This is a genomic window from Ruegeria sp. AF5, assembly GCF_056541905.1.
Genome location: NZ_JBQFYZ010000001.1, coordinates 56,630 through 112,909, shown reverse-complemented (window position 1 = coordinate 112,909; position 56,280 = coordinate 56,630). Strand labels below are relative to the sequence as shown.

General features: G+C 58.2%; 53 protein-coding genes and 1 riboswitch (2 of these 54 only partly in view). Of the genes, 33 read left to right on the top strand and 20 right to left on the bottom strand.

The window, feature by feature from the left end; translation table 11 throughout:
* The 4 genes from nthB to ACR0DS_RS00520 form a co-directional block, all read left to right on the top strand.
* On the top strand, window positions 1-214 hold the 3' end of the coding sequence (gene nthB, locus ACR0DS_RS00535) for a nitrile hydratase subunit beta (RefSeq protein WP_480557346.1). The gene continues 464 nt to the left of window position 1, outside the view; the window shows 214 of its 678 coding nt (coding positions 465-678); the start codon falls outside the window, past its left edge; its stop codon occupies window positions 212-214.
* Window positions 211-540, top strand: a complete 330-nt coding sequence (locus tag ACR0DS_RS00530) for a nitrile hydratase accessory protein (protein ID WP_480557344.1) — start codon at window positions 211-213, stop codon at window positions 538-540. Before nthB ends, ACR0DS_RS00530 begins: the two co-directional genes overlap by 4 nt.
* 223 nt (window positions 541-763) lie before the next feature.
* On the top strand, window positions 764-2,059 hold the full coding sequence (locus ACR0DS_RS00525; RefSeq protein ID WP_209504287.1) for an adenylosuccinate synthase: 1,296 nt from the start codon (window positions 764-766) through the stop codon (window positions 2,057-2,059).
* Window positions 2,059-2,295 carry a DUF2842 domain-containing protein gene (locus ACR0DS_RS00520; protein ID WP_480557342.1) on the top strand — a complete coding sequence of 79 codons (237 nt, stop codon included), beginning with the start codon at window positions 2,059-2,061 and terminating at the stop codon, window positions 2,293-2,295. The genes ACR0DS_RS00525 and ACR0DS_RS00520 overlap by 1 nt, the downstream gene beginning before the upstream one ends.
* A 201-nt stretch (window positions 2,296-2,496) precedes the next feature.
* Here ACR0DS_RS00520 and ACR0DS_RS00515 read toward each other — a convergent pair whose 3' ends face one another.
* A complete protein-coding gene (locus tag ACR0DS_RS00515) occupies window positions 2,497-4,116 on the bottom strand; it encodes an RNA polymerase sigma factor (RefSeq protein ID WP_480492681.1) in 1,620 nt (539 codons plus the stop codon).
* A 207-nt stretch (window positions 4,117-4,323) separates the two neighbouring features.
* Between ACR0DS_RS00515 and ACR0DS_RS00510 the strand changes: the two genes are divergently transcribed.
* Complete coding sequence (locus tag ACR0DS_RS00510) at window positions 4,324-5,031, top strand: thiamine diphosphokinase (protein ID WP_480486043.1); 708 nt, start codon at window positions 4,324-4,326, stop codon at window positions 5,029-5,031.
* Here ACR0DS_RS00510 and ACR0DS_RS00505 read toward each other — a convergent pair.
* From ACR0DS_RS00505 to ACR0DS_RS00490, 4 genes are read right to left on the bottom strand one after another with little or no spacing between them, the layout of a single operon-like run.
* Window positions 4,976-5,890 carry a DMT family transporter gene (locus tag ACR0DS_RS00505; protein WP_480557338.1) on the bottom strand — a complete coding sequence of 305 codons (915 nt, stop codon included), beginning with the start codon at window positions 5,888-5,890 and terminating at the stop codon, window positions 4,976-4,978. The two genes, ACR0DS_RS00510 and ACR0DS_RS00505, sit on opposite strands and share 56 nt — an antisense overlap.
* 45 nt (window positions 5,891-5,935) lie before the next feature.
* Entirely contained in the window at window positions 5,936-6,352 is a 417-nt protein-coding gene (locus ACR0DS_RS00500; protein WP_480557336.1) for a GFA family protein, read from the bottom strand.
* Window positions 6,353-6,372: 20 nt separating this feature from the next.
* Complete coding sequence (locus ACR0DS_RS00495) at window positions 6,373-7,746, bottom strand: L-serine ammonia-lyase (RefSeq protein WP_480481524.1); 1,374 nt, start codon at window positions 7,744-7,746, stop codon at window positions 6,373-6,375.
* A gap of 1 nt (window position 7,747) precedes the next feature.
* Window positions 7,748-8,449, bottom strand: coding sequence for a glutathione S-transferase family protein (locus ACR0DS_RS00490; protein WP_480486041.1), 702 nt, complete (start codon window positions 8,447-8,449; stop codon window positions 7,748-7,750).
* A 167-nt stretch (window positions 8,450-8,616) separates the two neighbouring features.
* Between ACR0DS_RS00490 and rpiA the strand changes: the two genes are divergently transcribed.
* The 6 genes from rpiA to ACR0DS_RS00460 all read left to right on the top strand — a co-directional run bounded on the left by rpiA (window position 8,617) and on the right by ACR0DS_RS00460 (window position 14,814).
* Window positions 8,617-9,405: a ribose-5-phosphate isomerase RpiA gene (gene rpiA / locus ACR0DS_RS00485; RefSeq protein ID WP_480493460.1), complete on the top strand. Its 789-nt coding sequence runs from the start codon at window positions 8,617-8,619 to the stop codon at window positions 9,403-9,405.
* Between the two features lie 124 nt (window positions 9,406-9,529).
* Window positions 9,530-10,888, top strand: coding sequence for a glutathione-disulfide reductase (gor, locus tag ACR0DS_RS00480; protein ID WP_480557334.1), 1,359 nt, complete (start codon window positions 9,530-9,532; stop codon window positions 10,886-10,888).
* 72 nt (window positions 10,889-10,960) lie between these two features.
* Window positions 10,961-12,103 (top strand): FtsH protease activity modulator HflK, encoded by a 1,143-nt coding sequence (gene hflK, locus ACR0DS_RS00475; protein WP_480557332.1) that lies wholly within the window; start codon window positions 10,961-10,963, stop codon window positions 12,101-12,103.
* Window positions 12,103-12,999 carry a protease modulator HflC gene (hflC, locus tag ACR0DS_RS00470; protein WP_480476482.1) on the top strand — a complete coding sequence of 299 codons (897 nt, stop codon included), beginning with the start codon at window positions 12,103-12,105 and terminating at the stop codon, window positions 12,997-12,999. The genes hflK and hflC overlap by 1 nt, the downstream gene beginning before the upstream one ends.
* Window positions 12,999-13,193 carry a DUF2065 domain-containing protein gene (locus ACR0DS_RS00465; RefSeq protein ID WP_267363999.1) on the top strand — a complete coding sequence of 65 codons (195 nt, stop codon included), beginning with the start codon at window positions 12,999-13,001 and terminating at the stop codon, window positions 13,191-13,193. Before hflC ends, ACR0DS_RS00465 begins: the two co-directional genes overlap by 1 nt.
* 127 nt (window positions 13,194-13,320) lie before the next feature.
* Window positions 13,321-14,814: a DegQ family serine endoprotease gene (locus tag ACR0DS_RS00460; protein ID WP_480557330.1), complete on the top strand. Its 1,494-nt coding sequence runs from the start codon at window positions 13,321-13,323 to the stop codon at window positions 14,812-14,814.
* Between the two features lie 218 nt (window positions 14,815-15,032).
* Here the strand turns inward: ACR0DS_RS00460 and ACR0DS_RS00455 are convergent, their stop codons facing one another.
* The 5 genes from ACR0DS_RS00455 to ACR0DS_RS00435 all read right to left on the bottom strand — a co-directional run bounded on the left by ACR0DS_RS00455 (window position 15,033) and on the right by ACR0DS_RS00435 (window position 19,267).
* Window positions 15,033-15,701: a Crp/Fnr family transcriptional regulator gene (locus tag ACR0DS_RS00455; protein WP_480476488.1), complete on the bottom strand. Its 669-nt coding sequence runs from the start codon at window positions 15,699-15,701 to the stop codon at window positions 15,033-15,035.
* A gap of 113 nt (window positions 15,702-15,814) precedes the next feature.
* Window positions 15,815-16,420, bottom strand: coding sequence for an inner membrane-spanning protein YciB (locus tag ACR0DS_RS00450; protein ID WP_480476490.1), 606 nt, complete (start codon window positions 16,418-16,420; stop codon window positions 15,815-15,817).
* Between the two features lie 16 nt (window positions 16,421-16,436).
* Complete coding sequence (locus ACR0DS_RS00445) at window positions 16,437-17,339, bottom strand: EamA family transporter (RefSeq protein ID WP_267363986.1); 903 nt, start codon at window positions 17,337-17,339, stop codon at window positions 16,437-16,439.
* A gap of 88 nt (window positions 17,340-17,427) precedes the next feature.
* Window positions 17,428-18,570: a signal recognition particle-docking protein FtsY gene (ftsY, locus tag ACR0DS_RS00440; RefSeq protein ID WP_480557327.1), complete on the bottom strand. Its 1,143-nt coding sequence runs from the start codon at window positions 18,568-18,570 to the stop codon at window positions 17,428-17,430.
* 58 nt (window positions 18,571-18,628) lie between these two features.
* Window positions 18,629-19,267, bottom strand: coding sequence for a lysoplasmalogenase family protein (locus ACR0DS_RS00435; RefSeq protein ID WP_480557325.1), 639 nt, complete (start codon window positions 19,265-19,267; stop codon window positions 18,629-18,631).
* A gap of 140 nt (window positions 19,268-19,407) precedes the next feature.
* On the opposite strand from ACR0DS_RS00435, the gene ACR0DS_RS00430 reads away from it, so the two are divergent.
* Window positions 19,408-19,803, top strand: coding sequence for a hypothetical protein (locus ACR0DS_RS00430; protein ID WP_480557323.1), 396 nt, complete (start codon window positions 19,408-19,410; stop codon window positions 19,801-19,803).
* Here ACR0DS_RS00430 and ACR0DS_RS00425 read toward each other — a convergent pair whose 3' ends face one another.
* Both ACR0DS_RS00425 and xseA read right to left on the bottom strand, forming a co-directional pair.
* A complete protein-coding gene (locus tag ACR0DS_RS00425) occupies window positions 19,804-20,445 on the bottom strand; it encodes a glutathione S-transferase family protein (RefSeq protein ID WP_480554673.1) in 642 nt (213 codons plus the stop codon).
* Window positions 20,446-20,448: 3 nt separating this feature from the next.
* Window positions 20,449-21,933, bottom strand: coding sequence for an exodeoxyribonuclease VII large subunit (xseA, locus tag ACR0DS_RS00420; protein ID WP_480516604.1), 1,485 nt, complete (start codon window positions 21,931-21,933; stop codon window positions 20,449-20,451).
* A gap of 76 nt (window positions 21,934-22,009) precedes the next feature.
* Between xseA and purD the strand changes: the two genes are divergently transcribed.
* The gene (gene purD / locus ACR0DS_RS00415; RefSeq protein WP_480557321.1) at window positions 22,010-23,278 is read left to right on the top strand and encodes a phosphoribosylamine--glycine ligase; all 1,269 of its coding nucleotides are present in this window, start codon (window positions 22,010-22,012) and stop codon (window positions 23,276-23,278) included.
* Between the two features lie 153 nt (window positions 23,279-23,431).
* On the opposite strand, the gene ACR0DS_RS00410 is transcribed toward purD, so the two are convergent.
* The gene (locus tag ACR0DS_RS00410; RefSeq protein ID WP_480557319.1) at window positions 23,432-24,175 is read right to left on the bottom strand and encodes an FG-GAP repeat domain-containing protein; all 744 of its coding nucleotides are present in this window, start codon (window positions 24,173-24,175) and stop codon (window positions 23,432-23,434) included.
* Entirely contained in the window at window positions 24,175-24,498 is a 324-nt protein-coding gene (locus ACR0DS_RS00405; RefSeq protein ID WP_209504265.1) for a 2Fe-2S iron-sulfur cluster-binding protein, read from the bottom strand. Before ACR0DS_RS00405 ends, ACR0DS_RS00410 begins: the two co-directional genes overlap by 1 nt.
* 127 nt (window positions 24,499-24,625) lie before the next feature.
* Here ACR0DS_RS00405 and ACR0DS_RS00400 point away from each other — a divergent pair, with 127 nt between their 5' ends.
* The 8 genes from ACR0DS_RS00400 to ACR0DS_RS00365 all read left to right on the top strand — a co-directional run bounded on the left by ACR0DS_RS00400 (window position 24,626) and on the right by ACR0DS_RS00365 (window position 35,144).
* Window positions 24,626-24,997 carry an OB-fold nucleic acid binding domain-containing protein gene (locus ACR0DS_RS00400; RefSeq protein ID WP_267363997.1) on the top strand — a complete coding sequence of 124 codons (372 nt, stop codon included), beginning with the start codon at window positions 24,626-24,628 and terminating at the stop codon, window positions 24,995-24,997.
* 240 nt (window positions 24,998-25,237) lie between these two features.
* Window positions 25,238-25,735 carry a hypothetical protein gene (locus tag ACR0DS_RS00395; protein ID WP_480557317.1) on the top strand — a complete coding sequence of 166 codons (498 nt, stop codon included), beginning with the start codon at window positions 25,238-25,240 and terminating at the stop codon, window positions 25,733-25,735.
* 908 nt (window positions 25,736-26,643) lie between these two features.
* Window positions 26,644-27,693: a sugar ABC transporter substrate-binding protein gene (locus ACR0DS_RS00390; RefSeq protein WP_480481488.1), complete on the top strand. Its 1,050-nt coding sequence runs from the start codon at window positions 26,644-26,646 to the stop codon at window positions 27,691-27,693.
* 167 nt (window positions 27,694-27,860) lie between these two features.
* Complete coding sequence (locus ACR0DS_RS00385) at window positions 27,861-29,393, top strand: sugar ABC transporter ATP-binding protein (protein WP_480481486.1); 1,533 nt, start codon at window positions 27,861-27,863, stop codon at window positions 29,391-29,393.
* A 12-nt stretch (window positions 29,394-29,405) separates the two neighbouring features.
* Window positions 29,406-30,566: a sugar ABC transporter permease gene (locus ACR0DS_RS00380; protein WP_217354249.1), complete on the top strand. Its 1,161-nt coding sequence runs from the start codon at window positions 29,406-29,408 to the stop codon at window positions 30,564-30,566.
* A gap of 83 nt (window positions 30,567-30,649) precedes the next feature.
* Entirely contained in the window at window positions 30,650-31,717 is a 1,068-nt protein-coding gene (locus ACR0DS_RS00375) for a substrate-binding domain-containing protein (RefSeq protein ID WP_480616658.1), read from the top strand.
* 60 nt (window positions 31,718-31,777) lie between these two features.
* Complete coding sequence (locus ACR0DS_RS00370) at window positions 31,778-32,761, top strand: carbohydrate kinase family protein (protein WP_480481482.1); 984 nt, start codon at window positions 31,778-31,780, stop codon at window positions 32,759-32,761.
* 34 nt (window positions 32,762-32,795) lie between these two features.
* A complete protein-coding gene (locus tag ACR0DS_RS00365) occupies window positions 32,796-35,144 on the top strand; it encodes a glycoside hydrolase family 65 protein (RefSeq protein WP_480486019.1) in 2,349 nt (782 codons plus the stop codon).
* 51 nt (window positions 35,145-35,195) lie between these two features.
* On the opposite strand, the gene ACR0DS_RS00360 is transcribed toward ACR0DS_RS00365, so the two are convergent.
* Complete coding sequence (locus ACR0DS_RS00360; protein WP_170451110.1) at window positions 35,196-36,353, bottom strand: sugar-binding transcriptional regulator; 1,158 nt, start codon at window positions 36,351-36,353, stop codon at window positions 35,196-35,198.
* 137 nt (window positions 36,354-36,490) lie between these two features.
* Here ACR0DS_RS00360 and ACR0DS_RS00355 point away from each other — a divergent pair, with 137 nt between their 5' ends.
* Window positions 36,491-37,153 (top strand): HAD family hydrolase, encoded by a 663-nt coding sequence (locus ACR0DS_RS00355; RefSeq protein ID WP_480481478.1) that lies wholly within the window; start codon window positions 36,491-36,493, stop codon window positions 37,151-37,153.
* 465 nt (window positions 37,154-37,618) lie between these two features.
* On the opposite strand, the gene ACR0DS_RS00350 is transcribed toward ACR0DS_RS00355, so the two are convergent.
* Window positions 37,619-38,251 carry a tyrosine-type recombinase/integrase gene (locus ACR0DS_RS00350; protein ID WP_480557313.1) on the bottom strand — a complete coding sequence of 211 codons (633 nt, stop codon included), beginning with the start codon at window positions 38,249-38,251 and terminating at the stop codon, window positions 37,619-37,621.
* A gap of 402 nt (window positions 38,252-38,653) precedes the next feature.
* A complete protein-coding gene (locus ACR0DS_RS00345) occupies window positions 38,654-39,598 on the bottom strand; it encodes a helix-turn-helix domain-containing protein (RefSeq protein ID WP_480508838.1) in 945 nt (314 codons plus the stop codon).
* A gap of 65 nt (window positions 39,599-39,663) precedes the next feature.
* On the opposite strand from ACR0DS_RS00345, the gene ACR0DS_RS00340 reads away from it, so the two are divergent.
* From ACR0DS_RS00340 to ACR0DS_RS00320, 5 genes are all read left to right on the top strand, one after another.
* On the top strand, window positions 39,664-40,995 hold the full coding sequence (locus tag ACR0DS_RS00340; RefSeq protein WP_480557311.1) for a metal-dependent hydrolase family protein: 1,332 nt from the start codon (window positions 39,664-39,666) through the stop codon (window positions 40,993-40,995).
* A 13-nt stretch (window positions 40,996-41,008) separates the two neighbouring features.
* Window positions 41,009-41,404, top strand: coding sequence for a hypothetical protein (locus tag ACR0DS_RS00335; protein WP_480493912.1), 396 nt, complete (start codon window positions 41,009-41,011; stop codon window positions 41,402-41,404).
* 113 nt (window positions 41,405-41,517) lie between these two features.
* Window positions 41,518-42,291: an efflux RND transporter periplasmic adaptor subunit gene (locus ACR0DS_RS00330; protein ID WP_480557309.1), complete on the top strand. Its 774-nt coding sequence runs from the start codon at window positions 41,518-41,520 to the stop codon at window positions 42,289-42,291.
* 62 nt (window positions 42,292-42,353) lie between these two features.
* Window positions 42,354-43,694: a metal-dependent hydrolase family protein gene (locus tag ACR0DS_RS00325; RefSeq protein ID WP_480508834.1), complete on the top strand. Its 1,341-nt coding sequence runs from the start codon at window positions 42,354-42,356 to the stop codon at window positions 43,692-43,694.
* A 10-nt stretch (window positions 43,695-43,704) separates the two neighbouring features.
* Window positions 43,705-45,288 carry a HoxN/HupN/NixA family nickel/cobalt transporter gene (locus ACR0DS_RS00320; RefSeq protein ID WP_480557307.1) on the top strand — a complete coding sequence of 528 codons (1,584 nt, stop codon included), beginning with the start codon at window positions 43,705-43,707 and terminating at the stop codon, window positions 45,286-45,288.
* Window positions 45,289-45,722: 434 nt separating this feature from the next.
* Here ACR0DS_RS00320 and ACR0DS_RS00315 read toward each other — a convergent pair whose 3' ends face one another.
* Window positions 45,723-46,421 (bottom strand): glutathione S-transferase N-terminal domain-containing protein, encoded by a 699-nt coding sequence (locus ACR0DS_RS00315; protein ID WP_480493443.1) that lies wholly within the window; start codon window positions 46,419-46,421, stop codon window positions 45,723-45,725.
* Window positions 46,422-46,544: 123 nt separating this feature from the next.
* Window positions 46,545-46,622: riboswitch (SAM riboswitch) on the top strand.
* Between the two features lie 61 nt (window positions 46,623-46,683).
* Here ACR0DS_RS00315 and metZ point away from each other — a divergent pair.
* From metZ to ACR0DS_RS00290, 5 genes are all read left to right on the top strand, one after another.
* On the top strand, window positions 46,684-47,874 hold the full coding sequence (gene metZ, locus ACR0DS_RS00310) for an O-succinylhomoserine sulfhydrylase (RefSeq protein WP_480557305.1): 1,191 nt from the start codon (window positions 46,684-46,686) through the stop codon (window positions 47,872-47,874).
* Between the two features lie 245 nt (window positions 47,875-48,119).
* Entirely contained in the window at window positions 48,120-49,223 is a 1,104-nt protein-coding gene (gene folE2, locus ACR0DS_RS00305) for a GTP cyclohydrolase FolE2 (protein WP_480557303.1), read from the top strand.
* Between the two features lie 283 nt (window positions 49,224-49,506).
* Window positions 49,507-50,145 carry a hypothetical protein gene (locus ACR0DS_RS00300; protein WP_480557301.1) on the top strand — a complete coding sequence of 213 codons (639 nt, stop codon included), beginning with the start codon at window positions 49,507-49,509 and terminating at the stop codon, window positions 50,143-50,145.
* Window positions 50,146-50,204: 59 nt separating this feature from the next.
* Entirely contained in the window at window positions 50,205-51,653 is a 1,449-nt protein-coding gene (locus ACR0DS_RS00295; RefSeq protein WP_480481441.1) for a TrkH family potassium uptake protein, read from the top strand.
* Complete coding sequence (locus tag ACR0DS_RS00290) at window positions 51,653-53,227, top strand: 5-guanidino-2-oxopentanoate decarboxylase (protein ID WP_480557299.1); 1,575 nt, start codon at window positions 51,653-51,655, stop codon at window positions 53,225-53,227. The genes ACR0DS_RS00295 and ACR0DS_RS00290 overlap by 1 nt, the downstream gene beginning before the upstream one ends.
* Before the next feature lie 67 nt (window positions 53,228-53,294).
* On the opposite strand, the gene ACR0DS_RS00285 is transcribed toward ACR0DS_RS00290, so the two are convergent.
* Window positions 53,295-55,034, bottom strand: coding sequence for a serine protease (locus tag ACR0DS_RS00285; protein ID WP_480557297.1), 1,740 nt, complete (start codon window positions 55,032-55,034; stop codon window positions 53,295-53,297).
* Window positions 55,035-55,241: 207 nt separating this feature from the next.
* On the opposite strand from ACR0DS_RS00285, the gene ACR0DS_RS00280 reads away from it, so the two are divergent.
* The gene (locus ACR0DS_RS00280; protein WP_267363360.1) at window positions 55,242-56,174 is read left to right on the top strand and encodes a glycine--tRNA ligase subunit alpha; all 933 of its coding nucleotides are present in this window, start codon (window positions 55,242-55,244) and stop codon (window positions 56,172-56,174) included.
* A 5-nt stretch (window positions 56,175-56,179) separates the two neighbouring features.
* On the opposite strand, the gene ACR0DS_RS00275 is transcribed toward ACR0DS_RS00280, so the two are convergent.
* Window positions 56,180-56,280 carry the final stretch of a MarC family protein gene (locus tag ACR0DS_RS00275; RefSeq protein ID WP_480493435.1) on the bottom strand. It continues 532 nt past the right edge of the window, so 101 of the gene's 633 nt are visible here — the last part of the coding sequence; its start codon lies beyond the right edge, outside the window; it ends in the stop codon at window positions 56,180-56,182.

Below are 56,280 nucleotides of genomic sequence, written 5' to 3'. Positions count from 1 at the left end.
GCGCCTGCCTGTCTATGCATCCGGTGCCAGGGGCCGAATCCTGCGCCTGCACGGAACCCATGTTCTGCCCGATTCCAATGCGCATGGGTTGGGTGAGGCGCCAGAGCCGATTTATGCAGTGGCTTTTGCGGCATCAGAACTCTGGGCCGCCCCCGAACATCCCGCTGACCAGGTGGTTCTGGACCTCTGGCAAAGCTACCTGCAACCGGCATGAACGACTGTATCACATACGGAGCCCCCGAGCCGGTTTTTGCTGAGCCCTGGCACGCTCAGGTTTTTGCCGTCACCGTCGCGCTGAACGAGGCCGGGCGGTTCGAATGGTCGGATTGGGCGGCGCGCTTTTCAGCGATACTGAAACGCAATGGACTTGCCCGGGAACTGGATGGCGGTGACGATTACTTCCACGCATGGCTGGAAACGCTTGAGACATTGCTGGCCGAACAGGGCGCTGCCATGCCGAAAGATGTGCAGGATGTGCATCAGGCCTGGGAAGAGGCTTACCTGACCACTCCGCACGGGCAACCTGTCCACTTACGATGACAGGGTAGGGGGCTCTGCCCCCGCCGCCCGTTCCGGGCGCCTCCCCCGGGATATTTACAGCCAGATGAAGCAAGGGATCCGCTCTTCATCTGGCTACAAATATCCCCGCCGGAGGCATCGCGCGCCCGCGCGATTTTCCTCTGCGGCGAAATATCGGTTTCCCTGCGGTTTTTGCCCCGCTATATGAGCCGGGTTTGATCACTCAGCACGAAAAGGACCGGATATGGCCAACGTGGTTGTTGTCGGCGCCCAATGGGGCGACGAAGGAAAAGGCAAGATTGTCGACTGGCTCAGCGAAAGGGCGGACGTAATCGCGCGTTTTCAGGGCGGTCACAATGCCGGTCACACGCTGGTGATCGACGGCGAGGTCTATAAGCTGCACGCGCTTCCTTCGGGTGTGGTACGCGGCGGCAAGCTGAGCGTTATCGGCAATGGTGTGGTTCTGGACCCCTGGCATCTGGTCAATGAGATCGCAACCATCCGGGCGCAGGGTGTTGAAATCACTCCCGACACGCTGATGATTGCCGAAAACACGCCGCTGATTCTGCCGATTCACGGCGAGTTGGATCGTGCGCGCGAGGAAGCTGCGAGCAAAGGCACCAAGATCGGAACAACCGGTCGCGGAATTGGCCCGGCCTATGAAGACAAGGTTGGGCGGCGTTCCGTTCGCGTTGCCGATCTGGCGGACGAAGCCACGCTGGAGGCCCGCGTGGACCGAGCATTGCAACACCACGATCCGTTGCGCAAGGGTCTGGGTATCGAGCCGGTTGACCGCGACGCGCTGATTGCTCAGCTCAAAGAGATCGCGCAACAAATTCTGCCGTTTGCGGCACCTGTCTGGAAAGTGCTGAACGAAAAGCGCAAAGCCGGGAAACGCATCCTGTTTGAAGGGGCGCAGGGCGCTCTGCTGGATATCGATTTTGGCACTTATCCCTTTGTAACGTCGTCGAACGTGATTGCGGGGCAGGCGGCAACCGGCGTTGGAATCGGTCCGGGTTCGATCAATTTCGTGCTTGGCATTGTTAAGGCCTATACCACCCGCGTTGGAGAAGGGCCGTTCCCGACCGAGTTGGAAGACGCAGACGGTCAGCGTCTGGGTGAACGCGGGCACGAATTCGGCACGACAACAGGCCGCAAGCGCCGCTGCGGCTGGTTCGACGCCTGCCTGGTGCGCCAGACCTGCGCCACCAGCGGCGTGAACGGCATATCGCTGACCAAGCTGGATGTTCTGGACGGGTTTGAGACCCTTAAGATCTGCACGGGGTATGAGCTGGATGGCGAGCGTTTGGATTACCTTCCGACCGCTGCTGATCAGCAAGCCCGCTGTACCCCGATTTACGAAGAAATGCCGGGGTGGAGCGAATCGACCGAAGGCGCGCGCAGCTGGGCGGATTTACCTGCAAATGCGATCAAATATGTGCGTCGGGTCGAAGAACTGATCGAATGCCCGGTGGCGCTTTTGTCCACAAGCCCGGAGCGGGACGACACCATTCTGGTGACAGACCCCTTTGCAGACTGATGCGCGAGAAACAGAAGACAGGGCTGAGTTACAAGGCACGCCGGCGCTGGTCTCTGGTGATCCTTGTGCTTGGTCTTCCGCTGTACATCATCGCCGTGGTGACATTCGTGAACTTGCTGGGGCGTCCTCCGATCTGGATTGAGTTGCTGGTTTATATCGTGCTGGGCATCCTTTGGGCCCTGCCGTTCAAGTTCGTGTTTCGCGGCGTCGGTAAAGAAGACCCGGATCAGTCGTAGCGCTTGTCAGGTACGTCTGAATGACCGGGCCTGCTGAGCACCGCGCAGGAAAACGCGTGGTCCTCGGCGGTATAGTGTCGGCTGTCTGGTATCAGTCGAAACGTTCGGGCTTTGTCATTCAGGACGGGCGTATGGTCCAAGGGCCAAAAGCAAAAAAGGCCGGGGGTTAACCCGGCCTTGCTTGATAACCTTCCAGCGTGATCAGCCTACGGCACGCTCGTCATCGGGGCGAAAACCGATAAGGTTGGACGCGGCGAAACGCCCGCCTCCGGCTTTCTCGATTTTACCATCGCGCAGCAACTGCCCAAAAGAACGCAGGCTTTCTTCGCGATTGAACTCGTCCTGTTTCAGTGAACGCACCTTGTTCATCAGCTGCGGGCGCGAAAACTGCTCCTGACCTTCGATGAAGGACAGATATGCGGCAGCCGCTTCCAGAAGATCAGGCAGCGATTGCGCACCCTGTTCCTGTGCAAACTGTGCGAAACCGCCTTCCTCCGATCCGGTTGCTTCCTGGTCTGCGGTGACACGACGTGGCGAGACCGGGCTTGCGGATGTTCCGTGTTCATCCACCCGCTGCTCGGCCACCAGCTTGAGCGGCGCTGGAGCTTCCGGTGCCGGACGCATGCTGGTTACCTTGATTTCGGGTCGCCGTGGGCTGACCACGGATGCCAGATCGCCGCGATATTCCCGGTCGGCCGCCTCTTCCGAGCGTGCCTGACCGTCGCGGTCGGCTTCGGTGGCTGCGACGGCGGTGCGCAAGTGCGAATAGGTTTCGCGCGCATCGCTGCTGCTGGGGTCATCCATATGCTCGCCGGTCTTTGCCATCAGGCGCGACATATCCTGATCGGGATCCGCATCGTCCGCCAGTTTTTGGCTCGAACGACCGGACAGGTGCTGTTCGATCTCGGAAATTTCGGTCAGCAGGTGCATTTCGTCGTCTGCCGTCAAAACACCCTGCGCCAGGTCTTCCTCGACCGGTTCATCGTCGGATTCAATTGCTACGTCTTCTACGTTGAGGATGTTGGGGGCATCCTCTTCGTCGAAATCGTCTTCGGCAACGTCTGCAAGATCAGCGAACAGAGGCTCGGCGGCGGTCTGATCCGCCACCGGTGTGTCTTCGATCTCGTCGATTTGCAAGGGCTGGGGGGTCAGGGGCGCCTGCAGGTCAACGTCTTCTTCGATCTGAGTTTCAGCAACTTCGGGGATCAGCGCATCAGCTGTCTCAGCCGCTTGCGGTTCTTCAGCTTCCTGATCCTGCATCTCGTCAATCGCAGGTGCCGCAGGCACTTCGGTTTCCTGGGCTTCAGGCTCTGTGGGCTCGGCAAAGTCTTCCGCGCTGAGCGCACCGGCCTCAAACGCGGCGGCCACTGCATCTACCGGGGGGGCGGTATTGGCCAACAGCGGTGAGTCTTCGTCTTCGGAATACTCGGCCGCGGGCACATCGGAATGAGAGACGACTGCGCGAATGCGTTGCAGTTTCGCCGCGATGCTGTCAGCGGCCGGGGGTGGGGTGTCCGCGACAGGTTCCGCTTCGGCGAACCCGGTCTGCGCAGGGGCCGGTTGTGGCTGAACGTGAGCGGGAGTTTCGGCAACATTGATCGTGGCCGTGTGCGGGGCCGGCTCTTCAGCAGCGACAGGGGTTTCGGTTGTCTGAGTGGCGCGCAGCAACAGGCCGGATTCGTTCTGACGGGCTTCGACGCGCTGCGACGCATCGCGCCGGGCGATGCGGGTCAGCATTTCGGCATCAGGTTGCGGGGGTTCCGAGCCGAAGTAACGATCATCCGCTGCGAGATCGCGGAAATATTCGGCGATGGCTTTCATCGTTTCAAAGGAATCATCGAATCCTTCCAAAGTGCAGGAGAAGGTTCCATATGAAACGGTTAGTACCTTGTTATTCTGTACCATCAGACGCACGTCCTTTACAAACTACGAGAGCCCACTTACCCGGAATCGGGAGCACACGAAGGCTCTGAACTTTATGCATGAACCTATCATTTTGTGGTCTTAATGTGTCCAAATCCGGGAAAAATGGCCAATCTTAGGGAAATCGAGCCAATTGTACGCTCTGCCGATCCAATTGGGCTGTTCGGAGGGGGATTTATCGGATCTGGAGACCTGAATCTGGTGCTGAATCGCGTCAATTCGGTCGTTGCCGCCGATGGCGGAGCGGACGTTTTGACAGAATCAGGCCGGATTCCCGATGCGGTGATTGGTGACTTCGATTCGCTGAGCAAAGCGACGCAAGCGAAAATTCCCGCGGATCGCCTGTTTGCCATCCGCGAACAGGACAGCACCGATTTCGACAAGGCTCTTCGCAATCTGCACGCTCCGCTGGTTCTTGGGGCCGGGTTTCTTGGCGGGCGACTTGATCATCAACTGGCCGTTCTGAACGTTCTGGTCCGGCGGCAGGATCAGGCCTGCATATTGCTGGGCGAACGTGAACTGGTTTTTCACGCGCCGCCAGAGATCAAGCTGCCGGTTGCACCCGGCGATGTGGTCTCGCTGTTTCCGATGCAGCCCGTGACGGGGCGCAGTACCGGGCTGGAATGGCCGATTGACGATCTGGCCTTTCGACCGGACGGGCAGGTGGGGACATCCAACCGCGCATTGGCGCCTGTCGAGCTGAAGATGGACGGGCCGGGCCTGTTGGTGATGATCCCGCGCGCAGCGCTTGATCCGCTTATGCAGGTGTTTCTGTCGGGGCAGACCGGGCGCTGGCCCGCTCGCGCAGAATGACGTACAGGCCTGCGGCAATGGTGATGACGATGCCAGCCGCAGCCAATCCATCGGGCAGGTCGTTGAAAATCACCCATCCGATCAGGGTTGCAACCGGGATTTCCAGGTATTGCATCGGGGCCAGAGTGGCAGACGGCGCATAGCGCAGCGACCACGTCATCAACAGATGCGCGACCGTACCCAACACCCCGATCGCAATCAGCAGCCAGTTCAGATCGCTGGATGGCAGGGTCATCGAGAGCTCCGGAATGTTCATTTGCGTGCCAATCAGAAGGACCGGAGCCAGAAGGACTGTCGCAAATACGCCGGACACAGCCTGCAACGACACCGGGTCGGTCTCTTTCGCGACTTGCCGGGTGACCAGCATGAACAAGGCAAAGACTACGGCAACGATCAGTGGCAGCAACGCAGGTGCACCTACCTCGGCAAAGCTGGGTTGAATGACCAGTAACGTGCCAATGAACCCGACGATGCAGGCGGCAAGACGGCGGGAACCGACCTCTTCCTCCAGAACATATTTGCCCAGCAGCAGCATGATGAATGGCATGACGAAGGCAATAGCAACGGCATCCGCCAATGGCAGGAATTGCAGCGCGCTGAACATGGCTGAAATGCCGATGATATGCAGCAGCGTCCGTAGCAGGGTCAGCCGCAGGATGCGTCCGCGCATCCGCCAGGGTCGCCCGGTCACCGCAACCAGCGGGATCAGGATCACCGCTTGCACCGCGAAACGGACCATGACCAGCAGACCCAGCGGTGTGGTCTCGCCCAACAGCTTCGCCATCGCATCCCCCAAGGGCGCGAGCACGCAAAAACCAAGCATCAAGAAGATGCCAAAGACGGGTCTGTCCTGAGTCATGAGCGCGACGCTAACTGTTTCGCGACGCAGAGGGAAGCGCTGTTGTCAGCGGTTGGGCAGGGGCTGAACCTTGGTGTAATCCGGCCCGTTGCAGGTGGGCAGACCATCCTCCAATTTCAGCCATTTCAGCTTTTCTTCATGCGCGACATGCAACGTTGGTTCCAGCGCTTCAGGAGCGCCCAGCGTCGCGACATATAGGTGCACCACATCCGACATGGCGGTTGACCGGAAGGACATCGGCGTGCCGCAGTGCGGGCAGAAGCTGCGCTCGACACCGGGAGAGGAGTTAAAGCGCTTGGGCTCTTCACCGATCCACCGCCAATGACCATCGCGAACTCCGAAATACGTTGTCATCGGCGCTGCGCATTGGCGGCGGCAACTGTCGCAATGGCAGGTGACGCATGAAAGTACCGGAGGGTCGACCTCGAACCGGATCTTGCCGCACAGACAATGCCCACGCATGTCGCCCCTCGCTTTCTGTTTCAACAGTTCGGTACGTTCACAGCCAGACCACCCAGCGAGGTTTCCTTGTATTTCTCATGCATGTCATGGCCGGTTTGGCGCATCGTCTCAATCACCGCGTCCAGCGGCACGAAATGCTGACCGTCCCCGCGCAAGGCCAGTGAGGCGGCTGAAACTGCTTTGATAGCGCCTAACCCGTTTCGTTCGATACAAGGAACCTGAACCAGTCCGGCAACAGGGTCGCAGGTCATGCCCAGATGATGCTCCAGCGCGATCTCGGCGGCATTTTCCACCTGTTCAGGGGTTCCCCCCATCACGGCGCAAAGCCCGGCTGCCGCCATGGCAGCGGCGCTGCCAACTTCGGCCTGACATCCCGCTTCGGCACCCGAGATTGAGGCGTTGTATTTCACCAACCCGCCAATGGCCGCCGCGGTCAGCAGGAAATCTTCGATATGGCTTTCGGACGCGCCCGGTACGTGGTCCAGATAGTAGCGTAGAACAGCGGGCAGAACACCTGCGGCCCCGTTGGTTGGCGCAGTGACAACTTGCCCGCCTGCCGCGTTTTCCTCGTTGACCGCCATGGCATAGACGCTCATCCAGTCGTTGATCGTGTGCGGCGCGGTCAGGTTCATGCCGCGTTCGGCCATCAGCGCATCATAGATGCCTTTCGCGCGGCGGCGCACTTTCAAACCGCCCGGAAGGATGCCGTCAGTGGTCAAGCCGCGTTCGATACAGGCATTCATGACGTCCCACAAACGGGCCGATCCTTTCGCGAAACTGTCGGCGCAGCCCCGCGCGATCTCGTTCGCGCGCTTCATCCCGGCTATGGTCTTGCCACTGGATTTGGCCATCTCAAGCATTTCTGCGGCGGATTTGAACGGGAACGGGACCGGGTCGCCTTCATCGGTGTCTTTCCCTTCGGCCAGTTCTTCCTCGGTCAGGACAAAGCCGCCGCCGATCGAATAAAACACCTGCCGCAGGATGACATCGCCCTGTGCGTCGGTAGCCATCAGGATCATCCCGTTGGCGTGCCCGGGCAAATTGTTGTCGTAGTCAAAAATCAGATCCGCCTTGGGATCGAAATGAAGCGTCGGCAGGCCTTCGGGCGTTACGGTGTGCGTGCGTGCGATATCGGCCAGCGCGGCCTCGGCCTTTTCGTTGTCATAGGTGTCGGGAACAAAGCCCGCCAGACCCAGAATGGTCGCCCGATCGGTCGCGTGGCCGACGCCGGTGAAGGCCAGCGAGCCGTGCAGCGAACCTTTCAGGCCCGTAAATTCAAAGGGGGACGCGCGCATCATGTCCAGAAAGCGCGCCGCGGCCACCATCGGGCCCATTGTGTGTGATGAAGACGGGCCAATGCCCACTTTGAACATATCGAAGACAGATAGGAACATATCAGATAGCCGAGCCTTCCGGGGGATTAGCGTAAGTAGGGGATGTGAAGGGTGTAACGCCCAAACCTTCCGCAGCGATTGCCGAACGGGTGGCGGGGCATGTCTCAAGGTGCAGAAGCACTTTCTGCAGATGCGGCGTGTCGGCCAGTTGATACCAGCTGCGGTCAGTACTTACAGGGTACAGGGCCATCCAGCGCATCATGCAGGCGACATAATAGGTCAGAACCGATGGGACACCTGCGCGAAACCACTCAGGCCCGCGTTGCGCCAGCGCATCCAGCAACCGCAGGTGCTGCAGCAACCGGGGTCGGATGCCCGCGCGCAGCGTGTCGGCCTGTGAGGCGTCTATGTATTTTTCAGCGTAGAACAGGATGCGCAGATCCGCATGCAACGTGTTGGACGCGAAGAACAGCCATTTCAGAAATCCGGCGCGTTCAGGATCATCCACCGCCGGGGCCAGTTGACCATGGCGCTCTGTCAGCCAAAGCAGGATCGCCGCAGTTTCAAAGATCGGGCCCTGCGGCGTTTCCAGAACCGGGATCAGCCCGTTGGGATTAAGCGACCGATACGCGTCGCTGTCCTGCTCGTTCTGGCGGCGGTCCACCAGCACGGTTTCATAAGCCACGCCCATCTCGTCCAGCGCCAGCCGGATCACCAGCGAGGCGTTGTCAGGGGCATAATGCAGGCGGTACGGGGTCAACATGCGCGCAACTTACAGCGCAAAGATGTGGGTGTAAGACATGATTGCGACTTTTCCGACAGGAAACGCGTAGTCCTGAGACATCTTAACACCTGTCGGATCGCAAAATGGGGTCGCAGTCGTCTGACGCATTCCCTATAACTCCGTCAGAATAAACTGGGAAAGCTGCCATGACCAGAGATCTGTCGCCAATCGACACCGCGAAATATGTTGCCGCGTACCGTGCCGCCGACATGGTTGAAGACGGGATGCGCGTGGGCCTTGGCACAGGATCGACAGCCGCCTGGCTGGTGCGCCGTCTGGGTGAACGGGTGCGCGAAGACGGACTGCGGATCAAGGGTGTTCCAACCTCGACCCGCACGGCGCAGCTTGCCCGCGAGGTTGGTATCGACGTCATTTCACTGGATCAGGCCGGTTGGCTGGACATGACCATCGACGGCGCGGATGAGTTCGATCAGGACCTGAACCTGATCAAGGGCGGTGGCGGTGCGCATCTGCAGGAAAAGATTGTGGCCACGGCCAGCGACCAGATGATCGTCATCGCCGATGCAGGCAAAGAAGTTGAAACTCTGGGGGCCTTTCCGCTGCCTGTCGAGGTCATTCCCTTTGGCTGGCAGACAACACGCACATTGATCGAGGAAGCTCTGGATACGATGGATGTGCTTGGGACATCCTCGGCGCTGCGCATGAATGGCGAGGCTCCGTTTGTGACCGATGAGGGCAACCACATCCTTGACCTGCACCTCAAGCGCATCGGCAACCCGCGCCAGATGGCGCTGATCCTGAACCAGGTGCCCGGTGTTGTGGAAAATGGCCTGTTCATCGACATCTGCGACAAGGTCGTGATCGGCCATGGCGATGGCCGGGTCGAGCTGCGTGATATCAACGCGGGCACGGTCGCAATGGATCAGCTGCTCAGCGGATCGCGCGATAACCTGTTTTCCGATTTTTCGGACTGAGTATCGTGCAGGTCCCTCCGGCAAGTGGCTATGAAAGTTCGAAATTTCCACGCCGGGGGTTGGCACAGGGTTTTTTACGCCCAGATATCCAGAGAAATTTGCAAGTTGAACGAAGGAACCCGGCATGAGCTTTGACTATGATCTTTTTGTCATCGGTGGAGGTTCGGGCGGGGTCCGCGCGGCGCGTGTTGCGGCGGGTGAAACCGGCGCCAAGGTCGCGCTGGCCGAAGAAGACCGGTATGGCGGCACCTGTGTGATCCGGGGCTGCGTGCCAAAGAAGCTGATGGTCTTTGCCAGCGAATACTCGGGCATGGTCGGGGATGCGCAGGCCTATGGCTGGGACATTCAGCCCGGCGCGTTCAACTGGAACACTTTCCACGGCAAGCTGGTGGCCGAGCTTGATCGGTTGGAAGGGATATATCGCAATATCCTGAAGAACAACGGCGTCGAAAGCTTTGACCAGCGTGCGCGCCTTGTGGATGCCCACACGGTCGAGCTGACCGATGGAACCCGCAAAACCGCCAAACACATTCTGATTGCCACCGGCGGTCGCCCGGTTGTTCCGGATTTTCCAGGCTCGGAACTGGCGATTACGTCGAACGAGATATTCCATCTGGGCAAGCTGCCAGAAAGCATCCTGATCGTAGGGGGCGGTTATATCGCCTGTGAATTTGCCGGGATCATGAACGGGCTGGGGGTCAGGACGACTCAATTTTATCGCGGCGCACAGATCCTTCGGGGTTTTGATGATGAGGCGCGTGGACTGATCAGCGAAGAAATGTGCCAGAACGGCATCGACCTGCATCTGGGCACCAATGTGATCGAGATGAAAAAGCAGGGCGACAAGATCTGGGTCAAGGCCACCAACGGCTCCGAGCAGAGTTTTGATGTGGTGATGTATGCCACGGGCCGTGCGCCGAATGCCGATAACCTTGGGCTGGAGGCTTTGGGCGTTGAACGCGGCCGTAAGGGCGAGATCATCGTGGATGAATACAGCCAGACCGCTGTGCCCTCGATCTTTGCCATTGGCGATGTGACCGACCGGGTGAACCTGACCCCGGTGGCGATCCGCGAGGGGATGGCCTTTGTGGAAACCGTGTTCAAGGGCAATCCGACACCGGTGGATCACGACTTGATTCCGACCGCGATCTTTACTCAGCCTGAGATGGGAACTGTCGGCCTCAGCGAAGAAGAGGCAGCGGAACAGGAACCGATTGAGGTTTATGCCACGTCTTTCAAGCCGATGCAGAAATCCTTTGCTGGCGGCACGCAGCGGGTACTGATGAAACTCATCGTCTCTCAGGCCACGCGCAAGGTGCTGGGTTGCCATATTGTCGCCCCCGGTGCCGGCGAGATGATCCAGCTGGCGGGAATCGCTGTAAAGATGGGCGCGACCAAGGAAGATTTTGACCGAACGGTTGCAGTTCACCCGGTCATGGCCGAAGAACTGGTGACAATGCGGCAACCTGTGCGCACGGCTTGATTTGCAAGCGCGCGCACACAGGTTACAAGGGAACCCGTGATCACACGGTCCAAAACGAAGGAAAAGATACATATGGCGGGCAACAGCGGCGGCCCCTGGGGGGGCGGAGGCTCATCCGGTGGCGGAGGAAATCAGGGTAACAACGGGAACGGGCGCAAGCCTCCCGAAAGCGATGGCCCGCATATTCCCGAGATCGATGAACTGATGAAAAAAGGCCAGGAGCAGCTGCGCGTCCTCATGGGCGGCCGTGGCGGCGGTGGCCGTGGCGGTAGCGGTGATCAGGGCGGTGGCGGTCCGGCCTTTACCAAGGGCACAGTTGCGATTGGCCTTGTTGCAGCTGCAGTAGTCTGGGGGCTTGCGAGCTTTTATACTGTCAAACCCGAAGAACAGTCTGTCGAACTGTTTCTGGGCGAATTCTCGGCCGTCGGCAATCCGGGCCTGAACTTTGCGCCATGGCCGTTTGTAACCGCCGAGGTCATACCGGTGACCCGCGAACAGAACGAAGACATGGGTGGCGCGCGTGGTAGCGACGATGGCCTGATGCTGACCGGCGACGAGAATGTGGTCGACATAGATTATCAGGTTGTCTGGAACATCAACGACCCGGCCAAGTACCTGTTTAATCTGCGTGATCCGCGCCAGACGATCCGAGCCGTGTCCGAATCCGCGATGCGTGAGATCATTGCGCAAAGCGAGCTTGCACCGATCCTTAACCGTGATCGCGGCGTAATCGCCGACCGTTTGCAGGTGTTGATTCAGGATACAATGGACAGCTACGATTCGGGTGTGAACATCATTCGCGTCAACTTTGACAAAGCCGACCCGCCACAGGACGTGATCGCCTCCTTCCGCGATGTCCAGGCTGCCGCGCAAGAACGTGACCGGTTGCAGAACGTGGCAGACGCTTATGCCAACCGTGTGCTGGCCGAGGCACGCGGTGAAGCCGCACAGATTCTGGAAGAGGCTGAAGGGTACCGCGCCCAACAAATCAATAGTGCTCAGGGTGAGGCCAGCCGCTTTAGCGCGGTTCTGGAAGAATACTCCAAGGCACCGGACGTGACTCGCAAGCGTCTGTACTTGGAGCGGATGGAACAGATTTTGGGTGACGTCGACAAGATCATTCTAGACCCGAGTTCGAGTGGACAAGGGCAGGGCGTCGTGCCCTACCTGCCGCTGAATGAGCTGCGCCGTAGTCCTTCTGGGGAGAGCAACTGATGCGTAAGACGACATTTATTTTGCCGATCGTTTTCATCGCGGTAGTCGGTGTTCTTTCCTCGATTTTCATCGTGGACGAGCGCGAACGTGCTCTGGTTCTACAATTTGGCCGCGTTGTCGCGGTGAAGGAGGAGCCAGGTCTGGCGTTCAAGATACCGGTGATTCAAGAAGTAGTGCGCTATGACAACCGCATCCTGTCCATCGATGTCCACCCGCTGGAAGTTACTCCGCTGGATGATCGTCGTCTGGTGGTTGATGCGTTTGCGCGTTATCGAATTTCTGATCTGGAACAGTTCCGTCAGGCCGTTGGCGTCGGTGGTATCCCGGTGGCCGAGGATCGTCTGGACCGCATTCTGCGTGCTGAAACCCGCGAAGTACTGGGTTCGGTTTCCTCGCGTGACATCCTCAGCTCGGACCGTGCAGCCTTGATGCTGCGCATTCGAAATAGCGCGATTGCCGAAGCGCAGGCGTTAGGCGTCACCGTAATCGACGTGCGCCTGAAAGCGACCGACTTGCCGCAGGCCAACCTTGAGGCCACATTTGACAGGATGAAGGCCGAGCGGGAACGTGAAGCGACAGATGAACGCGCACGTGGTAACGAGGCGGCGCAACGTGTGCGCGCGCAGGCTGACCGGACTGTGGTTGAACTGGTGTCGGATGCGCGCCGTGAGGCTGAGATCACCCGCGGTGAAGCCGACGCCGAACGCAACGCGATCTTTGCCGAAGCTTATAGCGCCGATCCGGAGTTCTTTGAATTTTACCGCTCGTTGACGGCCTATCAGAATGCGCTGCAAGGCGGTAACAGCTCGCTGGTGTTGAGCCCGGATTCCGAATTTTTCAATTACCTGGGTTCACCCACAGGGCGGAGTGTTCCGGCGGCTCCGGTCTCTGAATAATGGGCATGATCCTTCTGGCCTTCGGGCTGGTACTGATTGTCGAGGGGCTGGCCTATGCGCTGGCCCCTTCGCTTATCGAGCGGATGCTGGAGGCGTTGCGCGCCATGCCCGAACAGGCCCGGCGTCTGGCCGGGTTGCTTTGTGTTGTCAGCGGTTTGATCCTGCTCTGGGGGGCATATCAACTGGGCTTTTGACGGGGCGGTTTCACGTGCGGGTGATTTCCCTGCGATCCCGAGTTGCTCACCGGGTTAAACTGACTACATTGGAAACTAAGAAAGGCCGAAACAGGCCTTGGCAAGATTGTCGACAAGGAGAGCTCAAGTGCAGGCGAAAGCGCGCAGTTTATCCGTCCGGTGGGACGACGTGAGTGTTTGGATGCGGCTGTTGTGGCTGGCCTTTGCCGGTACGCTGCTTGTGCTGGCGCAGTCGGTTTCCGCTCAGGCCAGAGGCGAAAGCCTGGCGCCCTTGGCCGAAAAGATCAGCCCGGCCGTGGTGAACATCACCACAAGCACCCTGATCGAAGGTCAGACAGGTCCGCAGGGTATCGTGCCCGAGGGGTCTCCGTTCGAGGATTTCTTTCGCGAGTTTCAGGATCGCAACGGCGGCAATGACAACAGCCCGCCCCGACGCAGCAACGCCCTTGGGTCGGGTTTTGTGATCTCTGAAGATGGCTACATTGTCACCAACAATCACGTCATTGCGGAAGCTGATGAAATCCTTGTGGAATTCTTCCCCGGCGACGGGCAGCCCAAAAAAGAACTGGTGGCCAAGGTCATCGGAACCGATGAGAAAACCGATATCGCGCTGCTCAAGGTCGAGGCGTCCGGCCCCTTGAAATACGTGCAATTTGGCGACAGCGACGTGGCGCGTGTGGGTGACTGGGTTATTGCCATGGGCAACCCGCTGGGCCAGGGCTTTTCTGTATCCGCTGGTATCGTATCGGCCCGCAACCGGGCGCTCAGCGGATCTTATGACGATTACATCCAGACAGATGCGGCGATCAACCGGGGCAACTCGGGTGGTCCGTTGTTCAACATGGACGGCGAAGTGATCGGCGTGAACACCGCGATCCTGTCGCCAAACGGTGGCTCGATCGGTATCGGCTTTTCGATGGCGTCGAACGTGGTGGTAAAGGTCGTCGATCAGCTGCGCGAATTTGGCGAAACCCGGCGCGGCTGGCTGGGTGTCCGCATTCAGGACGTGACCGAGGATATGGCCGAGGCGATGGGGCTGGAAAAACCCGGCGGCGCGCTGATCAGCGATGTCCCGGAAGGCCCCGCCCAGGAGGCCGGTCTGAAAGCAGGCGACGTGATCATCAGCTTTGACGGCGTCGAAGTCGAAGACACCCGAGGTCTGGTCCGTCAGGTCGGCGAAACAGAAGTCGGCAAAGCCGTTCGGGTCATTGTGCACCGCGATGGCGGCACACAGACAATTCTGGTCACGCTGGGACGCCGCGAGGACGCAGAAAGCAAAGACGATGACGAAGAAGAAACGCAGGATGCTCCGGTCGAAGAAAACGCCGATATTCTCGGGCTGACCATCTCCCCGCTCACAGATACGCTGCGTGCGGATATGGGATTGGATGCAGATGCCCAAGGTCTGGTGATTTCGAATGTCGATGAAGCGTCTGAGGCTTACGCGAAAGGGTTGCGTGCGGGTGACCTGATCACGGAAGCGGGTCAGCAAAAGGTGGAAACCATCGCGGACCTGGAAGCCCGAATGGACCAATCGCGAGAGGCTGGGCGGAAATCCCTGCTGCTTTTGGTCCGCAGGGGGGGCGAGCCGCGATTTGTGGCGCTAAGCCTGGAAGAGTGATTTGAATAGGCCGGGACAAGCACCCGGCCTTTTTCATTGCCTGAACACCTGAAGAGGCATGCAGAAAGAAAATGAGCCATACGCGGTAATTGCGTATGGCTCAGATACAGGGAGAGATCAGTGGACAGATATCGGGGATGATTCTCTGACCTCCTACGGTAACAACTTCACCTTAGGTCAACGCCGACCTCTTCGTATGTGAACCAGATCACACTGGGTCAGATAAGTTCGGAATCGGCCAGTTCCCGCAAAGCGTCGAAATCCTGAATCAGCAATCCGCCGCGCGAGGATTCGACAATATTGTCGCGTTTCCAGATCGAGATCGTCTTGGAAACGGCCTCGCGTGTGGCCCCGACAAATTCGGCCAGTTCGCTCTGCGACAAGGTGATGCGCTGCGTTGGGTCGTCCTGCAATTCCGACAGATGCAACAGCTTTCGGGCCAATCGAATGGGCATGGGCAAAAAGACCTGCTCGTTCAGCTGCAACCCCATCCATCGCATGCGCACCCCGGCCAACCGGATCAGATCCACGGCAAGATCAGGCTGTTTTCTGATCTGGTTCATGACGTCATTGCGACGTACGCGCAAAACGCGCGATGGCTCGGCCGCCGCAATAGTCGCCGTGCGCGGGCCGTTGTCAAACAGCGCAATCTCGCCAAAGACTTCGCCAGGGCGCATCAGGGTCAGCGTCAGCTTTCGCCCGCTCATCGCCAGAAAGGACACTTCAAGCGTGCCTTCCAAAATGGCATAGAGCGAATCGCCTTCATCGCCCTGTTCGAATAGGGTTTCGCCTTGAGCCAGCGAGATGTCGGTCGCCTGCGCCGAAAGCATCTCTCTAAGCCCGTCGGAGGCCTCCGAAAGGAAGCCGCTGGTGGGAAAGGCCGTCATGTATACACCGATCTTGGGTAAGGTGTGAGTGTGGGTGGTGACACAACTTCCCATAGCTCGGCGGCTAAGCCAAGAATTTTGTTTGTTTTGCAGGTATTGCGACGTCAGGGCAGCTATTTCTGTTCCGGGTCGTCCATATAGCGTTGCAGGATGCTGAATTGCAGCATCAGGAAGGCCATCAGCGCGATGGGAAATCCGAAGGTTTCGATTTTGACCCAAAGGTCGGTCGACATGGTGCGCCAGACAAACTCGTTTGCGGCGGCCAGAACGGCGAAACAGGCGCAAAGGCGGCGCGTCAGAATCATCCACCCTTCGTGCTTCATCGGCAGCAATTCATCCAGTACGTAGGCCAGATAAGATTTCTTTTGCAGCAACCCGATGCCAAGGATCAGGGCGAACAGGCCATAGACAAGCGTGGTTTTCATCTTGAAAAACCGCTCGTCATTGAACCATGCGGTCAGGCCACCAAAGAAAATGACCATGAAGGCCGTGAAAATCTGCATCCGGCTAAGCTGGCCGGTCAGATACCACAGGATACCCATTGCCCCCAGCATCAGGGGGACGAAGATAATCGTGGCGATGATAAAGCCGGAATACTCGGTGCCACCGATCAGAAAGCTGTCATCACGCAAGCGCAGGTAGATGAAGAAGAAGGCCAGCGGCGGGCCAAGCTCCAGCACCTGTTTCAGAAATGGGTTGATATCTTTTTTGCCTGTCATCGGTATGTCCTGCTGCTTACCCGCCCATTTCAACTATTACGGCGCCGAGTGCAATCAATGCCATCAATGCAATGCGTCTTGGGCCAACGGTCTCCTTCAGGACAAGCCAGCCGATCAGCGCCGCAAAGACGGTTGAGGTTTCGCGCAGCACGGCGGCTTCGCCGACTTTGTCCAGCCGCGTGGCCAGCATGATCGACCCAAAGGACAAAGGCGCGATGATGCCGCCGGCCAGACCCCGCAGCATCAGTGGGCCGGGCGCAGGGCGATGTGTCATCGCGCGCCATCTGAGGAAGGCGTAGACCGGCATCGCCGCGCCGTCGATCATGAAGAACCAGGCCAGAAATGTGAACGGGTCGGCGGTGGCGCGTATGCCATAGGCGTCATAGGTGGTGTAAAGGGCGACAAACAGCCCCGTGATGATCGCCAGGACCAGCGCAATCCCCAGCGTGTCCCGGTTGGTTTCAAGAAACCGGAAATTATAGGCGGCCAGGCCGAATATCCCGGCCAGCAGGGTTGCGACGCCCAGCCACTGCACGGTCGAGAATGTTTCACCGAACAGAAGATAGGCACCAATGACCGTAAACAGCGGGCCTGTCCCGCGCACGACGGGATAGACGACCGTGTAGGACCCTTTGGTGTACGCCGCGGCCTGCAGCGTCTTGTAGGCAATGTGGATCAGCCAGGCGAGGGCGAAGATCGGCCACATATGAGGTTCAGGCCAGGGCACCACGAAAAAGGCAAACGGGGCGGCCATCAGGCCATAGCTGGCGTCAATGGCACCGCGGGACAGCCATGGATCATGACGGCCTTTCTGCAGCGCCCCGAACGCGGCGTGCAGGAAAGCGGCCATCAACGCCAGTGCCAGCGCCAGTTGGTGACCGGCTTCGGTGCCTTCAAGTGAGATCAGCCAGTCGCTCAAATACGCAGACCTTTTGTAGGGCGGAGAGGGGTGGGGGCTGTCTGCCCTCACACCCCCGAGGATATTTGGGGCCAGATGAAGTGGCGGATCAGCCCTTGTCGAGCCCGGTCAGGGCGGCGGCGAATTCTTCGGGATCGAAGGGGGCAAGGTCATCGATCTGTTCTCCCACCCCGATAGCGTGGATCGGCAGGCCGAACTTGTCGGCCAGCGCGACAAGAACACCGCCCTTGGCGGTTCCGTCCAGCTTGGTCATGATCAGGCCCGAGACATCGGCCAGCTTGCGAAAGGTTTCCACCTGGCTCAGCGCGTTCTGACCTGTGGTGGCGTCAAGGACCAGCAAGGTGTTGTGCGGTGCGGTCTCGTCGACCTTGCGGATGACGCGGACGATCTTGGCCAGTTCCTCCATCAGGTCGGTGCGGTTTTGCAGGCGCCCGGCGGTATCGATCATCAGCAGATCCGCGCCTTCGGCCTGAGCCCGGGTCAGCGCGTCAAAGGCGAGGCTGGCGGGGTCCGAGCCCTCGGGCGCGGTCAGAACCGGAACCCCGGCGCGATCGCCCCAGACTTGCAATTGTTCGACGGCCGCAGCGCGAAAGGTGTCACCGGCGGCGATGACGACTTTTTTGCCAGCCTGCTTGAACTGGCTGGCCAGTTTGCCGATGGTCGTGGTCTTGCCCGAGCCGTTGACGCCGACGACCAGCACCACTTGCGGACGTTTGGGATAGATCGGCAGGGGCCTGGCCACGGGCTCCATCACGCGGGCCACTTCCTGCGCCAGCAACTGTTTGATTTCCCGGGTCGAGAGTTTGCGCCCAAAGCGCCCCTCGGCCATGTTCGAGGTGACACGCAGGGCGGTGTCGACGCCCATGTCAGAAGCGATCAGCAGCTCTTCGAGTTGCTCGAGCATGTCGTCATCCAGCGTGCGGCGCATTTCTGTGGCAGCGCTGCCACGGCTGAACAAGCGGTTCAGGATGCCTTTGGATTCAGGGATTTCTGGTGGCGGGGCAACTGGTGTGGGATCCGCCGGGGCGGGGGCAGGTTGTTCAGCCGGTTCCTGCGCCGGTTCAGGGGTCGGGATTTCGGGAACCGGTTGCGGCTCGGGCTCAGGTTCGGGGAGGACAGGGTCGGGTGCGGCGGTTTCCTCGCCACCATCCTCGACGATGGCGTCCAGCCCCTGTTCGAGGCGGGATGAGGATTTGAACAGCTTGTCCTTTAGCTTTGAGAAAAACGCCATATTTGGTCTCCGCAGGTGTTCCTTTCACCTAATGCGGATTTGCGGCAGTTGCAAAGGGTCACGCAAAAGCGAAGACGAAACCAAATTGCGCGCCCCAGTAGAGCGGCCAGATCAGATAGGGCGTCAGCTTGTGGGCGGGGTGGTTCGCAGGCAGCAGGAACTTTTCCGTAGCAAGGATCAGATCAGACGCGATGAAGGCGATTGCAGCCGGGAACGCCCATCGCAAGGCACCTGTCTGGGGCAGCGCCAGCACGGTGATCCCCATGCCAAGGATGATCGGGATATAGGCCAGAACAGGGCCTTTCAGGTCTCCGGCGCGGGGGGCAAGCAGTGTGGCCATGACAATGCCCAGAATGACCAGAGACCACACGATCGCGGGGGCATCCCAGATCAGGCTGGCGGAGCTGGCAGGATGCGACAGGAACAGGGCGATATAGGCCAGATGCCCGGCGGCAAATGCGGCAATGCCGGCCATGAACGTGGCATCCGTTTCACGCGACAACAGCGCGTCCCCGGTCGCGCACAGTGCAAGCGCAACGGCCAGCATCCATGGGCCGCCCTGCAGAACCGCAATGACTGCCAACACGGCGACCGAGGTGGTTTTCAGCACAGTGCGCAAGGAACTGGCAGGTCGGACCGTCAGGGGCAGGTATCCCAATGCGCAGCCAAGGGCGATCCAGAAGAGAAGGGTTGTCATGTCACCTCACCGCGGTTTTCGAATACCATCATCCCGAGTGGGGCAAATAATCAAGCGCTTACGTGGAGTTAAGCGTGTTTCGCCAACCCTCGGCCAAAGGGTGAATGGCGTCTCCGGATCGCATCTGACACAATGGGCGTATGTTCCGAGCGCTGATGATTCTCGCCTGTTTTGCCGCACCGCCCGCTGTGGCCCAGGCCCCTTTGTCCGGCCCCGAATTCGACACCTATACGCGGGGCAAGACCCTGTTTTACGGGTTCGAAGGGCAGGTTTACGGGGTCGAACGCTATTTGCCCAACCGCCGGGTGATCTGGTCTTTTCTGGATGGCGATTGCAAGGAAGGTGTCTGGTATCAGCAGGATGAGCAGATTTGTTTCATCTACGAAGACCGGTTTGATCCGCAATGCTGGGTTTTTACGCGATCCGGCGGTGGCCTCGTTGCGCAGTTTGAAGGCGACCCGCAGGCGACCGAACTGTACGAGGCGGAAGATATCGGCGAAGAAATGGTGTGTTATGGCCCCGACGTCGGTGTCTGACTAGATCACCCGAAGCTCATCATAGCTGAGCATGACATGCTCCTGGTATGCAGGTCTTTCTGTCAGCTTTTCGTAATAGCGCCGCAGGTTGGGCAGGACCCTGCGGGATATGGCGATGTCGTAATAGCGATAGAGGATATGTCCCAGCTGAATATCGGCCAGCGTCAGATCGGACCCGCACAGGTAGGTGTTTTCTGATAACCGGGTATCGGCAAGTGCCAGTTTGCTTTCCAGTGCGGCAACGGCCTGTTTAATCGCGTGTTGGTCCTGCTGCGCCGGAGCAGTTCGCACAACCTGCCAGAACACGGGTACCGTGAAATCCATCGCAATGTTGATCTTGGCCCATTCCGCCCATTTGTCGACTTCGGCCCGTTGGACCGGGTCGCGCGGCCAGAACGCATTCCCGCCATAGGCATTCGCCAGGTAGCGCAGGATTGCGCCGGTCTCCCACAGCGGTGGGTGATTACCATCCTGGAGTACTGGGATGGTGCCGTTCGGGTTCAGCTTGCGAAAGGCATCGGTGTCCAGCCCACCGAACCTATGCCCTGCATCGTGGCGATGAAAGCGCAGCCCTAGCTCTCCGACGCACCACATCAGGGCCTGAACATTCGATGACGTTTTGCGGCCCCAGATTGTCAGCATGGCTTAGAACAACGATCCCTGATCTGGTGCATCCGGTTTGGTTTTCCGGTTGGGCTGCTTTGCGGCTGTCCCGGCGCCAAGAATGCCATCGGCGAATTCGATGTCCAGCGCCGTATGTTTCGCGGCCTCGGCTTTGGTCGTGATGACATTCCCATCTGCGCGGACCACAGCATATCCGCGTTCCAGCGTGGCCTTGTAGCTGAGCGTTTCGCGCAGGCGGTCGGTGGCCTCAAGCTGATGTTTCAGACGATCCAGCCGCGTGGTCTGCGCCGCGTTCAGCCGGTCACCAAGCCGGGCAAGGTTTTGCGCGTGCTGGCCGATCTCGCGTTGAATCGGTCGCAGGGACAGGCGCGAAGACAGGTTGCGCAGTGATTCCTGACGGGCCGAAACCAGACCGCGCAGAGTTGACGGGCGCAGATGCGCAGACAGTTCCACCACTTGCAGGCGACGGTTTTGCACTCCTCGCGTCAAAGCTGGGGTCAGGCGATCTGCAATCAAATCAAGGCGTTGTCTGGGGGAGTTCAACAGACTGTCAGGGCGCGGCAGGGCGCGGGACAAATCGCGCAGCCTTTGCGAACGGCGCTGCACCGCGTCCGTTGCCGCGCGCGACAGACGGGCGCCTTGCTCTCCGGTCCAGGCGAGCAGTTCGATGCGGACCGGCACGGCCAGCTCTGCCGCAGCTGTGGGTGTAGGCGCGCGGCGGTCCGAGACGAAATCAATCAGGGTCGTGTCGGTTTCATGCCCGACGGCCGAAATCAGCGGTATTTCCGATGCGGCGGCGGCGCGCGCGACACTTTCTTCGTTGAAGCCCCAAAGATCTTCGATCGACCCACCGCCACGGGCCACGATGATCAGGTCAGGACGGGGCAGTGCGCCACCGGGTGTAAACTGGTTGAACCCTTCGATGGCGCGGGAAACCTCGGGGGCGCAGTTTGCGCCCTGCACGGCTACGGGCCAGATCAGCACCTTGCGCGGGAACCTGTCCCGAAGCCGGTGCAGAATGTCACGGATCACCGCGCCCGAAGGCGATGTCACGACGCCGATGATCTGCGGCAGATACGGCAGGGGCTTCTTACGCTCGGGCGCAAACAGACCTTCGGCCTCAAGCTGTTTCTTGCGCTTTTCCAGCAAGGCCATAAGCGCGCCCTGACCGGCTACGGCAACTTCATCGACATTCAGGTTGTATTTGGATTGCGCGCCAAAAGCGGTCAGGCGACCGGTGACGACAACCTCCAGCCCTTCCTCTGGCACGACCGAGAGGCTGGAAACCTGACCTTTCCATGTTGTGCAGGCCAAAACGTTCCGGTCGTCCTTGATGTCGTAGTACAGGTGCCCGGATCGGGCCTTGAACACGCGGCCAACTTCGCCGCGCACGCGGATTCGCCCGAACGCGCCTTCCAGCGTGCGTTTTACCTCGCCCGATACCTCGGAAACCGTGTATTCAGGGGTGTTTTGGCCCGGAATCGGGTCATCAAGCAGGTCGGACATTTCAGCGCCTTGTTTCAAATGCTCACCCAGCTTAGAACGCCGCGCAGGCGAGGCCAAGCAGATCGGAGACGACCCCATGAACATCCTTATTCTCGGCAGCGGCGGGCGCGAACACAGCCTGGCCTGGGCGGTGATGCAAAACCCAAAATGCGACCGTCTGATCGTGGCGCCGGGCAATGCCGGGATCGCTCAGATCGCGGATTGTGCCGCTCTGGATATCGAAAACGGCGGGGCCGTCGTCAGCTTTGCCGAGGAAAACGCGATTGATTTCGTGATTGTCGGCCCCGAGGCTCCCTTGGCAGCAGGAGTGGCGGATCGCCTGCGCGAAGCCGGGGTGCTGGTTTTCGGACCGTCTGCCGAAGCGGCCCGGCTGGAAGCCTCGAAAAGCTTTACCAAGGAAATCTGCGACGCGGCACATGCCCCCACCGCCGCTTATGCGCGGTTCACCGCGCCCGAACCCGCCAAGGCTTATATCCGCGAACAGGGCGCGCCCATCGTGGTCAAGGCCGATGGTCTGGCCGCCGGCAAGGGCGTGATCGTGGCCATGGACGAAGACACGGCGCTTGACGCCATTGACGACATGTTCGGAGGTGCCTTTGGTGGCGCGGGGGCCGAGGTCGTGATCGAAGAGTTTATGGACGGCGAAGAAGCGTCTTTGTTTGTTCTGTGCGATGGCCAAGACATCCTGTCCATCGGTACGGCACAAGACCACAAGCGGGTGGGCGAAGGGGATACCGGCCTGAACACCGGGGGGATGGGTGCCTATTCTCCGGCGCCGGTTCTGAGTGCTGAAGTTGAAGCGCGCGCGATGGAAGAAATCGTGCGCCCTACCATTGCTGAAATGAAGCGCCGGGGCACACCGTTTCAGGGAATTCTCTATGCGGGGCTGATGATCAAGGACGGCCAGCCGCGCCTTGTGGAATACAACGTCCGTTTCGGGGATCCGGAATGTCAGGTCCTGATGATGCGTCTGGGCGCGCAGGCGATGGACTTGTTGCATGCCACCGCCGAAGGGCGACTGGGTGATATGCGGGTCAACTGGGCTGACGATCACGCGATAACTGTCGTGATGGCGGCCAAAGGTTATCCGGGAACCTACGAGAAGGGCACGGTCATCAAAGGATTGAACGGCTTGCCCGAGGACAGCAGCAATATGGTGTTTCATGCGGGCACAAGCGAGGCCGCGGGGCAGGTGCAGGCCGTCGGCGGGCGCGTTCTGAACGTGACCGCGCGTGGGAAAACGCTGCAAGAGGCGCGCGACCGGGCGTATCAGATGGTTGATGCCGTGGATTGGCCCGAAGGGTTCTATCGCAGCGATATCGGCTGGCGCGCTTTGGAGGGATGATCGGGCAGGGGGCTTTGCCCCCTCGGCCTTGCGGCCTCCCGGCGCTGCGCGGCCTCCCGGCGCTGCGCGGATTCGCGGTCGAAATCGTCCGCTGGACGATTTCTTTTCAACCACTCACCCTCCAGGATCTTTTTGGCCAGATGAAGAGGCGGATCAGCAATTCAGGGCTGATGTGAGATTGTCGCGCTGTTTGAGCGGGCCCAGGTCCGTCAGATGCCAGCCATCCTGATAGGAAACACGGATGATCCGCGACCAGTCGGCGCTGGCGAGGATCATTTCGGGATGGTCGCCACAGCTCCTCAGGCCGCCGGAAATGAAATCCTCACCGATCTTGTGGTTGGTCAGGCCGGGCAGAGCGGCGATTTCGGTCAGTCCGCTATCTTTGAAGCGCCATATGCGCAGGGTTTTGGCCAGGTGGGGGCGGTCGATATAGGCGATCTCGATATTGCCGTCACCATCCAGATCAGCAGCACCGACCGGGGCGAGCCAGCGGAAACGTGCGCCGATATGAGGAGTGGCCGCTATTTTTTCGCCAGCGGCGTTGTAGATCGCAAGCTGAGCGCCTGTTGTGTCCTGCGTTTCGACGACAACTGCTTCAACCGCGCCGTCCCTGTCGATGTCTGCCAGACGCGGCGCGAGGTCTTCGAATACACGGTCCTGTGGCAGACGAACCGTTACGACTGTATCATCGACCACAAGTTCCAGCGCGCCGTATTCGATATTGTCGCCCAAAACACCATGTGCGTATCGCGTGGTTGGTTCCGCGAAGCGGGCGTCGGTGATGGTGTCTGCCGCGACAGCGATTGGCAGCGCGCACCACAGGCCAAAAGAGAGCAAAGCGCTGCGCACCCGACATTGCCACAGGCGGGCGGGCTGACGCGGCGCTTTGTTGGGCATCAGATCTGCTTTTCAGGCATCTGGACAATCAGGCCGTCCAGCGCGTCGGTCACCTTGATCTGGCAGGTCAGGCGCGAGCGGGCCGGGTCGGGCTCATAGGCGAAATCCAGCATGTCCTCTTCCATGTCGTCCTTGGCCGGGATTTTCTCGACCCAGTCGGGGTGGACATAGACATGGCAGGTCGAGCAGGCGCAGGCACCGCCGCAATCGGCCTCGATGCCGGGAATGTTGTTGTCACGGGCCCCTTCCATGACGGTCAGTCCGTTGGCGACCTCGACAGTGTGCTCGGTACCGCCATGCTCGACATAGGTGATCTTTGCCATTGCGTGCGTCTTCCTTTTGCGATGTTCGAAACCTTCCTTAGTGAAGGGAGTTAGGTGTTTCCAGCCTCATTTGCGACTCCTTACGCCGTGTCTGGACTTTCCTGCTTTTTGTTCTATTTTCGTTCTCATGCTTGTTGCCCCTTTTCACCGCGCGGTTTCAAACCGGGACTGGCCGCGACCGCCGTCCTGTCTGCCCTCCGCCCAGCTGGAGGCCCCGCCCGAAGGGGCGCGTGTGGCCGTGGCCGGGCTGGTGATCCTGCGGCAGAGGCCGGGGACGGCCAAAGGCGTGATCTTTCTGACGCTTGAGGATGAGACCGGGATCGTCAACGTGGTGGTCTGGCGCAAGATCTACGAACGCTTCCGCCGTGCGGTGATCTCGGGGCGGTTGCTGAAGGTGACAGGCCGGATGCAGCGGGCGCATTCGGTGACCCATGTGATCGCGGAAGAGATCGAGGATATCTCGGGCATGCTGGACCTGCTGGTGCAGGGGCAGGGTTAGGTCTGTCGTGCGGATCAATCCAACATTGTCCGTCGCAGTGCCGCAAACCCGCGTCTGGAGAGCGGGCGATATGTTTTCTTTGCCTCAAATGTGTGTTTAAGGCGCTTTTCCGCCACTTGAATGCGGGATGGTCGACTCTCCGGCGCCGGGCGCGTAGTGACACGCATCTTTGCGCATCGGCTTGTGTCAAAGCTCGGGCCGGATTGCGCATCACTCAACGTCTTTTCAGAGTCAGTTCGGATGCCCAACGCAACACACCAAGGATCGCTCGAAAAAACCGTCTCACGGGACGAAAGCCGGATTTCCGACCGTCTGGCTGAGCTCTCGGAACTCACACGTTCTGCGGGGTATGTTCACACCGCCCGAATGATCGATGAGGCGTTGAGCGCTTATTCCTTCGAACGCAGACAGGCTGAGACTGCAAAAAGGCTTCGGTCAGAGTTGCAGCAACTCAAGCGGATTGAAGCGTCGCGCTCGTATGACGAAACGGATCGAAAGCCGCATTTGGTTCCGAACTTTCGGTCCCGGCGGTCGGCAAAACCCGATGGGATGCTGTTCGACAGGGCCGAGCGTTCTGACGGCGCAGCCCAGAAAGCCGGGGCGCGCAACGGGCAGGCCGCATTTGTCCTGACGACCCGGATGCGTGTTGACGGGTGGAACGTTGCAAGGCTGCGCAATGGGCACTGGACAGGCATATCCATGTCTTTCCCCGCGGAACCTGAATTCCAGTTTCGCTGATAAGTCGCGCCGCCGCCACGGATCCGCCGCCGGGGGCGTTGCAGGGCCGGATGCAGAGGGCGCATTTGGTAACCCATGCGATCGCGGCAAGGATCGAGGATATTCCGGGGATACAGGATGTGTTGGTGTGGGGGAGAGGGTTAGTCCGCTTAGCGGACTTTGCTGCCATTGCCATTTCAGGTGTTTGCTAATGCAGCATTCTATTGCAGGTGCGGCACGCTCATCGCTGCGATGCAGCCGATGTCGTCAGAGCGGTCATTCAATGCCAGTCTGAGGCGCGAAATTCGAACCGCCCTTTCGCTGCAACCACGACCGACTAACGAGAAGCGGGAATATACCGTCATTGGCGTTCGTGATCTGAACGGCCGCTTTTTTGTCCTTCGCGCCGGCGGCGAAAACAGCAAAGGATAAACCGGACCTTCGCTGCTCTCGCGAAAAGCCATTCCCAGTCTTGCTTAGCGGTCATTCGACGACGTCTGCGTGAATTAACTTATTGGTCCGCTTGAGCACGCAAACAGAGAAACCACCGGACGGTGTCGGCCTGGCTATCTCATCAGGATGTTTGATTGCCGAATTCGCGGCTTTGCAACCCGCTTTGCGATTATGGCACAGCTCTGTCGCGGCCTGCCCAAGAGGATTCAATGTATTCAATTAGTGAGTGGCAATCTATTATGGTGTTGTTAAATATGTAAAATTCCTTTGGGCGCAGGAGTCTCAATGGCATTGTGAATATTTATGCTTTCTAAATATACAAATTCTCCTCTCAAACTTCACCGCTATGTTAGCGTTATCGCTTTGGGATTGATGCTTGTTCTTACCGGTTAGCCGATATCCAGCACAATTTGCGAAGCATTTAGCGTTGCCGACCCAATTGGACCGGCAGCCAAGGAACATACACTGGAGGAAATATGTCCCTTTTGCAGACCATTACCCGTAGAGCCGCCTTGCTGTCTGTCGCCGCTGTCGCACTAACTGCCGGGACAGCGTTTGCAGGCGATGTCAAAATTGGCTTTCTGCTGAAAACCATGCAGGAAGAGCGCTACAAGCGCGACCGCGCCGCGTTTACTGCGAAAGCTGAGGAACTGGGCGCCGAAGTTATCTTTGATTCAGCGAACAATGACGAGCTGACCCAGCTGGCTAAGTTTGAAAACATGCTCGCCAAGGGAGCAGATGTCATCGTGTTGCAGCCGGTGAATACCGGTACTGCTGGTAGCATGGTCAGCATGGCAAACAGCGAAGGTGTGCGCGTTGTCGGGTATGACTCGATGCTTGTGGACGGGCCGCTGGATGCGATGGTGATGCAAGACAGCTGGGCCGTGGGTCGCCTGCAAGGCGAAGCCATGGTCGAATGGTTGCAGGAGAAGAACGGAGAGGTGTCCGGCAAGATCGCCCTGATTCAAGGTCAACCCGGCGACTCTAACGCGATTGCCATGAGCAGCGGTGTGTTGGAGATTGTCGAAGCGAACCCGGGGCTTGAGCTGGTAACAAATCAGGCCCATGAAGGGTGGTCCTCTGAGAAGGCCATGGCGACTGCGGAAAATACGCTGACCTCAAACAGCAACAGCATCGACGCGTTTATCGCCAACAACAGTGGCATGGCCCGTGGAGTTATCGCGGCATTGGAAGCACAGGGGCTGGCTTCATCAGACAAAGTGTTTGTAGCCGGATCTGATGCCGACCTGGCCAACATCCAATACGTCGCGCAAGGCAAGCAAGCCGTTGAAATCTGGAAACAGATCGATCCCTTGGCTGAAACCGCGGCAGAAGTTGCAGTGGCTTTGGCTAAAGCGCCGGACACTGCTCCTGCTGATCTGGTCGAGGTGGACAAGGTTATCAACAACGGCTTCACCGATGTGCCAACAATCGTGACCCCGATCACGCTTGTGACACAGGACAACATCGATGACACGATCATCGCTGGCGGCTTCTACTCCAAGGAAGAAGTCTACGGGAACTGATCCTCGGGACCTTTTCCTGAAGGAGGGCGTTTCGCCATCTGGCTCCCTATGCGTGTACTCCCCGCGCGCAGCTTTATGGTGCCCTCCTTCCTTAACCCGTCACGGAGAAACTGCCGGTCAGGGTGGGGAACGTCCGAAATACCTTTCTGAATGTGATGGGAAAAAGCATGTCTGAAGTCGTCCTGAAAATGCAGGGTATCATCAAGGATTTTCCCGGTGTCCGCGCCCTGAATAATGTCAATTTCGAAGCCCGCTCGGGTGAGCTTCTGGCGCTGATGGGAGAAAACGGAGCGGGCAAATCCACGTTGATGAAAGTGCTCAGTGGAGTTTGGCCCTATCCGACCTACGAAGGCGATATCTATTTGCGCGGCGAAAAGGTCCGATTCGCGAATACAAAAGAGGCCGAGGCAGCAGGCATCGGTATCATCTACCAAGAACTCAACCTGATCCCCGGTTTGTCTGTCGCCGAAAACATCTTTCTGGATCGCCAGTTCACCGATGCCAAGGGCAGGATCAACTGGAACCAGACCTTTGCCGAAACCCAGAAGCTGCTGACCGAACTGGGCATCAATGACATTCGCCCGACCGATCTGGTGCAGAACATCACTGTGGGCAAACAACAGATGGTTGAGATTGCCAAAGCTTTGTCGCTCAAGGCCGAGATACTGGTGCTGGACGAACCGACGTCGGCGCTGACAGATAAGGAGGTCAAGGATCTCTTCCGTATCATCCGCAAGCTGAAAGCCGACGGTGTCTGCATGTGCTACATTTCGCACAAAATGGAAGAGATTGAGCAGATCGCCGACCGGATTGCGGTTCTGCGCGATGGCCAGACCATCGGTGACGTCACGCCTATCGCGGATATCACGCTTGATCAGATCATCGCCCGAATGGTTGGACGCGACATCAAAGATATGTTCCCCAAGGTCGATTTCACACCGGGTGAGGTGACTTTGGAGGTCAACGATCTGTCCGTCACAAACCCCGACCTGCCTGGCAGCTATCTGGTCAAGAACGCCAGCTTCGTTGCCCGCAAAGGCGAGATATTGGGCATCTCCGGGCTAATGGGCGCTGGCCGGACCGAACTGGTTGGCGGTGTATTCGGTGCTTATCCGGACCAGACCACCGGTGAAGTGAAGCTGAACGGGCAAAAGCTGGACATCAAATCGCCGAAGGACGCCATTGATGCCGGCATCGCGCTGCTGACCGAAGATCGTAAGGCTTTGGGGCTGTTTTTGGACAAATCCATTTCCTTCAACACGACGATTTCCTCGCTTGAGACGATCAGTTCAAAGGTTCTGGGCATTATCAACACCCAGCAGGAGCGCAAGATCGTTAAGGAATATGTCGACCAGTTGGGCGTTAAAACACCGTCGATTGACACGGTCATCGGTACGCTGAGCGGCGGCAACCAGCAGAAAGTCATCTTGGGTAAGTGGCTGAACTCACGGCCGGATGTGTTCATTTTGGATGAACCCACACGTGGGATCGATATCGGTGCCAAGGTCGAGATTTACAAGCTGCTGAACGAACTGGTCCTACAAGGTGTCACCGTCATCATGATTTCTTCGGAACTGCCTGAGGTCTTGGGCATGTGTGACCGGATTCTGGTGATGTGCGAAGGCGAGATCGTGTCAAACTTTGGACGGGACGATGCGAAGAAAGAAGCAATCATGGCGTATGCCACCGGCAGCGCATAAGGGAGGAAGCAAATGAGTGCTGACAGCAACGTTGCAGGTGTTGGCGTCAATGGCGCCAAGGAAAACCACCTGATAAACTTCATAAAGGACAACGCGACGCTAATTGCGTTGATCGTGCTTGTCGTTGGGCTCAGCTTTGCCGACGACGCATTTTTCACCGCGAGGAACCTTAGCAACCTATCCCGTCAGGTTACCATCATCGGGATCATTGCCGTAGGCATGACCATGGTCATTCTGATTGCGGGTATTGACCTATCCGTTGGCTCTGTCGTCGGGTTATCAGCGGTCGTCTGTACGCTCATGATGCAATGGGGCGTGCCGACCATATTGGCGGTACCTGCAACCCTTTTGATCGTGGGTGTTGGAATAGGTCTGTGGAACGGGTTCTGGATAGCCAAGTTCAACATACCCCCATTCATCATAACCCTTGGAATGCTGACTATCGCACGCGGTTTGGCACTGACCCTGACCAATGGCAGTTCTGTACCGGTAACGAGTAATGTGTTTCCATTGATTGGTGGTGCTTATATCCCGCCGATGATGTCCAGTATCGTGCTGATCGTGTGTGCTGCGCTTGCTGTTTATTCGATCTTCCGAGATGTTCAGCAAAGCAAGGCGCATGGCGTCGAAGTGAATATGCAGGAGCTGCTGGTCAATGGGGCGGTGATGATTGGTGGTTTTGCTTTGGCCTTCCACGTGTTCACCAGCTACAAAGGGATCCCCGTTCCTGTTGCGATCTTTGCAGTCATTGCATTTGCCGGGATCTATACGCTGAACAGCACCCGTTTTGGTCGCCGCCTCTATGCGCTTGGCGGAAACGAAGATGCGGCTCGCCTGTCCGGCATCAACGTCGTCCGCACCAAGATGATTGTCTATACGGTCATTTCAGTCCTGTCGGCCCTAGCTGGAATTATCCTGGCCTCGCGTCTGAACGGTGCCTCGCCCAATCTTGGAACGATGTTCGAACTTGACGCGATCGCCGCGGTCGTTATCGGCGGTACCAGTCTGGCGGGTGGTTCTGGCAAGGTGAGTGGAACCATCATCGGTGCCCTGCTGATCGGGGTCCTGAACAACGGCATGAGCCTGCTTGGTGTGGTCACGTTCTATCAGTTGATCATCAAGGGCCTGATCATCATCCTCGCCGTCTGGTTCGATGTGATGCAGAAGAAATAATGTTGCTGGCCTGCCCCCGGTCACACGCACCGGGGGCAAAGCCAAAATCCCCGAAAACTTGAATGACAGTTGGGAGGTAAGCGATGGTCCAGTCCATTTTAGCAACCTTACGCACAAACGGCCTCAGAGCTTTGGGTTTGGCCGGCCTTCTATCCGCATCGCTGCCAATGATCGCGGCAGCGCAGGACAACGCTACAATCGGGTTCCTGCTCAAGACCATGCAGGAAGCCAGATACCAGACTGACAAATCCCTATTCATTGCACGCGCGGAATCCCAAGGCGCAGATGTGATCTTTGATAGCAGCGGCAATGATCCATTGCGTCAGTTGCAGCAGGTTGAGGAAATGCTGGAATCGGGGGTGGACGTTCTGGTCCTGCAACCTGTCAACACCGCAACCGCCGGAGCACTGGTTGATCTGGCCCACGAACAGGGCGTCAAAGTGGTCGGATACGACTCGATGCTGCAGGACGGGCCGCTTGACGTCATGGTCATGCAGGACAGTTGGGCTGTCGGGCAGCTTCAGGCCGAAGCGATGGTGGACTGGCTGAATGATACCCGTGGTGCAGTGGCGGGTCGGGTTGCCCTGATCCGCGGTCAGCCCGGTGATGCCAATGCCGAAGCGCTCAGCAGCGGTGTGCTGAAAGTGATTGCCGATCATCCGGGGCTCGAACTTGTTGCAGATCGCAGCCACGTGGACTGGTCACCGGATATGGCCAGAGACACTGCCGAAAACCTTCTGGTCGAATATGACAACGACATCGATGCATTCATTGCCAATAACAGCGGGCTTGCTTTCGGGGTTCTGGCAGCATTGTCGGACGAGGATCTGGCATCGGCGGATCAGGTCTTTGTTGCCGGTTCAGACGCTGATCTGCGGAATGTCCAGATGGTCGCAAACGATGTGCAGGCGCTGGAAATCTGGAAGCAAATTAAACCTTTGGCCTATGAGGCGGCGGATATTGCCGTGAAAATTGCGCAGTCTCCGGATGCGGAAGTTAGTGATTTGATCGGAGACCATACGCTAATTGACAACGGTTTCACGGAAATCCCGACGGTTATCACTCCTGTTTTTGCAGTGTCAAAAGATACGATCGACAGCACGTTGATCGACGGCGGGTTCTATACCAGCGAACAGATCTATCAGAACTGAAGCTGCTATAATCACGCATACGCCCGTCGACAAAACAGCGAATAAAAGCAAGGGACCGAAATGTCTGACAAGATCAATGTCGCAGTCCTTGGCCCGATCCCAAGGGACAACATCACCAGCTATCAGGGTGAGAAATTCAATAAATTTGGCTGCGCGGTCTATACAGCGGTCTGTATGTCCTCGCTGGCCGGTCCGGGTTCGCGGATCAACGTCGTCAGCCATGTACGCCGGTCAGACGTCGATAATGTTCGCAACTTGCTGTCTGAGTTTCCGTATCTGGATGTCGGCCATGTTACGGGCGACGCTGATCAGGGCGCGGTGATCGATCTTGTCTACGTCGATCAGAACCATCGCAACGAAAAGCAAACGGGTTTCATGAACCCGATCCTGCCCGACGACATCGAAGACCTGATGGATTGCGAGGCTTTCGTTTTCGTTCCGATCACGGATTTCGAGGTTCCGTTGGAAACGATCCGATACATCAAGGCCAACAGCGATGGTCTGGTTGTATTTGATGCGCATGGCCCCACCAGCGGGTGTTCTGCACATGGCGAACGGTATCATAAATTCTGGATCGACCGAGATCGCTGGCTTCCACATATCGACCTTCTAAAGATGAATTTGGAAGAGGCTCAATGCAGTTGGTTCAAGGGAGAATACGGTTCTGACGAGTTGCAGGAAATAAGCGAACTCACGATGGACCAGTTGCCCAAGTTCGCCCAACACTGCCTGGATCTGGGCGTCAAGGCGCTCTACGTCACGCTGGATCAACACGGCTGCGCCGTCTACCACAAGGATGCAACCGGCCGGATGCGGGAACATCTGGTCAAGCGGGTGCTTGTCGAGGATGTGGTCGACACCACGGGCTGCGGTGACAGCTTTGCTGGTGGCCTGGCCTTTGGCTACCTCAAGACCCGCGACTTCGTCAAAGCCTGCCAGTTCGGCAACTGTGCCGGGGCGCAGCGCTGCTCGAGCAGCGAGCTGGATGTCTACGGATCACTGGAAGAAACCGAACGTCAGATTGCCGAAACCTACGGCGACTGAATTACCCGAAATATCACCCGAATGGAGCCCTGACATGCAGACAATGCTGAGCAGTAGCGACTGGCTGATTGAAGAAACCCAATTCAATCTGGATGAAGCGAACTTCAAGGAGACCATTTTCACGGTCGGCAACGGCTATCAGGGCACACGTGGATCGCTGGAAGAGGGTCACAAAGGAGAGCTGTCTGGCACCTATCTGGCTGGTGTTTACGATCACCATGACTCGACGGTGATCGATCAGGTCAATGTGCCGACCTGGCTGCCGCTTCGGGTTCGTGTCGAAGGTGAAATTCTGGATGTCCAAACGTGTAAAGTGGTCGAACACAAGCGCGTGTTGGATCTGCAGACCGGATTTCTCCACCGAGATACGGTTTTTGAAGATAGCAAAGGCCGTCGCACTCGCATCACCAGCATCCGATTTGCGAGTTTTGCCGATCAGCACATCTGTGGCATTCGCCTGACGGTTACGCCTGAGAACTACTCCTCGGAGATCACTGTCGAAAGCGCCCTTGATGCCCATCGATACAATCTGGACCGCCTGCCAGCTTATCAGGGAAATCCCGTCTTCCACCCCGAAGTTAAATGGGAGAAGTGGGCCAAAAGCCGGCACATGAAGGTCACTCAGTCACATGCAAGCAGCGATGCGTCCTATATCGAAACTCTGACACTGGACACTGGCATTTCGATTGGCATGGCGTCTGCCTTGGATTGTCCTGCCTTCAGCGAGTTCAAAGTCGCAAATCGTGGCTATGAGCAGGTTTCACAAACCGTTTCTGTCGAGGCGCTCAACGGGCAAAGTCTGACTTTCGAAAAGCTGGTGTCGATTTATACATCGCGAGATCTGAACGGCGCGGAAATGGCGGCCAAGTGCGAAGCCTCCCTTGAGACCGCGCATGCCAAGGGATTTTCCGCCTGTCTGAGCGAAAGCGCCGCAGCCTGGCGCGAAAAATGGGACGCCTGTGATTGTGTGGTGACGGGTGATCTAGAAGCAACGCGTGCAATGCGTTTCAACATCTATCATCTACTGATTGCCGCAAACGAAAACGACCCGCGCGCGAACATCGGCGCCAAGTCCATGTCAGGCGAGGGGTATAAAGGGCACGTTTTCTGGGATACCGAGATCTTCCTGCTGCCATTCTACATTTTCACGCAGCCGGATACAGCCAAAGCCCTTCTGAAATACCGTTTCAACACGTTGAACGGCGCACTTGAGAACGCCCGAATGAATGGGCTTAAGGGCGCGCAGTACGCGTGGGAATCTGCTGATACCGGAGTAGAGACAACGCCAAAATGGACAGCGGACGGTGCGAACCGTATCTGGACCGGAGAAGAAGAGATTCACGTCACCGCATGCGTGGCATATGGCATCCTCAGTTATGTTGCGGCGACCGGAGACAGAGATTTCCTTCGCGATTTCGGTGCCGAGGTTTTGTATCAAACCAGCCGGTTCTGGATCAGTCGGCTGGAATGGAACAAAGACAAGGACCGGTACGAGCTGACAAATGTTATCGGGCCGGACGAGTTCCACGAACATGTCGACAACAACACATTCACCAATCGGATGGCGAAATGGCACCTGGAACAATCGGCTCGCGTTTTCGCAGAATTCAGCAAAACCACTTCAGCAGTTCATGACGAATTGCTGATACGGTTGGATTTAACCCGAAAAGAAGTGGATCAGTGGCTGGAAACAGCGGAAAAAATCTATGTTCCATTTGATCCCTCCCGCAATCTGATCGAACAGTTTGAAGGGTATTTCCAGCTCAAGGACATTCCCATCACCGAATGGGACAAAAACCGTATGCCAGTCTACCCCGAGGGGCATGATCACTTTTCACTGAATGGCTCGATGCTGCTCAAGCAACCTGACGTGATCATGTTGAATTATCTCTTGCCCGACGAGTTTTCAGACGAAATCAAAAAGGCGAATTACGCGTTTTACGAGAAACGCACGATGCACAAGTCATCACTTAGCCCGGCCATTCATTCGATCATGGGGATTGAAGTTGGCGACATTTCCTCGGCCCATCACTATTTCGAACGTTCTGCCTTTGTTGATCTGGTCAACAATCAGGGAAACACACAGGACGGGATGCATATCGCATCGGCCGGTGGCACCTGGCAGTCGCTTGTTTGTGGGTTTGGCGGGTTCCGGGTCAAGCACGGCAAGATGACGTTCAAACCCTGGCTGCCCGAGGCATGGTCCGGCATCCGGTTTAATCTGAAGTGGCAGGGGAATGACGTCGAAGTTCTGATTTCTCATGACGAGTGTCGGTTTAAGCTGATTGCTCCGTCCGGCACGAAAGAGGATATCGAGGTGATGGGCCATCCTGTTACTTTGATTGCCGGAGAGGAAGCGGTCTTAGCACCGCAGCCTGCGTGACAACCAAGATTTTTCTCGCAGGAATGGTCAAGGTGTGCCGAGGTGCTATCGTCAGTCTGCAAGAGCCTCAGCAACGCGCGTGTGCAGTTGTTCCGCTGCCGCGTGATCGATGAGCAATTCGTTAACAAGTCCCCGGGTGATCAGTTCGAATACCGTATCGCCTCGTTCCTTCTGAATCGCGACGACCACAACACCACTTTGATCAGGATCGTCAAATGCCCGATCTGCGATGGCTTTGACATGCTCTGTTTTGATCCCGGTCCACAGCCCATTCAGCTCGTCAATCAGGTCCATCTTGGCCTGTGAAATTTCGGTTCTCGGGATCAAAATACCGCCAAGGTCCCCGACGACCAATTGCCGGAGATCGTCAGCCCTTAACCCGCCAGCCTGAACCAGCTCTTCAAAACTGCCCAGAACCGGAGTGCTTGAAGACCCGACGCTGGAAATCAACATATCCATTTTATCAATCAATGCGTCTGGACCCGAAAACACGCGGTGAAATCCCGGGGTGTCAGAGATGTACTGCCAAATGGAACGGCGCATGGTCTCATCGTAGTGACGGGGTATGTATGCCGGGAAACCAGTGAGCTGAGGGCTATCCTCCGGCTGATCGTTAAATAGCTCATCAAACGTTCCGGCAAGCCGGCTGGCAGAGTATCCATGCTGAGCCAGCGACATCAATTCTGCGCAAACCGCTGCAAACTCAGTCTTTTGCGACTTATCTATGGGCTGCCTTGAGGCTGCAATCCCTTCTGCCAGAGACTTGATTGTTCGACCCCACGCAACGCCGATGACGTTCGATTTCTCGATCAGTTCTATCAATCGTCCGGATGCGGTTCGTCCAAACCTGGTACGGCGCTGTGACAGCGCAGCCTCGGTGTTCCCCGGGCCGCTTTCAAACACCCCAAGCCGAGGCGGTCTAAGCTTGTTCCTGTTGCAATATCGCTTCAGATCAGAATTCAACCCTGAAGGAGCCAGCATTTCGTCCATCTGGGCAATCCACTCGTCTGAGAATTGTTCTTTGACGAAGCGTTGTTCGATGACCAAGTAGTTTTGGCGTTCAGCGTGTTTCAGTAACCGCGATACATGCGGTTGAGACAGGCCACCAAGAATTGCTCCTATCTCTACCTGCGACATGTTGTGCGTTGCGCGCATATAGGCAGCGCACTGGGCGCGTTCTTCAAATGGAAGTTTTTTAACGTCGATCATTTGTTCAATATTGTTCGTTAGCAGGATCCTGACAGCGTGAATAACTATGCCATATAAACATTCACATGCCAGCCGATTGAAGAAAAATCCTTACATGCTACGTGTTTCTTGCACAGGCTCGAACCAGGAGATTCAGCATGCCGATCAAAGGACTGATCTTTGACCTCGATGGTGTTTTGGTCGACACCGTACCGGCGCATTTTGCTGCTTGGAAACGCATGTTCGAAGAATACGGGTATGAGTTTGGAAGGGCGGAATACCGGCGACTTGTCGATGGGCGCCCTCGTTATGACGGCGCGCGCGCGGTCATGACCCGGCATTCGGAGAATGAAGTCAGAACCGCCGCAGACAAAAAAAATGACTATTATGTTGAAATGATCGAGCGAGGCGAATTTCGTGTCTTCGATGCTGCTGTGCACCTCGTAAGACAATGCCAGTCGGAGGGTTACGGGCTGGCGGCCGCTTCCAGCAGCGCCAATGTCCGAGCCGTTCTCGAAAAAGCTGGTTTGTTGGATGCCTTTCCGGTTGTTATCGGAGGCGACGATGTCGAAAAAGGGAAACCCAACCCTGATATATTCCTCACCGCCGCCAGCGGGCTGGGGCTTAATGTGGATGAATGTATCGTGATCGAGGATTCCTCTTCCGGTGTCGAAGCGGCAAAGAATGGTGGTTTCTATTGCGTAGGTCTTCTTCATGAAGATCACGAGAGTGAACTAACGGCTGCGGATTGCGTCATTTCTTCGCTGGCCGAGGTTAACATTGAGCAGATAGATGGATCTAGGTCTGAGCGGTCGGTTTGAGTACTGTGTAGCGATATAGAATTGGATTTCTTGGGGGCAGATAGCAAACTACACCCAAGATTCAGTATCGTGTACTCAACCTCTCGTAACTTCGGTGTCCGAACTGGACTATTGGCCGCTTCAGCCAAGCTCCGATGCGGCCTTGAAACTGCTGGGACTGTTTGCGCGCGTGTAAGGCGTTTGGCTGAAGGCCCGGAAAATCCGCGAACTGTTCGACTGGCCTTCCCCCTGTCTCGCGCTGGCAGCGAACTGCAGGTTTGACGAACCGCAACGCAGCATTGAAGTTGTCCAATGGACGGCAGCTCCGGGCCGTCCTCAATATCGCTAACGTCGGGTTTCAATGGTTGTCCGGCAATTACGTCTGCGCAGCATCCGGCACTCTGGGCTCGAACCGAACCACTGCCGCGGTGCGACCGTAGGTCTGGTCTGAATTGGCGAACGGCAAGAGCCGCCCGCCATGGTGGTTCAAATGTCGATTTGCTCGGCGATACTCAGCGCATCTTCAAGTTCGACACCAAGATATCTGACTGTGCTGTCAACCTTTGTGTGCCCGAGCAACAGTTGAACCGCCCTAAGATTTCCGGTTTTGCGGTAGATTTCCGCTGCTTTGGTCCGGCGCAGCGAATGGGTGCCGTATCCGCTGGGCTCCAGCCCAATCGCGGCCACCCAATCCCGCACAAGCCGGCAATATTGGCGTGTTGAGATATGCGGGCGGTCGTGAAACCGGCTGGGAAACATGAAACGGCAGCCGAGCATCTCCGGTGACTTGATCCATGCGGCAATGGTATCCCGCGTGTTTTCAGAGAGTTCAAACTGAACAGGCCGCTTGGTTTTGCTCTGGATCACGGACACGCGTTCGCGAACGCGATCATCCCTCACCAGGTCGGCGACGGCCAGTTTCACCAAATCGCATCCGCGAAGCTTGCTATCAATGGCCACGTTGAACAGCGCAAGATCGCGCAGGTTGCCCGCCAGCTCGAGCCGCGCGCGGATCGCCCAGACCTGTTTCGGCAACAGTGGTCGTTTCTGGCCGATAATCCGGCCCTTGTTCCAGGCTCTTCGTTTCGGGGTGACAGCGGGAAGTTGGACTCTTGGCATTGTGCGCCCTCCAATCCTCCCGCCAAACCCAGACATCAGCACAGCGCTGACGCCTCAGTTTACTGGTGGTTTGAATGGCCGTTGTCAGCTTGCTGCTTCATTGGCGAACGACGCAAACGCATTGGGCAGCTTCGAGCCCAAACTACTGAATGCTGCGGATAGCATCAATTTCCGAAGGCAATTGCTTAGCTGACATTCAGCAACGGTTTGAAACCAGTCTCGTAGATAACTTCGCCTGTCTTGTGGCGTTTGCTTCTAAAAACGAAAAATTCGCTACTTGCTACCGGCGATAAGGACCGGTTCATATAAAGGCGGTCGCATGAAAGTCGACGTTCTTTGCCGGAATTCATCTATGTTGGAGACGAAGACATGATCGAAGATCTGTGCCAATCAAGGGGAGCACTAGCGCACCAGTATCTGCGACGGCAGTTCTCCGTATACCCGTTTGTAAAACCCACTGAAGCGACCGAGTTCAGAAAATCCCGCTCGTCGGGCAGCCATCTTCACAGTCAGTTTTTCTTCGCGGGCTAAGGACAGTTCATTGTGAACACGCGATAAGCTCAAGTGCCTAGTGTATCTTGCTGGAGAAAGACCGGTTACTTGATAAAAAGCTGCATTTAATGTTGGTGCGCTGACCCCGCATAAACCGCATAGATCGTGCAGGCTAACCGTGGTGTCTTGGTTTTGCATCAGATACTGCTGCGCGGTACGAAATGTTTCATAGGAACGAATGTTTTGCGGCGTATGCGTCGTTCCCTCGCCGATTAAGGCGGTAGCCAAAGCGATGGCCACGGTCTGCTCTACAGCTTCCGGGTCGTCAAAGTTCGTTGATCCGTAAACAGCGTTTGCAAGCGCCGATATCAGGTTGCCGAATGTATGTGGCTCAAGCGATATCGGCCCTTTGGGGATATCAGTCTCATCGGGGTTGTATCCTACAAGAGCCGCCATGACTTTAAGTAGCAAGTCGGTGTCCACGCTGCCCGCAAAGAGATTGCGGCTCGGGGCAAAAAGCTCCGTTTCGTCCCAGCCGAAATTCAGGAATAAAGTCCGTTTGCCGCCGGAGGCACCGTTCAATTTCCAATCACTTGCATCCGTGACCGGTAGCGTAAAAGTGACATAGCCTCGGGGTTGCTCGGTGCGTATGCAAGCTTCATGCGGAAAACGTGTATGGACGAGCCCGACGCGGTCCGATTTGAACCCCATCACCTGATCGACGCCTTCGCTTGGCGAATACTGCACGATCTGACCTTGCAGAAGCCCCTCGTTCATCAATACGCTGAGTGTGCTTGAGAAACGAAAGTACGTCGGTTCCTTCAGAATAATCTCGGTTTTTTTTAATTTCTGCATAACTTTGTGACCACACAATAATTGAAAAAAGCAATAGGCTTCACGGCAGCCGATAGGAGACCGTGATGAAATTTAATAGCTTTGCCCTTGCCATTTTTGCAATAGGCGCTTCTGCAGTTTGCGCGCAAGATGCGGATGGTCCCATTTTAATTACCAACGTGAATGTTTTCAACGGCGTCAACGAGGCGCTCATCGAAAACGCCAATGTGGTCGTGACCGACAATCTGATTACTGCTGTGTCGGCCGAAGATCTCGCGGTGGCAGGCGGCCGCGTGATTGACGGCGGCGGGCGCACGCTGATCCCCGGGCTGATCGACGTTCATTGGCACACGCTATACTGCTGCAACCCGCAAAGTGTCGTGGTGACTGGCGACGTGCTCGAAATCGCCATCCGCGGCGCACAAGGTGCGGAAAAGACGTTGATGCGTGGTTTCACGACCACGCGTGACGTCGGCGGCAACTCCTTCGCGATCAAGCGGATGATCGATCGGGGGGAGTTGAAAGGCCCGCGCATCCTGCCATCGGGGCCGCCCGTGACGCAGACAGGCGGCCATTTCGACTACCGCCCCTACCAGGCGGTGCCGACCAATCCTGCGGACTCCCAGTGGTACTGGTTCAGCGTTGGCGTCATGGCGATGGCGGACGGGGTGCCAGAGGTGACCAAGCGCGCCCGCGAAATCATGCGTATGGGAGCGACGCAGCTCAAGATTTCTACAGGGGGCGGGGTGTCGTCCACCTATGACCCTCTCGACGTCAGGCAGTACACGCGAGCCGAAATCGAGGCTTTCGTCGAAGTCGCCGACACCTACAATACCTACGTCGCCTCTCACACCTTTACGGACGAAGCTGTACGTATCTCGGTCGAGGCCGGCGTGAAAACCATCGAGCATGGCTTTCTCATGAGCCGCGAGACGATGGAATTGATGCGCGACAACGATGTCTGGCTGTCGGTGCAGCCGCTGCTCGATGACGAGGATGGCTTTACTTTCGATGACCCCGTGAGCCAGCAGAAATGGATCGATGTCACGAACGGCACCGACTTCACTTACAAGACCGCGAAAGAAGTAGGGGTCAAGGTGGCCTTTGGCACCGACATCCTGTTCGATCCCGCTCTCGCTGAGCGTCAGGGCGCGTTTCTGGCGAAACTTCAAAGGTGGTACACGCCTTACGAAGTTCTGAAGCAGGCCACGTCGAACAATGCGGAACTGCTGGAACTCGCAGGCCCGCGCCACCCCTATCCGGCTGGCCCCTTGGGGGTCATCGCGGAAGGTGCCTACGCCGATCTGATCCTTGTCGATGGCAATCCGCTTGAGGACATTGATCTGATCGCCGATCCGCATGAAAATTTCGATCTCATCATGAAAGATGGTGTTATCTATAAAAACGAGATCGAGTGAGGCGGTCGGACCGATGCTGTCGTTAAACCGTCTGCTGTTGCTTCAGTCGATTTTCGCGGCGGCCTCGCTCACCTATCTCGTCGTCAACCTGATCCGTAGCGAGACCACCGGCAAGGCGCTCAGCGCGGCGGCCATCGGTCCCTCAATCGCTATGTTCATCGTCTATCTGGGCATTCTCTGGCTCGGCCGCTCGGGCCATATCGGCTGGTACCGGATCGGAATGATCCCGGCGCTCATCCTCTTCGGGGGCGGCGGGGTAGCCGGGAATATCCTTCGGTATTTTCAAAGTGGATTGGAGAACTATGCGAGTGTTTCTGCGTTTCTAATTGCTGTTTTGATCAATGGTTGCGGAACAATTCTGAATGTGGTCGCGACACTTGGGCTGTTCAAAAGGGGCGAAACGTTATGAAGATATCCGGCAGTGCCGACGCAAAAGGCAGTATTTCGCGGAGCGAGTGGGCGCGACTTTGCTCAATGCAAATGATCGCATTCGTGAGTTCGCTTGTGATGGCATTTCCAAACATGGCCCCCGCGCAAGAAAACATACTCGAGGTTGCAGAATTCGAGGGTACCGTTGTTCCGGCACGTGAAGCCGAGATCACGCCAATCGTCAGCGCATGGTTGCGGGAAATTACCTTCGCACCCGGCCAAATGGTCGAGGAAGGCGACATCCTGTTCGAGTTCGCAAAGCCGCCTGCGGAGTACCGGTTGCAACTTGCCCAAGCGCAGCTCGATGCCGCGCGCGCGCAATTGCTTGAGGCGATAGCAGACGTCAAACGCGCTGAGACTCTTGCGGATCGGGATGTGGTTTCTGCTGTCGACCTGGAGAAGGCCGAAGCACTTCGTGATATCGCCTTTGCCAACGTCGCACAGGCCGAGGCGAATGTTGGTCTTGCAAAACTTGGCGTGATGCAGATGACACAGAAAGCACCCTTCTCGGGAGTGATGAGTGCATCAATGGTGCGTGAAAACGGCTGGCAGGATGTCGGCGACGGGGACATCACCATGGCTATCATTACGCAACTCGATCCGATCCAGGTTGTGGGTGAGGTGCCTTACGATGTGTACGCGGCGCGGCAGAAGATGTTCGCCTCGGACGAAGCCTTGATCGAAGGGGTCGTGCTCTCGCTCACCCTGCCGGATGGCGAGGAATACCCGTACCGGGGCAAGCTTGTTTCGGGTGGCTACACGTTCGAGGAAGAGACGCAGAAAATCACGGTTTGGGGCGAGTTTCCGAATCCGGAGCATCTTCTTCGGCCCGGCCTGAAAGTCACCGTTCAGTCCGAAGTGAACTGAACCTGTAATTCACAGTTCGGCGCTGACGTCGGACTAACCTGCATCGCACAGCGGAGGCCCGTATGTCTGTAAAGAATTTCGTTGCCACAACCCTTGTCATGCTGGCCGTGTTCGGCCCGGCAGGAGCTCAGGACAACACCGATGCCGGCACTCTCATCACAGGGGCGCGTATCTTCGACGGGCTTAGTCCCGACCTGATCGAGGGGCAGGACGTTCTGATCCAGGACGGCATGATCGCCGCCATCGGGGCCGGACTCGATACGCCCGAGGGGGCCACGGTCATTGACGCTGAGGGGCGCGTCATGACGCCAGGCTTCATCGACATGCACTACCATCTCAGCCTCTGCACGGTGCCGGTGGCGGACATGGCCGGATCCTACGCTCCGGATCTGGATTACATCGGGATCAAGGCGGCGGGCGCCGCGGAGGATGCCCTCATGCGCGGCTTCACGAGCCTGCGGGACGTGGGCGGCGCGTCATGGGGCGCCAAGCTGGCCGCTGACCGCGGCGAGATTGCCGGGCCGCGCGTATGGCCATCGCTTCGGGCGATTTCTCAATTCGGCGGACATGGTGATGCTAATCCCCGCTTCATGAACCCGCGCGAATTCGGTGGACCGGAAAACAACCTCGAACGACTGGGCTACAGCAGGATCGTAAATGGGCGCGACGATGTGCTCGCTGCCGCGCGGGAGAACCTCAAGCGTGGCGCAAGCCAGATCAAGATGCACCTCGCCGGCGGTGTCGGAACTGAGTTCGACCCGATTGATGGGCGGCAGTTCATCAAAGAGGAAATAGAAGCGGCGGTCGAGGTAGCAGACGGCTTCGGCACCTACGTGACGGCACATGTCTATACTGTCGATGGCATCAAGCAGGCCATCGAGGCGGGCGTCCGTTCCATTGAACACGGCAACCTCATCAACGAGGAAATCGCCCAGATGATGGCCGAGAATGATATCTGGCTGAGCCCGCAGGTACTTGTCTACCGCACCTTTTCGCCTGACCTCGGGCCCGTGCGCCTCGCCAAAGGGCGGATGGTTGAGGCCGGGCTCGACAGCATGTTCACACTGGCCAAAAAGTACGGGATTAAGATCGCTTTCGGCACTGACGTCGTTGTGAACCCACAAGCGTGCGCCGATCAGAACAAGGAGTTTGCGGCCCGTCTTGACTGGTTCACGCCTGCCGAGATCCTGACCCAAGCGACCGCAAACTCCGGTGAGCTGCTTCAGCTCTCTGGTGACCGCAGTCCCTATCCCGGCATCGTTGGTCGGCTCGTCGAAGGTGCGCATGCAGACCTGTTGCTGATCGACGGAAATCCGCTCGAGGACATTTCCATCCTCGAAGACCATGAAACCGCGCTCGACCTGATTATGAAGGGCGGGACCATTTACAAAAACGACTTGTAGGAAGTTCAGCATGGTTCAGTCACTTCTGCGGCTGCGTGGCCTTCTAGCCATCTTAGTCATCGCCATCCAGTCCGTCGCCGCCGCAGCGTCCGACGGCGCGAATTCGCAGTTCGCGAGTTGGGATGCGCTCGCTCCCACCGTTGAGCCGTTCGATGACCCCTTCCTCGATATGACGCTGGAACAGAAAAAAGACTTGCGAGATATCTTGATTTCCCAGAAAGCCGAGACCGCCGGGAGTGGCTCGCTCGGTCTGCCGGACGCTGCAAGAGCGGCCCGCGGCAGGCTCGAAGCTGCTGGCCTCGACCCGGATTATCTCCTCGATCAAAGACTGGTCGTAATGAAACGGCGCCGCGAAGAAGCGACCGGCGTGACGTCGACCTTCCTCGATCAACAGGTCCTTCTCGACGGTTTCGTTCTGCCGCTGGTGTGGGAAGGCGAGCGCGTTGTCGAATTCCTGCTCGTGCCCTGGGTCGGTGCCTGCATACACACGCCACCTCCGCCGCCCAATCAGATTATTCACGTCGCCTTCCCCGAGGGACTGGAGCTGAAACGGCGGTTCGAAGCGGTCCGGTTGGAAGGGACATTGCGCCATCGACCCGCAGAGCATGCGCTGTTTCTGATCGATGGAAGCCGGCAGATCCCCGCCTCATACGGCCTGGACGGTGCAGCACTAACCGGCCAGCCGGGTGAAATCGTTGCGGCCTCCGCGTCCGGTGTTCCGGCCCTCATCAGAGCGCAAATCTGGGTAAACACGCTCTTCACATCGGGAATGTCAGAAATCGGCAAGGAGGGGTCGGCACAAGCAATTCTCTTGGCCGTGCTTTTGGCCTTCGGATACGGGGCACTTCACACGCTGGGACCAGGCCACGGCAAGGCGGTCGTGATCTCTTACTTTGTGGGGACAGGTGGCAGTCTCCGACGCGGGCTCAACATGGGCGCGCGCATCGCCGCCTTTCACGTCGCATCGGCGATCGTGGTCGTCTTCCTTCTCGATCTCGCCGTGCGGCAAGCGACAGGAGCTGCCCCCTCCGATTACAGGATGATCCGCCTTCTCAGCTATTCGCTGATTGTCGCCATCGGTGCCGTGATGCTCTGGCAGGCCATTCGCGCCATGCGGCAGCAAACGCCCGAAGCCGTTCAGCACAAGCACGACCATCATCATGCCGATCACGCCCACAGTGCCTGCGCAGCCTGCAATGGGCACGGGGCGCGTGCGGTAGGCGGCTGGGTCGCGGCTGCCGTGGGTGTCGTCCCGTGCACCGGAGCATTGATCGTGATGCTGTTCGGCCTTGCGAATGACCTGATCTGGCCGGCTACTCTGATGGTGGTCTCGATCTCGGCCGGTATGGCGGTCGCCATGTCCGCGCTGGGGGTCGCTGCGCTCTGGGGCCGTGGTTGGGCAGAACGCCGCTTCGCATCTGATCAGCCAACGCGACAACGCTTCGCTAAAGGTGCGCGTCTTGCAGGTGCAATATGCGTTCTTGTGATTGGCGTAGGGCTGTTCTTCACCACCCTTGTTCACGCGCCTACAGATCGACTTCAATTGGACGGAATTGCCACGGTCTCTGAGAGTTTGAGCGTATCTGGAGGATGATCTAGCCTCTTGTAAGTATGTAGTACGAACGAAAGGTTTTCTGGCAAACGCCTAGGTAGACAGTTTGATACCAGTCCCTTCCATCATAGGTTCAGCACGGACGTTTGAGAGCGATTTAGAAGCGATGGAGGATCGTAAAGGCGTTTTTTGGCATCGGTGCCAATAACGACTGAAGCCGAGCAAACTTAGCGCAATTCAAAGTGAAGGTCTGCGAAGCGCACCAAAGCAGCTACAAACTCAAACACGGCGAATGAACACTTTGTCCGCGCTGTGTGATTTCGCGGTTTCAGAATTGCTGCATGTTGCATGAATGGCCGGATTTCCCGCCGCGCCGCGACACGAGAGTTTGCGCGCATGCAAAAATTTTCTGTTCTGCGAGCGCATGCAGCACGAAAATTCAAGGTCAGGTGAGGCCTCAAAGCAGCCCATAAGTCTTACCGCTTGAACAAAACGCTCTGCGCCTGCTTGTCCCGGTGATCCCCTCGCAACTCGGCATACAACGCGCGTCCGGCCTGAACGGCTGGGCGGGCGCTGACGGTTTCCAGCCAGCGGGCAAAGTGCGGTTTGTCCTCCAGCACCTGCTGCTGGCCTTCCCACAGGCTGGCCCAGCCCCAGATCGACATGTCGGCGATGGAATAGAAATCGCCCGCGACATACTCGTTTTCGGCCAGCCGCCGGTCCAGTACGCCATAAAGCCGCGCGACCTCGGCGCGGTAGCGGTCCTTGGCATAGGGCAGGTCCTGCGGCGGGTCCAGTTGCGGGGCGTATTTCAGGAAGTGATGCGCCTGACCCGCCATCGGGCCAACGCCTCCCATCTGCCACATCAGCCATTCCTCGACCGCGATCCGGTCGCGCTCGGTCCTGCCATAGAACCGCCCGGTCTTGCGGGCCAGATACATCAGGATCGCGCCGCTTTCGAAAACCGAAATAGGTGCGCCGTCCGGCCCGTCGGGATCGACGATGGCGGGCATCCGGTTGTTGGGCGCGATCTTCAGGAACCCGGGGTCGAACTGGTCACCCTTGCCGATATTGATCAGATGGGTGGTGTAGGGCAGCTCCATCTCTTCCAAGGCGATGGAAACTTTCCAGCCATTCGGCGTCGGCCAGAAATACAGATCAATCGGGTCAGCCATGTGTTCTCCTGATGTTGACGGGGATCATGCGGGTTTCTGCCGGTTCGGCAAGTACCGCTTACGAAAGCGTGACCGAACCGCAGGCCGGGCTTGACCGAGAACCGCCCGAGGCGTATTGCGATCCTGAAGCTACGTGGCGATTTGTTACCGGATTGCGGGCCACGCTAAACAACACCGCTAAAAGGTCAGGATGAAAGACCCCTTTCGCTTGGCCGCGTCTGGGGTTTTTTGTTTGCCTCCACCCGAGGCTGAAAGGATTGAGATGAGCGAGAACTGGAACAAACGCACCCAAGCCGTCCATGGCGGCATCCGTCGCAGCCAGTATAACGAGGTGAGCGAGGCGATTTTTCTGACGCAGGGTTTCGTCTACGAAAACGCTGAACAGGCCGAGGCCCGGTTTCTGGAATGTGGCCCGGACGAGTTCATCTATGCCCGTTACGGCAACCCGACCGTGTCCATGTTCGAGCAGCGCATCGCGGCGCTGGAAGGCGGCGAAGATGCGTTTGCGACGGCCTCGGGTATGGCCGCCGTCAACGGCGCGCTGACCTCGATGCTGAAGGCCGGGGACCATGTCGTTTCGGCCAAGGCGCTGTTCGGCTCGTGCCTCTATATCCTTGAAAACATCCTGAGCCGCTATGGCGTGGACGTGACCTTTGTTGACGGCACCGATCTGGAACAGTGGAAGGCTGCGATCCGCCCGGACACCAAGGCCGTTTTCTTTGAATCCATGTCGAACCCCACGCTTGAGGTGATCGATATTGCTGCTGTGGCCGATCTGGCCCATGCGGTCGGTGCTGTTGTGGTGGTGGACAACGTGTTTTCGACCCCTGTGTTCTCACGCGCGATCCAGCAGGGCGCGGATGTGGTCGTCTATTCAGCGACCAAGCATATCGACGGGCAGGGCCGTGCGCTGGGCGGTGTGATCATCGGAACCAAGGACTTCATCCGCGGAACCGTTGAACCCTATCTCAAGCATACCGGTGGCGCGCTGAGCCCGTTCAATGCGTGGATCATGCTCAAGGGCCTTGAGACGATGGCGCTGCGGGTCAATGCGCAGGCCGAAAGCGCGCAAAAGATCGCCGAGGCGCTGGAAGGGCACCCGGCATTGGAACGGACGCTTTACCCCGGTTTGAAAACCCATGCCCAGAACGCGCTGGTTCAGACCCAGTTGGGCGGCAAGGGCGGGACTGTGCTATCGCTGGACATCAAGGGCGGCAAGGATGCAGCGTTTGCCTTCCTGAATGCGATGACCATCCCGGTGATTTCGAACAATCTGGGCGATGCCAAATCCATCGCGACGCACCCGGCGACAACAACGCACCAGCGTCTCAGCGACGCGCAGAAGGACCAGTTGGGCATTACACCGGGCCTGATCCGCTTTTCCGTCGGGCTTGAGGATGCAGGTGACTTGCTGGCCGACCTTCGGCAAGCGCTGGAAGCCTCGCAGAAATAAACCAAAGCCCCCCGCGTCCTTTTTGTACTGGGGGGCAGGCTGCGTGCCTAAGCGGCCACTTTGTTTCGGGCGGCAGCCAGGCGTGCCGCCCGCTGTTCCCACCTTCAAAAGGCGCTAACTGTTGCGAGATGACGGTTTTGCGCCGGATTTTTCAATCCGGGCTGCTATTGCCGACGTATCGGGTTAGACTGGTATTAGACCATCAGTCATATATAGTCCGACGACCAACCAAGGAACCGCCGCTGATGAACGTTCACCCGCGTGACATTGATGAAGAACCGGATCGGGACAAGGCTGCCGAGGCTTTGAACGTTCTGCGGCAATGGGCCAAATCTGCTTCGGAAGCCGAGATAAACCAGCTTGACCCGGCTGTGGCCCGGCTGCTGCCCGGTTTGGCAGCGGGCAACTATCCGCCTTTTTCGCGCGCCTACCCCGATGACTTTACCGTCGATGCGGCGTACCGCGCATCCTTGCCGGATTTGCAGAACGGCCCGTCCAGCCTGATCCGTGGGGCCAAACAGCAGATCCAACATGTGGGTATTTCGAACTTCCGCCTGCCGATCCGGTTCCACCGGAAAGAGGGCGAAGACCTGACGCTGGAAACCTCGATCACCGGCACGGTCAGCCTTGAGGCCGAGAAAAAGGGCATCAACATGTCCCGGATCATGCGGTCTTTCTACAAACATGCGGAACGGACGTTCAGCTTTGAGGTTATGGAATCCGCTCTGGACGATTACATGTCCGATCTGGACAGCTTCGACGCCCGTATCCAGATGCGCTTTTCCTACCCGGACAGGATCAAAAGCCTGCGCTCGGGCCTTGAAGGCTACCAGTATTACGACATCGCGCTGGAACTGGTCGAACAGAACGGTGTGCGTCAGAAGATCATGCACCTTGACTATGTCTATTCCTCGACCTGCCCCTGTTCGCTGGAACTCAGCGAACATGCCCGGTCGATGCGTGGTCAGCTGGCGACGCCGCATTCGCAGCGCTCCGTCGCGCGGATTTCGGTTGTCGTGGATTGCGATGCGGATTGCCTGTGGTTTGAAGACCTGATTGCGCTGTGCCGCCGTGCGGTTCCGACGGAAACGCAGGTGATGGTGAAGCGCGAAGATGAACAGGCTTTCGCCGAATTGAACGCAGCCAATCCGATCTTCGTCGAAGATGCCGCGCGCCTGTTTTGTGCCGAGTTGCTGGCAGATCATCACGTCGGTGATTTTCGCGTTGTCGCAAGCCATCAGGAAAGCCTGCACAGCCATGACGCCGTGTCGATTCTGACCGAAGGCCCAACCTTCGCCGCGTCCAGCCTTGACCCGAAACTGTTCACGACCCTGTTTCACGTTGGCTGAACGTCTCGGGTAAGTGGCTAGAATTTAATCAGAGATTTACCTGATCGGCGCTCATTCGCCGCAGCGCAGCAAAAATGCTGCAATTGCGTGAAAAACTCCTGTATCCTGACGGGGAATGCAGCTTCGGCACACCGGCGCGCTCAATGGTGTGTCACCCGAAAGGAAGCCGAGACGTGAGACGCCTTGGACTGCAAGACCCCAACCTCCGCCCGGACCCCCCGAGCGGGCAGGGCGCTTTACCCTTACTTTTCTGGCTGCATCGTTTTCACAGGAGATCTATGGAATGAATCCGATTACCCAACCGCTGGAGCTTCAGGCCGCGGCTATACGCATGGCTGGCTATGCGATCGTCAACCAGATCAAGATTGCACAGATCATGACCCGTTCGGCGCTTGAACTGCCGATGGTGCCGGTCCACGCCCTGCATCTGGCAGCATCAGCACCGGGTCCAGTGGTGGAAGCCCCGGCGGAAAAACCGGCGGCCAAACCCAAACCTGCCGTGGCGCGCACGAAACGCGTACCGGTGAAATCGTCAACGGCCAAGAAAAAGCTGGCCCGCAAACCTGCACCGGCCAAGCCGGCGGTCAAACCGGTTGAGTTTTCAGCCAGCCCGCGGCCCACGGCGGCACCCCCGGCGGCAGCCAAACCGACACCAGCGGTTAGTGATGAAAAAGCAGTGAAGCCTGTTGAATCCGCGGCGACACCTGCGACCGAAACCGTGTCGCCCGTAACGCCCAAGCCCACCCCTGCGACACCGGCGCCCGTTCAGGCAGCGCAGGTCAGGCCGACACAGGCCGATCCTGCCCCGGCCAAGGTGCAGGCGAAACCAGCCCCGGCGACGGAACCGCGCAAACCGCAGGCGCGAAAATCACGCGCCCCGTCCAAACCGCCTGTGATGCCCGGAACAGATGTCAAAAACTGACAGGTAAACCGGGATCATCTGCTTGACACGGTCGGGTTGGCACGCCAACCCTGCGCGTCATGATGGATCTTCGCCCGGTCGGATATGTGATTGGCTTGCTGGTCGCCATTCTTGGGGCGACCATGCTGCTGCCTATGCTCGCGGACCTGATCGAGGGGCGCGGCGAATGGCCGGTATTTCTGGAAAGCGCCATTATCACGACGCTGACCGGGACCGTTCTGGCGATGAGCTGCTCGAACGGTGTGGGCGAAGGGCTGACCATCCGCCAGACCTTCCTGTTGACAACCGGTGTTTGGGCGGCGCTGCCCCTGTTTGGGGCAATTCCGTTTCTGTTCGGTGAAACCGAGCTGCGCTTTGTCGACGCGTATTTCGAGGCGATGTCCGGCCTGACAACAACAGGTTCAACGGTGATTTCCGGGTTGGATACCCTGCCGCAGGGGCTATTGCTGTGGCGTGGTATCCTGCAATGGCTGGGGGGTATCGGGATCATCGTTGTCGCCATGGTGTTCCTGCCCGAACTGCGTGTCGGCGGCATGCAGATCTTCCGCTCGGAAGGCTTTGAAACAATGGGTAAAATCCTGCCTCGCGCGCAAGAGATCGCGGGTCAGATTTCGCTCATCTATGTTTTCCTGACACTGGTTTGCGCGCTGGTTTACGCCGGTCTGGGAATGAACTTTTTCGATGCGCTGGTACATGCGTTGACAACGCTTTCGACCGGTGGGTTCTCGAACTATGACGCCTCGTTCGGAACCTTTTCGGGCCCCGCCGAATATGCGGCGTCGGTGTTCATGATATTGGCGGCGCTTCCTTTTGTGCGCTATGTCCAGCTGGCAAACGGCCATACAGCGTCCTTGTGGAAAGACAGTCAAATTCGCGCGTTTCTGGCGACCATTCTGGTTCTGGTCATCATCATGTCGATTTTCCTGACATCGGTCTTTCCGCATCACTGGGAACAGGCGTTTCGGGAATCTCTGTTCAACATCACCTCGATCATCTCGGGCACCGGCTATGCCAGTGTCGATTACATGGGTTGGGGCAGCTTTCCGATCATGATGTTCTTCCTGATCGGCCTGATTGGCGGCTGCGCGGGTTCGACCGCATGCTCGATCAAGATATTCCGCTACCAGCTGCTATTCGCCTCGATCAAAAGTCAGATCAAACGGATCAGGTCTCCGCATGGCGTGTTCGTGCCGCTCTATGATGGGCGGCCCGTGGGGCAGGGCATTCTGACCTCGGTGATGAGCTTTTTCATGTTCTTCGTCCTGTCGATGGGCGTGCTGTCCTGGGCGCTGGCGCTGACCGGCCTGGACTTCATCACAGCCGTTTCCGGGGCGGCGACCGCGCTGGCCAATGTCGGTCCCGGTCTGGGCGATCAGATCGGACCAGCGGGTAATTTCGCAAATCTCAACGACACGGCCAAATGGTTGCTGACAATCGGGATGCTGGTCGGGCGGCTCGAGCTGTTGGCCGTTTACGCGATCTTCACCGTTCAATTCTGGAGAGGCTGATGAAAAGACCCCTTGGCGCGCAGATTTCGCATATGCTCAAGGATCGTGGCGTGGACGTGATTTTCGGCATACCCGGCGTTCACAATCAGGAATTGTACCGCGGCATCGAAGAGGCTGGCATCCAACATGTTCTGGCCCGTCACGAACAGGGGGCGGGGTTCATGGCCGATGGGTATGCCCGCGCAACCGGCAAGCCGGGGGTTGCCTATGTGATCACCGGGCCCGGCCTGTGCAACATCATGACGCCGATCGGACAAGCCTACAGCGACTCGGTGCCGATGCTGGTGGTGTCGTCCTGCCTTGATGAAACACAGGCCTTGCGCGGCCAGTTGCACCAGATGAAGGACCAGCGCCTTGCGGCCGGAACCGTTGCCGACTGGTCGGCACAGGCCAACACGGCCGAGGCCGCCTATGCGCTGGTCGAACGCGCCTTTGAAGAATTCGTGCTGTCGCGCCCGCGCCCCAAGCACATTCAGGTGCCAATCGCGCAGTTGCAGGCCGAGGCTGATCCGGCACCTTTCCCCAGCCAGCCCGCGTTGCGCACCAAAGCGTTGCCGCCTGACGTATCGCCTGTTGTCTCGATGCTGAACCTTGCGCGCAGGCCGCTGTTCATTCTGGGGGGCGGTTGCAAGTCCAGCGACTGGCGGCAGATTCTGACACAGCTTGGGGCTGCCTGCTTTACCACTTATGCAGGGCGCGGGCTGCCAGGCGCAAACTATCCGCTGGATTTCGGCGCATCCCTGCCGCGCCCCGGCAGCGCCGAGGTTATCGCCTCAGCGGATCTGGTCATCGCGGTCGGCGCCGAACTGGGCGAGGTCGATCTGTGGCGCAGCGACCTTGGGCATTCGGCAACATTGATCCGGGTTGACCTTGATCCCGAAGTCCTGTCCGACCACCATCGCGCCGCGATCAAACTGCAAACCGACAGCGAAAGCTTTGCCCGCGCCTTGTGGCAGGCGACCGAAAACCTGAAACCGGCAACCGGCTGGTCGCCCGACGAAATTTCCGAAACCCGTGCCCGGTGGCGGGCCGAGGTGGATGCCGAACGGCCCGGAATTGTAGCAGTGGCCGATGCGCTGCGCGCGGCGATGCCCGCAGATACCATGATCTATTCCGACATGACCCAATTCGCCTATGTCGCGAAAGAAGTGTGGGACATGGCCTATCCGCATCACTGGCATCATCCGACCGGGTTCGGAACGCTGGGCTATGGTTTGCCGGCTGGAATTGGCGGCGCGGTGGCGCGGCGCGGCAAACCAACGGCGGTTATCGCCGGGGATTACGGGTTCCACTATACGATGCAGGAACTGGGTGTTGCGGTCGAACTGGGTTTGTCGCTGCCGATCATCCTGTGGGACAATGGCAAGCTGAAAGAAATCGAAGACAGCATGGTCCGCAGCCAGATCGCGCCCAATGCGGTCGTGGCGCATAACCCGGATTTCTGCAAACTGGCCGAGGCTTTTGGCGCGCGTTCCTCAGCCCCTTCATCTCTGGCTGAGATGCAGAGCGCGGTTCGCGCGGCGTTTGATGCACCTGTCCCGACCTTGATCCACGTGACCCCGGACATTCCGTAACAAAAAGCGCCGCATCTTCATGCGGCGCTTTGGTGTTTCAACGTCTGGTTTCAATGTCTGTGCGGGCTTAGTCCCAGCAGTGTACCAGAACCGTCATTCCAGTCGCGCGCCGGTTCAGCTCGTTAGGGGAAATCCGGGTGGTTTCCTCGCTCGACTGGCCGGAAACGCCGGCTTTCGTCAGGATTTCTGTCAACCGCTCGACCGTTGCCGCAAGGCTGACAGACGCGGGCAGGGTGCGCCCCTCGGACGGTGTGGGCAGCAGCATACCAACCACGTTGCCGCTGTCGTTGAAGACCGGTCCGCCCGCATCGCCGGGCTGTGCGTTCAGGGCCAGCCGTTTGATACCTGTCTCGCCGTTCAGGCCACGGATATCCGCGATTTGACCGTAGGTCAGCGTCGGCGCGCCCAAAGCCCCCTGATAGGAAAAGCCGGATACGGCCACTTCGGACTGAATGCGCGGCTGGGTGGTGCTGAAAGCAGCAACACTCATGGGTGCAAGGGCTTTTGCAGGGCGTAAAACCGAAACACCAAGCTCCCGGTCCGTCAGCGCCAGTTGAACCTCCTGATCCCCCTCCAGGGTGATCCGGGTGCAGCTTTCGGCGGCTTCCGACACCGTCAGAACCGTGCCGTCGGCACCAGCGAAAAAGCCCGACCGCGACAGCCGCGGCTTGCGGATCTGAAGACCCGAGACCAGATCGATGCGCTGTTCCGCATCCGCACCGGCGGCGGCATCCAGAACCGCGTCCGTTGTGCTCAGGCTGGTCGCCATCGCAGCCAGAACACGCAGGCGGCGCGCCTCGTCCCCTTCGGGCCAGACCAGCGTAAAGCCCTTGATCATTCCATCGGCCAACCGCGCCTGCGTGAATGAAACGATCCCATTGCCGCGCCCTTCAAGGGTAAACTGGTCGCGGCCAAGCTCACGCGGGCCGTTCAGCGGAACAATTTCAAGCGACTGCATCACCTGGTAAAGGGCGCGCAGCGTGTTCTTGTCACCCTCCTGACTGATCAAAAGGGCCTGGGCGTTCAGATCCGAGGCGCTTTTGAAATGTACGAACGGAGCTTCATAGCGGTCAAAGCTGACTGTACCCAACGGCATGTCCAGCGCAATCCCGGCCGCGTCGTCGGAATACCGGTCCATCCCGGCCGAGATCAGCGGCGCGTTGTATTCATCCAACAGGGCCTTGCGCTGCACCGTGGTCAAAACGCCCGTCGCCTCATAGCCGTTGAACCGCTGCCAATCGCCCATCGACCGGCGGGTTCCCTGACCGAAAGCGCCATCGATGGTCGAATTATAGAAACCCGCCGCTTGCAGGGCCGTTTGCAAGTCTCTCCGTTCCTGCGCGGTCAAAAGGCGCTCGGATTGCAGCGCTTGTGCGCGGGTTTCATCCGAAACCTGCGGGGTCGTAACCGCCACGGGTTCTTCCGCCTGTGCTGCCGGTTCCGTCGGCGCGCTTACGACGTCGCGGTTTACCGCGTTTTCGCCGACAGGCCAGAACTGTTGCCCCAACGCGCTTGAAAACGCGACAAAGCTGTCACGCGGGATCTGTCCCTCAGCCCGGTATACGCGCAAAACCTGCTCGGCATCGCCGCGCGAATAGGGGCCAATGACGATGGCATACCAGCCACTGTTCAGCCGAAACCCGTTCACATCGGGCAGGGTGCTGGCATAGGCTTGCGCCCGGTCCTGCGCTTCGCGCAGCGACGGCTGCGCCTCGACCTGAACCCAGACGCCGGGGTCTTGTTGTGCGGTCGCGGCGCGCAGGCCGACCAGAAGAAACAAAAGAATTGCTGAAAATACGCGTGTCATTGTCTGCCCGTGTTATGCGGTGTTTGTACTGAGGTGCAGAATACGCGATTTCATTTGCCAAATACCATGCTGAGAATGCGGGGAATTTGTGGTGTGGCCGCGCAGATACAGCCACAGCCCAAAGCCCCGTTGACGCCCCTCGGCCCCTTGCATAGGAAGGGCCAAACCGACCGGAACCGGGCGCACGGGGCGCCCAGAGGGAATGTCATGACCGAACCGACCAGCGCACCGCGTTCATTTCAGGAAATCATCCTCAGGCTTCAGTCCTACTGGGCCTCGAAAGGCTGTGCGATTCTGCAACCCTATGACATGGAGGTCGGGGCAGGGACGTTCCATCCCGCAACCACCTTGCGGGCGCTGGGATCCAAGGCATGGGCCGCAGCCTATGTTCAGCCGTCGCGCCGTCCCACGGATGGGCGTTATGGCGAAAACCCCAACCGGCTTCAGCATTACTACCAGTATCAGGTGCTGATCAAACCCAGCCCTCCGGATTTGCAAGAGCTGTATCTGGGCAGCCTTCAGGCCATTGGCATCGACATGGATCTGCATGATATCCGCTTTGTCGAAGACGACTGGGAAAGCCCCACACTGGGCGCATGGGGGCTTGGCTGGGAAGTCTGGTGTGACGGAATGGAAGTCAGCCAGTTCACCTATTTCCAGCAGGTCGGCGGCCATGACTGCACGCCTGTCTCGGGTGAGCTGACCTATGGTCTCGAGCGTCTGGCCATGTATGTGCTGGGCATCGACCACGTGATGGACATGCCGTTCAACGATCCGCAATCACCCAGCCCGCTGAAATACGGCGACATCTTCAAACAGACCGAAGAGGAATACGCCCGCTGGAACTTTGACGTGGCCAATACCGAGGTTCTGCTACGCCATTTCGAAGAGGCCGAGGCTGAATGCGCCACGATCCTGGCGCAGGCGCATGACGATCCGAAAACCGGCAAGCGCATCATCATGGCGCACCCGGCTTATGACCAATGCATCAAGGCGTCACACATCTTCAACCTGCTGGATGCGCGGGGCGTGATCTCGGTCACCGAACGACAGGCCTATATCGGACGCGTGCGGGCGCTGGCCAAGCAATGCGCGGATGCCTTTGTGCAGACCGAGGCGGCCGGGTTCAGCGCCGGATGAGGCGATCAGGCCAGTCCCGGCAACAGGGCTTTCAGGCCGTCCGCGATCATGCTGACGGCGATAGCCGCAAGAATCATCCCCATAAAGCGGCTCATGATCACGCGCG

Coding starts and splice junctions, on each gene's coding strand:
- ACR0DS_RS00365 (WP_480486019.1), top strand. CDS start 32,796: ATGCAGACAATGCTGAGCAGTAGCGACTGGCTGATTGAAGAAACCCAA.
- ACR0DS_RS00455 (WP_480476488.1), bottom strand. CDS start 15,701: ATGACGGCCTTTCCCACCAGCGGCTTCCTTTCGGAGGCCTCCGACGGG.
- ACR0DS_RS00505 (WP_480557338.1), bottom strand. CDS start 5,890: ATGACTCAGGACAGACCCGTCTTTGGCATCTTCTTGATGCTTGGTTTT.
- ACR0DS_RS00425 (WP_480554673.1), bottom strand. CDS start 20,445: ATGCTGACAATCTGGGGCCGCAAAACGTCATCGAATGTTCAGGCCCTG.
- hflC (WP_480476482.1), top strand. CDS start 12,103: ATGCGTAAGACGACATTTATTTTGCCGATCGTTTTCATCGCGGTAGTC.
- ACR0DS_RS00380 (WP_217354249.1), top strand. CDS start 29,406: ATGAGTGCTGACAGCAACGTTGCAGGTGTTGGCGTCAATGGCGCCAAG.
- purD (WP_480557321.1), top strand. CDS start 22,010: ATGAACATCCTTATTCTCGGCAGCGGCGGGCGCGAACACAGCCTGGCC.
- ACR0DS_RS00320 (WP_480557307.1), top strand. CDS start 43,705: ATGGTTCAGTCACTTCTGCGGCTGCGTGGCCTTCTAGCCATCTTAGTC.
- ACR0DS_RS00500 (WP_480557336.1), bottom strand. CDS start 6,352: ATGCGTGGGCATTGTCTGTGCGGCAAGATCCGGTTCGAGGTCGACCCT.
- ACR0DS_RS00385 (WP_480481486.1), top strand. CDS start 27,861: ATGTCTGAAGTCGTCCTGAAAATGCAGGGTATCATCAAGGATTTTCCC.
- ACR0DS_RS00520 (WP_480557342.1), top strand. CDS start 2,059: ATGCGCGAGAAACAGAAGACAGGGCTGAGTTACAAGGCACGCCGGCGC.
- ACR0DS_RS00295 (WP_480481441.1), top strand. CDS start 50,205: ATGATGGATCTTCGCCCGGTCGGATATGTGATTGGCTTGCTGGTCGCC.
- xseA (WP_480516604.1), bottom strand. CDS start 21,933: ATGTCCGACCTGCTTGATGACCCGATTCCGGGCCAAAACACCCCTGAA.
- ACR0DS_RS00340 (WP_480557311.1), top strand. CDS start 39,664: ATGAAATTTAATAGCTTTGCCCTTGCCATTTTTGCAATAGGCGCTTCT.
- ACR0DS_RS00395 (WP_480557317.1), top strand. CDS start 25,238: ATGCCCAACGCAACACACCAAGGATCGCTCGAAAAAACCGTCTCACGG.
- ACR0DS_RS00515 (WP_480492681.1), bottom strand. CDS start 4,116: ATGAAAGCCATCGCCGAATATTTCCGCGATCTCGCAGCGGATGATCGT.
- gor (WP_480557334.1), top strand. CDS start 9,530: ATGAGCTTTGACTATGATCTTTTTGTCATCGGTGGAGGTTCGGGCGGG.
- ACR0DS_RS00410 (WP_480557319.1), bottom strand. CDS start 24,175: ATGCCCAACAAAGCGCCGCGTCAGCCCGCCCGCCTGTGGCAATGTCGG.
- ACR0DS_RS00390 (WP_480481488.1), top strand. CDS start 26,644: ATGTCCCTTTTGCAGACCATTACCCGTAGAGCCGCCTTGCTGTCTGTC.
- ACR0DS_RS00490 (WP_480486041.1), bottom strand. CDS start 8,449: ATGTTGACCCCGTACCGCCTGCATTATGCCCCTGACAACGCCTCGCTG.
- hflK (WP_480557332.1), top strand. CDS start 10,961: ATGGCGGGCAACAGCGGCGGCCCCTGGGGGGGCGGAGGCTCATCCGGT.
- ACR0DS_RS00315 (WP_480493443.1), bottom strand. CDS start 46,421: ATGGCTGACCCGATTGATCTGTATTTCTGGCCGACGCCGAATGGCTGG.
- ACR0DS_RS00375 (WP_480616658.1), top strand. CDS start 30,650: ATGGTCCAGTCCATTTTAGCAACCTTACGCACAAACGGCCTCAGAGCT.
- ACR0DS_RS00360 (WP_170451110.1), bottom strand. CDS start 36,353: ATGATCGACGTTAAAAAACTTCCATTTGAAGAACGCGCCCAGTGCGCT.
- ACR0DS_RS00345 (WP_480508838.1), bottom strand. CDS start 39,598: ATGCAGAAATTAAAAAAAACCGAGATTATTCTGAAGGAACCGACGTAC.
- ACR0DS_RS00325 (WP_480508834.1), top strand. CDS start 42,354: ATGTCTGTAAAGAATTTCGTTGCCACAACCCTTGTCATGCTGGCCGTG.
- ACR0DS_RS00280 (WP_267363360.1), top strand. CDS start 55,242: ATGACCGAACCGACCAGCGCACCGCGTTCATTTCAGGAAATCATCCTC.
- ACR0DS_RS00330 (WP_480557309.1), top strand. CDS start 41,518: ATGGCCCCCGCGCAAGAAAACATACTCGAGGTTGCAGAATTCGAGGGT.
- ACR0DS_RS00290 (WP_480557299.1), top strand. CDS start 51,653: ATGAAAAGACCCCTTGGCGCGCAGATTTCGCATATGCTCAAGGATCGT.
- folE2 (WP_480557303.1), top strand. CDS start 48,120: ATGAACGTTCACCCGCGTGACATTGATGAAGAACCGGATCGGGACAAG.
- ACR0DS_RS00435 (WP_480557325.1), bottom strand. CDS start 19,267: ATGACAACCCTTCTCTTCTGGATCGCCCTTGGCTGCGCATTGGGATAC.
- ACR0DS_RS00300 (WP_480557301.1), top strand. CDS start 49,507: ATGAATCCGATTACCCAACCGCTGGAGCTTCAGGCCGCGGCTATACGC.
- ACR0DS_RS00355 (WP_480481478.1), top strand. CDS start 36,491: ATGCCGATCAAAGGACTGATCTTTGACCTCGATGGTGTTTTGGTCGAC.
- ftsY (WP_480557327.1), bottom strand. CDS start 18,570: ATGGCGTTTTTCTCAAAGCTAAAGGACAAGCTGTTCAAATCCTCATCC.
- ACR0DS_RS00465 (WP_267363999.1), top strand. CDS start 12,999: ATGGGCATGATCCTTCTGGCCTTCGGGCTGGTACTGATTGTCGAGGGG.
- ACR0DS_RS00495 (WP_480481524.1), bottom strand. CDS start 7,746: ATGTTCCTATCTGTCTTCGATATGTTCAAAGTGGGCATTGGCCCGTCT.
- ACR0DS_RS00400 (WP_267363997.1), top strand. CDS start 24,626: ATGCTTGTTGCCCCTTTTCACCGCGCGGTTTCAAACCGGGACTGGCCG.
- ACR0DS_RS00350 (WP_480557313.1), bottom strand. CDS start 38,251: ATGCCAAGAGTCCAACTTCCCGCTGTCACCCCGAAACGAAGAGCCTGG.
- ACR0DS_RS00430 (WP_480557323.1), top strand. CDS start 19,408: ATGTTCCGAGCGCTGATGATTCTCGCCTGTTTTGCCGCACCGCCCGCT.
- ACR0DS_RS00510 (WP_480486043.1), top strand. CDS start 4,324: ATGGCCAATCTTAGGGAAATCGAGCCAATTGTACGCTCTGCCGATCCA.
- ACR0DS_RS00370 (WP_480481482.1), top strand. CDS start 31,778: ATGTCTGACAAGATCAATGTCGCAGTCCTTGGCCCGATCCCAAGGGAC.
- rpiA (WP_480493460.1), top strand. CDS start 8,617: ATGACCAGAGATCTGTCGCCAATCGACACCGCGAAATATGTTGCCGCG.
- ACR0DS_RS00285 (WP_480557297.1), bottom strand. CDS start 55,034: ATGACACGCGTATTTTCAGCAATTCTTTTGTTTCTTCTGGTCGGCCTG.
- ACR0DS_RS00335 (WP_480493912.1), top strand. CDS start 41,009: ATGCTGTCGTTAAACCGTCTGCTGTTGCTTCAGTCGATTTTCGCGGCG.
- ACR0DS_RS00450 (WP_480476490.1), bottom strand. CDS start 16,420: ATGACAGGCAAAAAAGATATCAACCCATTTCTGAAACAGGTGCTGGAG.
- ACR0DS_RS00530 (WP_480557344.1), top strand. CDS start 211: ATGAACGACTGTATCACATACGGAGCCCCCGAGCCGGTTTTTGCTGAG.
- ACR0DS_RS00405 (WP_209504265.1), bottom strand. CDS start 24,498: ATGGCAAAGATCACCTATGTCGAGCATGGCGGTACCGAGCACACTGTC.
- ACR0DS_RS00525 (WP_209504287.1), top strand. CDS start 764: ATGGCCAACGTGGTTGTTGTCGGCGCCCAATGGGGCGACGAAGGAAAA.
- metZ (WP_480557305.1), top strand. CDS start 46,684: ATGAGCGAGAACTGGAACAAACGCACCCAAGCCGTCCATGGCGGCATC.